This is a genomic window from Volucribacter psittacicida, from assembly GCF_004339025.1.
Taxonomy (GTDB): domain Bacteria; phylum Pseudomonadota; class Gammaproteobacteria; order Enterobacterales; family Pasteurellaceae; genus Volucribacter; species Volucribacter psittacicida.
The window spans coordinates 1-57671 of the sequence record NZ_SMFT01000001.1 but is presented as its reverse complement, the minus strand read 5'-3'; the positions used below and the strand labels follow the sequence as shown (position 1 = coordinate 57671).

53 protein-coding genes, 1 rRNA gene and 1 other RNA gene (1 of these 55 running past the window's edge) are annotated in these 57671 nt (G+C 38.8%); 13 read left to right on the top strand and 42 right to left on the bottom strand.

The genetic code is table 11. The features are described 5' to 3' along the window. The 3 genes from EV694_RS00280 to aspS form a co-directional block, all read right to left on the bottom strand. Nucleotides 1–334, bottom strand: the start of a protein-coding gene (locus EV694_RS00280) for a YebC/PmpR family DNA-binding transcriptional regulator (protein WP_132687620.1). It extends 407 nt beyond the left edge of the window; only the first 334 of its 741 coding nucleotides appear in the window; its start codon is at nucleotides 332–334; the stop codon falls past the left edge of the window. Between the two features lie 44 nt (nucleotides 335–378). Further along, complete coding sequence (gene nudB / locus EV694_RS00275) at nucleotides 379–825, bottom strand: dihydroneopterin triphosphate diphosphatase (protein ID WP_132687618.1); 447 nt, start codon at nucleotides 823–825, stop codon at nucleotides 379–381. Between the two features lie 62 nt (nucleotides 826–887). Next, nucleotides 888–2657 carry an aspartate--tRNA ligase gene (gene aspS / locus EV694_RS00270; protein WP_132687616.1) on the bottom strand — a complete coding sequence of 590 codons (1770 nt, stop codon included), beginning with the start codon at nucleotides 2655–2657 and terminating at the stop codon, nucleotides 888–890. Between the two features lie 136 nt (nucleotides 2658–2793). Between aspS and cmoA the strand changes: the two genes are divergently transcribed. From cmoA to EV694_RS00255, 3 genes are all read left to right on the top strand, one after another. Then, on the top strand, nucleotides 2794–3519 hold the full coding sequence (gene cmoA / locus EV694_RS00265) for a carboxy-S-adenosyl-L-methionine synthase CmoA (protein ID WP_132687613.1): 726 nt from the start codon (nucleotides 2794–2796) through the stop codon (nucleotides 3517–3519). A 22-nt stretch (nucleotides 3520–3541) separates the two neighbouring features. Beyond that, nucleotides 3542–4507 (top strand): tRNA 5-methoxyuridine(34)/uridine 5-oxyacetic acid(34) synthase CmoB, encoded by a 966-nt coding sequence (gene cmoB / locus EV694_RS00260; RefSeq protein ID WP_132687611.1) that lies wholly within the window; start codon nucleotides 3542–3544, stop codon nucleotides 4505–4507. A 332-nt stretch (nucleotides 4508–4839) separates the two neighbouring features. After that, complete coding sequence (locus EV694_RS00255; protein ID WP_132687608.1) at nucleotides 4840–5883, top strand: ABC transporter substrate-binding protein; 1044 nt, start codon at nucleotides 4840–4842, stop codon at nucleotides 5881–5883. Between the two features lie 102 nt (nucleotides 5884–5985). On the opposite strand, the gene EV694_RS00250 is transcribed toward EV694_RS00255, so the two are convergent. The 4 genes from EV694_RS00250 to fabB all read right to left on the bottom strand — a co-directional run bounded on the left by EV694_RS00250 (nucleotide 5986) and on the right by fabB (nucleotide 10982). Next, the gene (locus tag EV694_RS00250; protein WP_132687605.1) at nucleotides 5986–7032 is read right to left on the bottom strand and encodes a UDP-glucose--hexose-1-phosphate uridylyltransferase; all 1047 of its coding nucleotides are present in this window, start codon (nucleotides 7030–7032) and stop codon (nucleotides 5986–5988) included. A 59-nt stretch (nucleotides 7033–7091) separates the two neighbouring features. Beyond that, nucleotides 7092–8510 carry a hexose-6-phosphate:phosphate antiporter gene (uhpT, locus tag EV694_RS00245; protein ID WP_132687602.1) on the bottom strand — a complete coding sequence of 473 codons (1419 nt, stop codon included), beginning with the start codon at nucleotides 8508–8510 and terminating at the stop codon, nucleotides 7092–7094. 29 nt (nucleotides 8511–8539) lie between these two features. Further along, nucleotides 8540–9517 (bottom strand): glycerophosphodiester phosphodiesterase family protein, encoded by a 978-nt coding sequence (locus tag EV694_RS00240; RefSeq protein WP_243645939.1) that lies wholly within the window; start codon nucleotides 9515–9517, stop codon nucleotides 8540–8542. 244 nt (nucleotides 9518–9761) lie between these two features. Beyond that, nucleotides 9762–10982 (bottom strand): beta-ketoacyl-ACP synthase I, encoded by a 1221-nt coding sequence (gene fabB / locus EV694_RS00235; protein WP_132687600.1) that lies wholly within the window; start codon nucleotides 10980–10982, stop codon nucleotides 9762–9764. 145 nt (nucleotides 10983–11127) lie between these two features. Between fabB and mnmC the strand changes: the two genes are divergently transcribed. The 3 genes from mnmC to EV694_RS00220 all read left to right on the top strand — a co-directional run bounded on the left by mnmC (nucleotide 11128) and on the right by EV694_RS00220 (nucleotide 15580). Next, complete coding sequence (gene mnmC / locus EV694_RS00230; protein ID WP_132687597.1) at nucleotides 11128–13149, top strand: bifunctional tRNA (5-methylaminomethyl-2-thiouridine)(34)-methyltransferase MnmC2/FAD-dependent 5-carboxymethylaminomethyl-2-thiouridine(34) oxidoreductase MnmC1; 2022 nt, start codon at nucleotides 11128–11130, stop codon at nucleotides 13147–13149. Nucleotides 13150–13529: 380 nt separating this feature from the next. After that, entirely contained in the window at nucleotides 13530–14567 is a 1038-nt protein-coding gene (locus EV694_RS00225; RefSeq protein WP_132687595.1) for a glycosyltransferase family 4 protein, read from the top strand. Beyond that, nucleotides 14567–15580, top strand: a complete 1014-nt coding sequence (locus EV694_RS00220; RefSeq protein WP_132687592.1) for a WaaS/CpsH family glycosyltransferase — start codon at nucleotides 14567–14569, stop codon at nucleotides 15578–15580. Before EV694_RS00225 ends, EV694_RS00220 begins: the two co-directional genes overlap by 1 nt. Before the next feature lie 247 nt (nucleotides 15581–15827). Here EV694_RS00220 and hemB read toward each other — a convergent pair whose 3' ends face one another. The 8 genes from hemB to ubiE form a co-directional block, all read right to left on the bottom strand. Continuing rightward, nucleotides 15828–16853, bottom strand: a complete 1026-nt coding sequence (gene hemB, locus EV694_RS00215) for a porphobilinogen synthase (protein ID WP_132687590.1) — start codon at nucleotides 16851–16853, stop codon at nucleotides 15828–15830. Between the two features lie 18 nt (nucleotides 16854–16871). Continuing rightward, nucleotides 16872–17753: a DMT family transporter gene (locus EV694_RS00210; protein WP_132687588.1), complete on the bottom strand. Its 882-nt coding sequence runs from the start codon at nucleotides 17751–17753 to the stop codon at nucleotides 16872–16874. Nucleotides 17754–17756: 3 nt separating this feature from the next. Continuing rightward, nucleotides 17757–18515: a Sec-independent protein translocase subunit TatC gene (tatC, locus tag EV694_RS00205; RefSeq protein WP_132687585.1), complete on the bottom strand. Its 759-nt coding sequence runs from the start codon at nucleotides 18513–18515 to the stop codon at nucleotides 17757–17759. Nucleotides 18516–18548: 33 nt separating this feature from the next. Then, entirely contained in the window at nucleotides 18549–19142 is a 594-nt protein-coding gene (gene tatB, locus EV694_RS00200) for a Sec-independent protein translocase protein TatB (protein ID WP_132687583.1), read from the bottom strand. A gap of 2 nt (nucleotides 19143–19144) precedes the next feature. After that, nucleotides 19145–19381: a Sec-independent protein translocase subunit TatA gene (gene tatA / locus EV694_RS00195; protein WP_132687580.1), complete on the bottom strand. Its 237-nt coding sequence runs from the start codon at nucleotides 19379–19381 to the stop codon at nucleotides 19145–19147. Nucleotides 19382–19479: 98 nt separating this feature from the next. Beyond that, nucleotides 19480–21120 carry a ubiquinone biosynthesis regulatory protein kinase UbiB gene (ubiB, locus tag EV694_RS00190; RefSeq protein ID WP_132687577.1) on the bottom strand — a complete coding sequence of 547 codons (1641 nt, stop codon included), beginning with the start codon at nucleotides 21118–21120 and terminating at the stop codon, nucleotides 19480–19482. Then, nucleotides 21101–21715 carry a ubiquinone biosynthesis accessory factor UbiJ gene (locus EV694_RS00185; RefSeq protein WP_132687574.1) on the bottom strand — a complete coding sequence of 205 codons (615 nt, stop codon included), beginning with the start codon at nucleotides 21713–21715 and terminating at the stop codon, nucleotides 21101–21103. Before EV694_RS00185 ends, ubiB begins: the two co-directional genes overlap by 20 nt. A 9-nt stretch (nucleotides 21716–21724) precedes the next feature. Then, nucleotides 21725–22525, bottom strand: coding sequence for a bifunctional demethylmenaquinone methyltransferase/2-methoxy-6-polyprenyl-1,4-benzoquinol methylase UbiE (gene ubiE, locus EV694_RS00180; protein ID WP_132687571.1), 801 nt, complete (start codon nucleotides 22523–22525; stop codon nucleotides 21725–21727). A 167-nt stretch (nucleotides 22526–22692) separates the two neighbouring features. Here ubiE and EV694_RS00175 point away from each other — a divergent pair, with 167 nt between their 5' ends. The 3 genes from EV694_RS00175 (at nucleotide 22693) to EV694_RS00165 (ending at nucleotide 24801) form a co-directional block, all read left to right on the top strand. Then, the gene (locus tag EV694_RS00175) at nucleotides 22693–23007 is read left to right on the top strand and encodes a type II toxin-antitoxin system RelE/ParE family toxin (RefSeq protein WP_132687569.1); all 315 of its coding nucleotides are present in this window, start codon (nucleotides 22693–22695) and stop codon (nucleotides 23005–23007) included. Further along, nucleotides 23000–23290, top strand: a complete 291-nt coding sequence (locus EV694_RS00170; RefSeq protein WP_132687566.1) for an addiction module antidote protein — start codon at nucleotides 23000–23002, stop codon at nucleotides 23288–23290. The genes EV694_RS00175 and EV694_RS00170 overlap by 8 nt, the downstream gene beginning before the upstream one ends. A gap of 506 nt (nucleotides 23291–23796) precedes the next feature. After that, nucleotides 23797–24801: an AI-2E family transporter gene (locus EV694_RS00165; RefSeq protein WP_132687563.1), complete on the top strand. Its 1005-nt coding sequence runs from the start codon at nucleotides 23797–23799 to the stop codon at nucleotides 24799–24801. Nucleotides 24802–24909: 108 nt separating this feature from the next. On the opposite strand, the gene rnhB is transcribed toward EV694_RS00165, so the two are convergent. The 24 genes from rnhB to cysZ all read right to left on the bottom strand — a co-directional run bounded on the left by rnhB (nucleotide 24910) and on the right by cysZ (nucleotide 48308). Next, complete coding sequence (gene rnhB, locus EV694_RS00160) at nucleotides 24910–25497, bottom strand: ribonuclease HII (protein WP_132687560.1); 588 nt, start codon at nucleotides 25495–25497, stop codon at nucleotides 24910–24912. Further along, the gene (gene lpxB / locus EV694_RS00155; protein ID WP_132687558.1) at nucleotides 25487–26665 is read right to left on the bottom strand and encodes a lipid-A-disaccharide synthase; all 1179 of its coding nucleotides are present in this window, start codon (nucleotides 26663–26665) and stop codon (nucleotides 25487–25489) included. Before lpxB ends, rnhB begins: the two co-directional genes overlap by 11 nt. 63 nt (nucleotides 26666–26728) lie before the next feature. Next, nucleotides 26729–27517, bottom strand: coding sequence for an acyl-ACP--UDP-N-acetylglucosamine O-acyltransferase (lpxA, locus tag EV694_RS00150; protein WP_132687556.1), 789 nt, complete (start codon nucleotides 27515–27517; stop codon nucleotides 26729–26731). A 21-nt stretch (nucleotides 27518–27538) separates the two neighbouring features. Continuing rightward, on the bottom strand, nucleotides 27539–27991 hold the full coding sequence (gene fabZ / locus EV694_RS00145) for a 3-hydroxyacyl-ACP dehydratase FabZ (RefSeq protein WP_132687553.1): 453 nt from the start codon (nucleotides 27989–27991) through the stop codon (nucleotides 27539–27541). 23 nt (nucleotides 27992–28014) lie between these two features. Beyond that, complete coding sequence (lpxD, locus tag EV694_RS00140) at nucleotides 28015–29034, bottom strand: UDP-3-O-(3-hydroxymyristoyl)glucosamine N-acyltransferase (RefSeq protein ID WP_424580032.1); 1020 nt, start codon at nucleotides 29032–29034, stop codon at nucleotides 28015–28017. Further along, a complete protein-coding gene (locus tag EV694_RS00135; RefSeq protein WP_132687549.1) occupies nucleotides 29034–29615 on the bottom strand; it encodes an OmpH/Skp family outer membrane protein in 582 nt (193 codons plus the stop codon). The genes lpxD and EV694_RS00135 overlap by 1 nt, the downstream gene beginning before the upstream one ends. 90 nt (nucleotides 29616–29705) lie before the next feature. After that, nucleotides 29706–32144 (bottom strand): outer membrane protein assembly factor BamA, encoded by a 2439-nt coding sequence (gene bamA / locus EV694_RS00130; RefSeq protein WP_132687546.1) that lies wholly within the window; start codon nucleotides 32142–32144, stop codon nucleotides 29706–29708. Between the two features lie 46 nt (nucleotides 32145–32190). Next, nucleotides 32191–33525: a sigma E protease regulator RseP gene (gene rseP / locus EV694_RS00125; RefSeq protein ID WP_132687544.1), complete on the bottom strand. Its 1335-nt coding sequence runs from the start codon at nucleotides 33523–33525 to the stop codon at nucleotides 32191–32193. A gap of 11 nt (nucleotides 33526–33536) precedes the next feature. Then, nucleotides 33537–34397, bottom strand: coding sequence for a phosphatidate cytidylyltransferase (locus EV694_RS00120; RefSeq protein ID WP_132687542.1), 861 nt, complete (start codon nucleotides 34395–34397; stop codon nucleotides 33537–33539). Between the two features lie 22 nt (nucleotides 34398–34419). Continuing rightward, nucleotides 34420–35139: a polyprenyl diphosphate synthase gene (gene uppS, locus EV694_RS00115; RefSeq protein ID WP_132687539.1), complete on the bottom strand. Its 720-nt coding sequence runs from the start codon at nucleotides 35137–35139 to the stop codon at nucleotides 34420–34422. A gap of 77 nt (nucleotides 35140–35216) precedes the next feature. Next, nucleotides 35217–36413 (bottom strand): 1-deoxy-D-xylulose-5-phosphate reductoisomerase, encoded by a 1197-nt coding sequence (gene ispC, locus EV694_RS00110; RefSeq protein WP_132687537.1) that lies wholly within the window; start codon nucleotides 36411–36413, stop codon nucleotides 35217–35219. Nucleotides 36414–36486: 73 nt separating this feature from the next. Beyond that, nucleotides 36487–37044, bottom strand: a complete 558-nt coding sequence (frr, locus tag EV694_RS00105; RefSeq protein WP_132687535.1) for a ribosome recycling factor — start codon at nucleotides 37042–37044, stop codon at nucleotides 36487–36489. Between the two features lie 21 nt (nucleotides 37045–37065). Beyond that, a complete protein-coding gene (gene pyrH, locus EV694_RS00100; RefSeq protein WP_132687532.1) occupies nucleotides 37066–37782 on the bottom strand; it encodes a UMP kinase in 717 nt (238 codons plus the stop codon). A 130-nt stretch (nucleotides 37783–37912) separates the two neighbouring features. Beyond that, the gene (gene manA, locus EV694_RS00095) at nucleotides 37913–39097 is read right to left on the bottom strand and encodes a mannose-6-phosphate isomerase, class I (protein WP_132687530.1); all 1185 of its coding nucleotides are present in this window, start codon (nucleotides 39095–39097) and stop codon (nucleotides 37913–37915) included. Then, nucleotides 39081–39587, bottom strand: a complete 507-nt coding sequence (locus tag EV694_RS00090) for a DUF986 family protein (protein ID WP_132687527.1) — start codon at nucleotides 39585–39587, stop codon at nucleotides 39081–39083. The genes manA and EV694_RS00090 overlap by 17 nt, the downstream gene beginning before the upstream one ends. Nucleotides 39588–39645: 58 nt before the next feature. After that, the gene (locus EV694_RS00085) at nucleotides 39646–40476 is read right to left on the bottom strand and encodes a PTS mannose transporter subunit IID (RefSeq protein WP_132687525.1); all 831 of its coding nucleotides are present in this window, start codon (nucleotides 40474–40476) and stop codon (nucleotides 39646–39648) included. A 13-nt stretch (nucleotides 40477–40489) separates the two neighbouring features. Continuing rightward, nucleotides 40490–41290, bottom strand: coding sequence for a PTS mannose/fructose/sorbose transporter subunit IIC (locus EV694_RS00080; protein ID WP_132687523.1), 801 nt, complete (start codon nucleotides 41288–41290; stop codon nucleotides 40490–40492). 10 nt (nucleotides 41291–41300) lie between these two features. Continuing rightward, entirely contained in the window at nucleotides 41301–42281 is a 981-nt protein-coding gene (manX, locus tag EV694_RS00075; protein WP_132687520.1) for a PTS mannose transporter subunit IIAB, read from the bottom strand. Nucleotides 42282–42695: 414 nt separating this feature from the next. Then, nucleotides 42696–43043, bottom strand: a complete 348-nt coding sequence (gene frdD, locus EV694_RS00070; protein WP_132687518.1) for a fumarate reductase subunit FrdD — start codon at nucleotides 43041–43043, stop codon at nucleotides 42696–42698. Between the two features lie 12 nt (nucleotides 43044–43055). Next, nucleotides 43056–43460: a fumarate reductase subunit FrdC gene (frdC, locus tag EV694_RS00065; protein WP_132687516.1), complete on the bottom strand. Its 405-nt coding sequence runs from the start codon at nucleotides 43458–43460 to the stop codon at nucleotides 43056–43058. A gap of 10 nt (nucleotides 43461–43470) precedes the next feature. After that, entirely contained in the window at nucleotides 43471–44241 is a 771-nt protein-coding gene (locus EV694_RS00060) for a succinate dehydrogenase/fumarate reductase iron-sulfur subunit (protein WP_132687513.1), read from the bottom strand. Between the two features lie 4 nt (nucleotides 44242–44245). Further along, nucleotides 44246–46030 carry a fumarate reductase (quinol) flavoprotein subunit gene (gene frdA / locus EV694_RS00055; RefSeq protein WP_132687511.1) on the bottom strand — a complete coding sequence of 595 codons (1785 nt, stop codon included), beginning with the start codon at nucleotides 46028–46030 and terminating at the stop codon, nucleotides 44246–44248. Nucleotides 46031–46459: 429 nt separating this feature from the next. After that, a complete protein-coding gene (cysK, locus tag EV694_RS00050) occupies nucleotides 46460–47407 on the bottom strand; it encodes a cysteine synthase A (protein WP_132687508.1) in 948 nt (315 codons plus the stop codon). 109 nt (nucleotides 47408–47516) lie between these two features. Next, entirely contained in the window at nucleotides 47517–48308 is a 792-nt protein-coding gene (gene cysZ / locus EV694_RS00045) for a sulfate transporter CysZ (RefSeq protein WP_132687505.1), read from the bottom strand. Between the two features lie 190 nt (nucleotides 48309–48498). On the opposite strand from cysZ, the gene zipA reads away from it, so the two are divergent. The 4 genes from zipA to cydC all read left to right on the top strand — a co-directional run bounded on the left by zipA (nucleotide 48499) and on the right by cydC (nucleotide 55479). Continuing rightward, the gene (gene zipA, locus EV694_RS00040) at nucleotides 48499–49686 is read left to right on the top strand and encodes a cell division protein ZipA (RefSeq protein ID WP_132687503.1); all 1188 of its coding nucleotides are present in this window, start codon (nucleotides 48499–48501) and stop codon (nucleotides 49684–49686) included. 105 nt (nucleotides 49687–49791) lie between these two features. Next, nucleotides 49792–51807, top strand: coding sequence for an NAD-dependent DNA ligase LigA (ligA, locus tag EV694_RS00035; protein WP_132687501.1), 2016 nt, complete (start codon nucleotides 49792–49794; stop codon nucleotides 51805–51807). A gap of 173 nt (nucleotides 51808–51980) precedes the next feature. Beyond that, nucleotides 51981–53741: a heme ABC transporter permease/ATP-binding protein CydD gene (gene cydD / locus EV694_RS00030; RefSeq protein WP_132687498.1), complete on the top strand. Its 1761-nt coding sequence runs from the start codon at nucleotides 51981–51983 to the stop codon at nucleotides 53739–53741. 1 nt (nucleotide 53742) lies between these two features. Beyond that, complete coding sequence (gene cydC / locus EV694_RS00025) at nucleotides 53743–55479, top strand: heme ABC transporter ATP-binding protein/permease CydC (protein ID WP_132687496.1); 1737 nt, start codon at nucleotides 53743–53745, stop codon at nucleotides 55477–55479. 31 nt (nucleotides 55480–55510) lie between these two features. Here the strand turns inward: cydC and ffs are convergent. From ffs to rrf, 3 genes are all read right to left on the bottom strand, one after another. Next, nucleotides 55511–55607, bottom strand: an RNA gene (gene ffs, locus EV694_RS00020) — signal recognition particle sRNA small type. A 181-nt stretch (nucleotides 55608–55788) separates the two neighbouring features. Next, nucleotides 55789–57078 (bottom strand): serine--tRNA ligase, encoded by a 1290-nt coding sequence (serS, locus tag EV694_RS00015; RefSeq protein WP_132687493.1) that lies wholly within the window; start codon nucleotides 57076–57078, stop codon nucleotides 55789–55791. A 201-nt stretch (nucleotides 57079–57279) separates the two neighbouring features. Then, a 5S ribosomal RNA gene (gene rrf, locus EV694_RS00010) occupies nucleotides 57280–57395 on the bottom strand. Nucleotides 57396–57671: the final 276 nt, after the last annotated feature.

The window sequence follows — 57671 nt, the reverse complement described above, 5'->3', positions numbered from 1 at the left end:
GTGAAATAGTACGGTTGGCATTATCACTTAAACATTCCACCATCACCGCTGTACCGCCCGGTCCATAGCCTTCATAAACACGCGTTTCCATATTGGTGTCATCGCCACCACCTACACCACGCTCAATAGCTCGATTAATGGTATCTCTTGTCATATTACTGGATAAAGCCTTATCCACAGCGGTACGCAAACGTGGATTAGCTGAAACATCGCCACCACCTAATTTTGCCGCGGTTACCAATTCACGAATTAATTTAGTAAAAATTTTGCCACGTTGTGCATCTTGTGCGGCTTTACGATGTTTAATATTCGCCCACTTACTATGACCTGCCATAATAACATTCCTCTTTATATATCAAATAATTTAAATTCTTCTCACTAAACAGCCTGATTGTTTAACGAGAGCAGTTGTTCAATCGCCTTACCATTATTCCAAGACTTGGTTAATGTCGCCGCCACCTGTGGCGTCAACCATTGGTAAGACAAATGTTCTGTCAATTTCACCGCACTTTCTTGTGCCAGCGGTAATAAAAACCAATGTTCTAAACAATGGGTAATATAAGGTGCGTATTTATACCGAAATTGGGGAAAAATTTCAAATTCCACACTTTGCTGGCAATCTATTAACCCCTCTGCGGTTAAGCCAATTTCTTCCCAAACCTCACGTTGTGCCGCCTGCCAAGCGGTTTCACCTGTTTCAATGCTACCTGATACCGATTGCCAAAAATCGGGGTCATCTTTACGTTGCAACATCAATACCTTGCCCGTAGAAACGGCATAAACGACCACCAGCACCGATTTAGGATTTTTAAAATTCTCACTCATTGCTTATAAAAGCGTGCAAGCTAAGAACTTTCTTAGCATTGCACTTATCCTAATTCATTGACTTATTCTTTTTCTATCTTAACTTGAATAGCAAGTTCCGCTAAGGCTTGTGGATTGGCTACACTTGGTGCCTCTGTCATCAAACAAGCGGCAGCAGTGGTTTTCGGGAAAGCGATCACATCACGAATATTATCTGTTCCCGTCAACAACATCGTTAAACGATCAAGACCAAAAGCCAAGCCCGCATGTGGTGGCGTACCAAATTTTAACGCATCAAGTAAGAAGCCAAATTTTTCACGTTGTTCCTGTTCATCAATCCCCAAAATGCGGAAAACAGTTTGTTGCATAATCGGATCAAAAATCCGCACCGAGCCACCGCCTACTTCATAACCATTAATCACCATATCATAAGCATTGGCAACGGCTTGAGTCGGATCTGCCTCTAATTGATCTGGGGTAAAATCTTTTGGCGAGGTAAATGGGTGGTGCATAGCAGCTAAATTGCCCTCTTCATCACGCTCAAACATTGGGAAATCAATTACCCATAATGGACACCATTGATCAAGCTGAGTTAAACCAAGATCACGCCCTAATTTCAAACGTAATGCCCCCAATGCGTCAGTAGCAATCTGCCATTTATCTGCCCCGAAGAATAAAATATCGCCATCTTGTGCGGAAGTGCGGTCTAAAATTTGTGAAATAATATCTTCGCTTAAAAATTTCGCCACTGGGCTTTGGATACCAGCTAAACCAGCCGCACGCTCATTGACTTTTAACCACGCCAAGCCTTTCGCACCATAAATCCCCACAAATTGAGTATATTCATCAATTTGTTTACGGGTAATGCTCGCCCCATTTGGCACACGAATAACCGCCACACGCCCATTAGGATCATTAGCTGGGGCATTAAATACCTTAAATTCCACCTGTTTAACCAAGTCTGCCACATCAATAATTTCTAACGGATTTCTTAAATCAGGCTTATCCGAGCCATAGCGTTGCATCGCCTCTTGCCACGTCATCACAGGGAACTTACCCAAATCCACATTTAAAATCGCCAACCAAAGATCGTGGATCATTTTTTCCATCATTTCTCGCACTTGTTCCGCACTTAAAAAAGAGGTTTCCACATCAATTTGGGTAAATTCAGGTTGACGATCCGCACGCAAATCTTCATCACGAAAACATTTCACAATTTGATAATAACGATCAAACCCTGACATCATTAATAATTGCTTAAATAGCTGTGGCGATTGAGGTAAAGCATAAAACTTGCCTTTATGCACCCGACTTGGCACAAGATAATCCCTTGCTCCTTCTGGTGTCGCTTTAGTCAGCATTGGGGTTTCCATATCTAAGAAACCATTATCGTCCATAAAACGGCGGACAAAGCTGGTAATTTTTGCTCGGGTCTTTAACCGCTCCGCCATTTCAGGACGGCGTAAATCTAAATAACGGTATTTTAAACGCTGTTCTTCACTATTATTCTGATTAAAATCTAATGGCAACACGTCCGCAGCATTATAAATATGCAACTGGTGAGCTAACACTTCCACTTCCCCTGTCGCCATATTAGGATTAATTTGATTATCAGGACGCGCAATCACTTCCCCTTGGATTTGAATACAATATTCATTGCGTAATCCTGCGGCAGCGGTTAACGCTTGTTGATATTTAGGATCAAAACAAACTTGCACAATGCCTTTCACATCACGCATATCAATAAAAATTAAGCCCCCTAAATCACGGCGACGATGAACCCAACCACTCAAGGTAACCTGTTTGCCAATATCGGCACGTTTTAACGCCCCACAATATTCTGTTCGCATCATATTCCAATCCTTTCACGTTTTCACAAAAAATAATTGGGCGATTATAACGGATATTTCAAACAGATTAAATTTATTTGTGTAATTAAAAAACATCTTCTAAAATGACCGCACTTTTTAGATTAAATTCAGCTGTTTTATGAACAAAGATACCTTATTTGCGGCACCGATTGAACGCCTCGGCGATTTTACCTTTGACGAATCCGTTGCCGAAGTTTTCCCCGATATGATTCAACGTTCCGTCCCTGGTTATAGCAATATTATTACCGCCATTGGTATGTTGGCAGCCAGTTTCGTTACTCCACAAAGTCAAGTCTATGATCTTGGGTGTTCCAGAGGGGCGGCAACGTTGGCGGTTAGACGGCATATTCGCCATGAACAAGCCAAAATTATTGGGGTAGATAATTCCGCTCCTATGGTAGAACGTTGCCGCCAACAAATTTCCGCCTATCATAGCAATATCCCTGTGCAAATTCTTTGTGCAGATATTCGTGATGTCCCCATTGAAAATGCCTCTATGGTAATCTTAAATTTTACCCTGCAATTTTTACCACCACAGGATCGCCTTGCCCTATTAGAAAAAATCTATCAAGGCTTAAATCAAGGGGGAGTTTTGGTCTTATCGGAAAAATTCCAATTTCAAGATCAAAAAATTAATGAGCTACTGATCGATCTTCATCATCAATTTAAACGTGCCAATGGTTACAGCGAATTAGAAGTCAGCCAAAAACGCAGTGCGTTAGAAAACGTTATGCGTCCAGATCCCATTGAATTACATAAACAACGCCTCGCCCAAATTGGTTTTAGCCATATAGAAAGCTGGTTCCAATGTTTTAACTTTGGATCTATGATTGCTATAAAATAACCCTTTAATAACATAACTCACTATGATTGATTTTCGTCCTTTTTACCAACAAATCGCTACCTCGCCACTCTCGGCTTGGTTGGAAACCCTGCCAGCACAACTCAAACAATGGCAACAACAAACCCATGGCGATTACGCCAAATGGTGCAAAATTATTGAACATTTACCCACAATCACTGCGGATAACATCGATCTAAAAAATTCAGTCAAGGCAGAACGTCAACTTGCCCTCAATCAAGGAGAGCAACAACGTATTATCCACCATCTCAAACAGCTTATGCCTTGGCGTAAAGGCCCTTATCATCTTTATGGTATCCATATTGATTGTGAATGGCGTTCAGATTTCAAATGGCAACGGGTATTACCACACCTTACCCCATTACAGGATCGGCTTATTTTAGATGTAGGCTGTGGTAGCGGTTACCATATGTGGCGAATGATCGGCGAGGGAGCAAGTATGGTGGTAGGCATAGATCCCACCGAGCTTTTTCTTTGTCAATTTGAAGCCGTGCGTAAATTGCTTAACAATGATCGACGAGCCAACCTTATTCCGCTTGGTATTGAACAAATGCAGCCGCTCGCCGCCTTTGATAGCGTGTTTTCTATGGGAGTACTTTATCATCGTAAATCCCCACTTGATCACCTGAGCCAATTAAGAAATCAACTGGTCAAAAATGGCGAATTAATATTGGAAACCCTAGTCATTGACGGCGGACAAAATGATGTATTAGTGCCGATGGATCGTTATGCCAAAATGAAAAATGTCTATTTTATCCCTTCCGTGCCGGCTTTAATCCAATGGCTGACGAAATGCGGTTTCCGCAATATTCGTTGTGTTGATGTAGCGACAACCTCTCTTGCCGAACAACGCAAAACAGAATGGCTAGAAAATGAAAGCCTTATTGACTTCCTCGATCCACAGGATCATAGCAAAACCATAGAAGGCTACCCCGCCCCAAAAAGAGCGGTCATTCTGGCGAATAAATAGGAAGGATCTTGGCAGAAAAATTATTGAAAAACTGACCGCACTTGTTTAAAGTGCGGTTGGTTTTAAGATTTTTTTGGCTGTTATTTCTCCGACTTGACGTAATTTTTTAAGAGAAAACAAGATTCAAATTTTTGGAAAAAATTAAAAATAACTGCACTTTAGAAGGCTACCACAATAATCCAAGAACTATTCCATCAATAATCATTTTACTTCTCATTTATTTTGCTTATACTCTAATCACAACAATTTTAGAACATTCTCTTTACTAAGTTCATAATAAAAATTGTTATAACCATATATCTAAAATTAACCTAACCTACAGGAATCAACCAATGAAAAACACCATCAAACCGCTAGCCACTGCTTTAACCTTAGCCTCAAGCCTTTTATTCATCAACAATCACGCCATAGCGAAAGGAAAATTAACTGTCTATTGCACCTTGCAACAAGAGGCTTGCGAAAAAGTATTAAAGACTTTCTCGGATAAATATGACGTTGAAACAAAATTTATTAGAAATGGTACAGGGGCAATTTTAAGCCGAATTAAAGCTGAACAAAATAATCCTCAGGCTGATGTTTGGCTTGGTGGCACCATTGAACCTCATTTGCAAGCAGCTGATCTTGGTTTACTTGAGGCTTATCGCTCTCCTTTACAAACACAAATCATGCCACAATTTAATAACTTAATGGCACAATATGGCGATTATACTTCTGTTATTTATATGCTGATCTTAGCCATTGGCATAAATACAGAAAAAATGGCTAAACTTGGCTTTGAACAAAATCAATATCCAAAATGTTGGCGAGATTTACTTGATCCTCGCTTAAAAGGTGAGATTTTATTAGCCGATCCTCAAGTTTCTGGCACCAGTTATAATTTTATTGCCACCTTAATGCAACTTTGGGGCGAAGATCGTGCCTTTGATTACCTTAAACAATTAAATACCAGTATTCCCTATTATGGTAAAAGCAGTATGGTGACCAATAGTCTTTCTCGAGGCGAAACTGCTATTGCAATCGGTTATTTGCATGATTACCAAATAGAAAAAGATAAAGGTGCGCCTATTGTCAGCGTATTGCCTTGTGAGGGCGACGGTTATGCCTTAGGGGGATTAAGTATTATCAAAGGGGCAAGAAATCTTGATAACGCTAAATTACTCGTGGATTGGGTATTGAGTGTGGAAGCTCAAGAACTGCCTTGGCGTGAAGCGGGTGCTTATCAAATTCCAGCGAATATGAATGCACAAGTCCCACCAAATTCTATCGATCCAAGCCAATTAAAACTCATTGATTTTGACTTTCATAAATTTGGTTCGAGTGAAGAAGGAAAACGTATTGTGAGAAAATGGTTAAAAGAGGTAAAGCAAGCTGATTAACGCTGTTTTATCTTTCGTGGCTTTCATTGAAATAGAGTCGTTTTTAAAATAAGTTGGCACGTCAAATGCGTGCCAACTCGCTATGATACCAAAGAAAATGTTTTAACGAGATTTATAATGCTCTAAACTCACTTCTCTTAAACGTTGCGCCGCTTGTTCAGGGGTTAAATCACGTTGTGCTTCTGCTAACATTTCATATCCTACCATAAACTTACGCACTGTTGCTGAACGCAATAAAGGGGGATAAAAACAAGCGTGCAGTTGCCAATGCTCAATCGTTTCGCCATTTTTAAAGAAGGGGGCAAAATGCCAACCCATAGAATAAGGAAAAGGGCATTCAAATAAATTGTCATAACGTGTGGTGAGTTGCTTAATGGCATTAGCTAAATCATTTTTTTCCGCCTCCGACAATTCATTCATTCTTTTGATATGACGCTTAGGAAGAAGCATCGTTTCATAGGGCCAAGCCGCCCAATAAGGCACAACCGCTAGCCAATGTTCAGTATCAACAATGGTGCGTTCTCCTGATTGACGTTCCCCATTCACATAATCTACTAACAAGTTAGATCCGTATTTTTCCCAATAAGCACGCAAATTTTTTTCTTTACTCGCAATTTCATTGGGTAAAAAGGAATTTGCCCAAATTTGTCCATGGGGGTGAGGTTGGGAACACCCCATCATTTCGCCTTTATTTTCAAAAACTTGAACCCAAAGATACTGTTGTCCTAGCTCTTCAAGTTGGCTATTCCAGGTATCAATAACCTGACGAATTTGCTCAATGGGTAATTCTGGCAAAGTTTTACTGTGATCAGGTGAAAAACAAATAACGCGCGCCAATCCTTGTACGCCCATCATTTTAAACAGGGGATTGTCTGATGAGGGGGCATTGGGTGTATCTGTCATTAGCGCCGCAAAGTCATTAGCAAAGACAAAGGTACCAGAGTAATCTGGATTACGCTGCCCTGAGACACGTTCGTTGCCTGGGCAAAGAAAGCAATTTTCATCATAATGTGGAAGTTCTGTTGTGGGGAATTTATCCACCTGTCCACTCCAAGGGCGTTTAGCGCGATGGGGAGAAACTAAAATCCATTCGTCTTTTAAAGGGTTATAGCGTCGATGTGGGTGGTTGTGAATATCAAATTTCATCATAAATCCTTATAAAATATCCAAAATATCATCGCTTGCCTTAACAAGCGATGAAAAAGTGATTATTCATCAGAAGTCACTTTTAAACCGAGTCTTTTCGCTTTCTGAATCGTACGAATTTTATGTTCTTCAACAATGGCAACTAAAAAGAGTAAAATTACCGCGATAATACAAGCCACATTAAAGACAATAAAGACATCGGCCCAACCATGTAAATGATAACCAAAAACGGTTAAACCTTCACGCTTTGGATCGGCAATCAATGCCAATCCCACTTTGGCGGTTGAATCCCCAAAGAGATAACCAAATGTACCTGCCATACCATTGGCAACACTAACGCCTTTTTTCGGTGCAAGGTTAATAATAGAAATTGGAATAAGAGTTAAGGTACCGAAAATCATCGCCCCCAAGCTAAATAAGGCAATGTTGACCGCCATCACGCTCGTGCCATCACGATAAAAATCAATGACAAAGAAGACAATCGCCAAGCAAACAGTGCCTACCGCTGCGGTTCGTCCTTTAAAGAAATCCGCAATCGCTCCCCAGAATAAACTGCCAATAAATGCGCCAGCCTCAAACCAGAGAATGGTATTTACCGCATCATAGTTACTAAAATTCAAGGTTTCACGAACATAAAGCGGTGCCCAATTATCAATACCAATCCGCAGGATGTAACCAAAAACGTTCGCACAGCAAAGCACCCAAACCCAAGGATTCGCTAATAAATACGTGCGGAATATTTCCCATTTTGTCATGGTTTCCGCTTTAGCATTTTCTTCTTCTATTGGTTCTTCAAAAATTTCCTCACTGCGATTCCACCCCAATTCCTCAGGATCATCTTTACCCCAATAAAGCCCAATAATACCGATGATTAAGGCAATGATGGCAGGAAAAATAAACATACCTGCAATATTACCGCCAAAAAACGTATTTGCGCCCCATAACGCCAAAGCCCCTGCAATGGCACCACCAACATTGTGCGAGCTGTTCCATAACCCCATTGCCGTTGCACGCTTAGTTCTTGGTACCCAACGATAAATCGTACTATAAGACGCGGGACCACCGGCGGATTGAAACACCCCATTTAGCCCCCATAGGACAATAAATACGCCCACGACAGAGCCAAAGAAACTCAAAATAATCCCCATTGCCATAACGACAATAGAGGATAAAATCAAAAGAAAAGAAATGATCCGTTTGGTATTTTTACCATCAATAAAGTACCCTAATGCGGTTTTACCAATACCGTAAACCACAGAAAAAGCCAAACCGATATAACCTAGCTCAAGCGTTGAAATACCATAGTCTTCTTTCAAGAAAGGTTGTGCTGCTTTAAAATTATTTCGGATTAAATACATACACATATAAGCCAAAAAGACGACCATAAAGGCTTTCAGAAATTGCCTAAACCATAAACGGCGCTGCTCGGCTGTAGAAAGACCTAGCGGTGGAATTTTTTTAATATCAAAGAAACCAGCCATAATAAACTCCTGAATAAATGACTAAATGATTATGGATTAACAAAAACCTCACAACTTTTTACAGTTTGAAGTCCTAAACAAAAATGACGAAAATGTATAAAACGGGTTAATTCTATTGCCAAATCAGATTGAAAGACATTTGCCCCAGAATTGAGATAGCTGTTCCAAAGGGAATAGTCAAAACGTTCCGCTGCACCATCTGCATCATTTAATGTATTGATCCATAAACGAACCTTATGTTTATCCGCCAAAGCAGCCAATTCAGGTGTCATATCAGACATAAATGTATGCATAATTTTAAAATCCTCGCCCCACATTTTTTGGAACTGATGAAAATCGGCAATGGGATTGCCGCCTTTTGCAATCGGCGTATTAATGGGTAAAGGTATAATTCCTGTTTTATCCGTAACTTCCTTTAATTTCTCGGCATTGCTGTTATACGCCAGCAAGTTCTCCTTGCCAAACTCCTCAACTAGCGTTGCGAGTTTATCAATATCAATTTCCTTTAAATCCAAATCGAGAAACACACGATCTTTAGCAAGCGCTAAGGCTTCTCTTAATGTGGGAACACGATGAATCTGCCCATCAAACCCATCGGTTAATTGAAGCTGTTTAATTTGTTCTAAGGTTAATTTAGAAACCAACACTTTACCTGCAAACGCACCTGATTTTTCGCGCAATTCAGGGAAAACAGCCTGCACATTTGTTGTTCGATCTAAGGTTTCATCATGCACCAATACATAATGCCCATCAGCGGTTAAACGGGGATCGATTTCAATAATCGCCACACCGCGATTAATCGCTAATTCCATCGCTGCCAGCGAGTTTTCAGGAAAAATCCGACTTTCTACTCCCGCTTGCGCACGGTGGGCGACAGTCATCATTGAAAAGGGATAATGGGTAAAAGTTTTAACAATATTTTGAGTGTTTTTGAGTTGTGTTAAAGATGATTTTGAGTTATTTGCATTGTTGCATTGTTGCATTGTTGCATTGTTGCATTGTTGCATTGTTGCATTGTTGCATTGTCAGCCATGCTATTTGAAGAGAACATCAATAAGCAACTTGTAATCAACATTTTTATCAATTTCATAAAAATGACACCTGAGATTTTTGATTAGAAAGGTAAAATTGATTATTCGAATTTCCCTCTTGAATGTCAATAAGGTCAATTAGAGAAAAGTTATTTTTGTGATACAGATCTAAAAAAAGGGCATTTAGCCCTTTTATAAAAATCATCAACAATAACTAAAATCACCCCTGATAACGTCTAAACACCAAGGTTGCATTAGTTCCGCCAAAACCAAAGCTATTTGACATTACCGTATGTAAGCCTGCATTTTCTTTGGTTTCTGTGATGATATTACAACCCTGTGCTTGTTCGTCTAAGGTTTCAATATTAATGCTTGGTGCAATAAAATCATTGTCTAACATTAATAAGGTATAAATGGCTTCGTGAGCCCCTGCTGCTCCTAAAGAATGACCTGTCATGGATTTAGTGGAAGAAATGGCTGGGATATTTTCGCCAAAGACCGCTTTAATCGCCCCCAGTTCTTTCACATCGCCCACAGGTGTTGAAGTACCATGTACATTAATATAATCAATAGGCGTATCTACCGTTGCCATCGCTTGTTGCATACAACGCTCTGCCCCTTCGCCACTTGGTGCCACCATATCATAACCATCGGAAGTCGCCCCATAGCCTACAATCTCGGCATAGATTTTCGCACCACGAGCAAGGGCATGTTCTAATTCTTCCACTACCACGACAGCGCCGCCGCCAGCAATCACGAAACCATCGCGATTGGCGTCATAAGCTCTTGAGGCTTTTTCTGGGGTATCATTATATTTGGTGGATACTGCCCCCATGGCATCAAATTCGGTAGCACATTCCCAAGAAAGCTCTTCCGCACCGCCAGCAAAGACAATATCTTGCTTGCCTAATTGAATAAGCTCTAAAGCGTGCCCAATACAATGGGCTGATGTAGCACAAGCCGAGCTGATACTATAATTTACCCCACGAATTTTATAAGGCGTGGCTAAACAAGCGGAAACACTTGATGCCATGGTTTTAGTTACCGCATAAGGTCCAACTGCTTTTACCCCTCTCGGACCTCGCACAGCATCACAAGCCACTAATTGATTATGAGCAGAGCCTGTACCTGCCCCAATTACTAAGCCTGTACGATCATTGGATACCTGTTCTTCCGTCAAGCCTGCATCTTCAATGGCTTCTTTCATTGAAAGATAAGCATAGGCAGCGGCATCGCCCATAAAACGGTAAACTTTACGATCAATATGTTCACTTGGGGTAATTTTTAACGTCCCAGCCACATGACTACGCATTCCCATTTCCACAAACTCAGGAACAACCTCAATCCCTGATTTACCTGCTTTCAATGATGCCAACACTTCTTGTTTATTATTACCAATACTTGAAATGACACCAAATCCTGTAATCACTGCTCTTTTCATTGCTTCTCCTCAAATATAGAACGCGAAATTTGCACTAACTTACTATGAAAAAATAATTATGCAAGCATAAATTAGAATGTAAGACCAGTGCATAAAATAAAAACTCGGGGTATTATAACGTTAAATAGTCAAAAGAGATATTTTTATGCGTCAAATTCAATTCGCCAATATTTATTTTAATCCGCAAAATACCCCTGTAGCTCATCAATTTGATGATGTCTATTTTTCTAATCAAGATGGACTTGCCGAAAGTCGTTATGTGTTTCAACAAGGCAATCAACTTTGGCAACGCTGGCTAACAAGCACAAAATCCCATTTTACTATTGCGGAAACAGGATTTGGTACAGGGTTAAACTTTCTCGCCACAATCCAATTATTTCGCCAGTTTCGCCAGCAACAGCCCCAAGCTCCCCTACGCCGTTTATACTTTATTTCCTTTGAAAAGTATCCATTATCCCTAGCCGACCTACGCCAAGCACAACAGCCATACCAAGAATTCGCCCCCTTATGCCATGAACTCCAACAAAAATGGCTCTCCCCCATTGAAGGTTGCTACCGCTTTCATTTTGACGAAACCTCGCTGGATTTATGGTTCGGCGATATCGCCGATAACCTGCCCCAATTAGGCGATTATATGAATAACAAAGTGGATGCTTGGTTTTTAGATGGCTTTTCGCCCGCCAAAAATCCAGACATGTGGAATGAACAACTTTTTCAACAAATGTACCGCCTAACCAAACCCGAAGGCACCTTTGCGACCTTTACCGCCGCCAGTAAAGTGCGTAAAGGCTTATTACAAGCTGGTTTTGAGGTTTACAAAACCAAAGGCTTCGGTAAAAAGCGAGAAATGCTGGTGGGAAAAAAATCCCAAAATCACACCGCACCTCCCCTCACAACCCCATGGCAACTGCCCCAAAGTGCGGTCAATTCTGACAAAATTTTTGATATTGCCATTGTGGGCGGTGGCATCGCTGCCGCTTTTACCGCCTTATCTCTTTGGCAACGTGGGGCAAAAATTACCCTTTATTGCCAAGATCCCCAACCCGCCCTCAATGCCTCAGGCAATAAACAAGGGGCATATTATCCCCAATTAAGCGATGATGATGAACGCAATATCCGCTTTTATTTACACGCCTTTGCCTATTGCCAACAACAATTCGCTTGGTTACAACAACACATTGATTTTGCTCAAAAAAATTGCGGTGTAATCCTCTGTGCTTACCAAGACAATGTGGCAAAAAAATTAGCCAAAATTGAGCAACTTGGCTTACCCAACGACATTTACCAAACCCTCTCATCATCGCAACTGAGCCAAATCGCAGGCTTACCTCTTCCTTGCCATGGTGGCTTTATTCCCAAAGGAGGTTGGCTTGCCCCACGTCAATTAGTCCAGAATTTATGGCACTATCTACAACAACAAGGAGTTAGCATAAAAACACAACAAAATATCACCGCCCTTCATCATCACGCCCCTGATTGGCATTTAGAAAATGAGCAAGGAGAATGCTTTCAACATCGCATAGTCATTCTCGCCAATGGACATAACATTAACCAATTTAGCCAAACTCAAGCCTTGCCAACCTACCCTGTACGTGGGCAAGTGAGCCATATCAACAGCTCGCCACAATTAGCAAAATTAAAAACCGTTATCTGTTATGATGGCTACCTCACCCCACAAGATCCCCAAGATCAACAACATTGTCTAGGTGCAAGCCATGTGAGAGATTGTGCTGACAGACAATTTAGCCCACAAGAACAACAGCAAAACCAACAAAAAATTCAACAAAATCTCGCTGGTGCCTCTTGGGTTAAAGAGATTAATACCAGCACCAACCAAGCGAGAACGGGCGTGCGTTGTGCGGTACGAGATCGACTTCCTATAATGGGCAACGTACCGAATTTTGCCCAACAAATGACGGATTACGCCAACCTATATAACCTACGCCGTCGCCAACAACCCATAAAAAGTGCGGTCAATTTTGACAATCTTTTTTTACTCGGTGCATTAGGCTCACGCGGCTTAACCTCCGCCCCATTGCTGGCAGAAACCCTCGCCTCCCTTATCTACGCAGAACCTCTCCCCCTCAGCAACGATATTATCAATGCCTTAAACCCAAATCGTAGCTGGATAAGAAAGTTGTTGAAGGGGAGTAGGGTTGAAAAATAGGAAAGTAACTCTTTTTAATGATTTTCTGATAAGGTAATGATGGCATTTTTCAAACATTATAGATATAGCAGTTTCAATGAAAATAAGGCAATATCTACGTAAAAAATAGTGCAAGTAGTATGATAATGCCTGCCAACACTGTATTATTTTCAACTAGAACAACTATATAATAAAAAGGATAAATCTATACATTTTCGGCTGAAAAAGTTGTTGTCATTTTCTTTTTATTGTATAAATACACATAAATATCAAAAATGATATGCTTATTTGTAAAAGTAACCAGATTAAAGAAAGTCTTTTTAATAAAACTTTAGCATTTCATTCATTAAGTTTTAGACATTCATAGATTGAACAATATAACTAATTTTTTGGGGTACAATATGTCCTTTTCTTTAACATGCCTAAAATTCAAACAAGGTGGTGGTGTTGAACGCTATATTTTAGACTTAGTTGATGGATTTCATCAGCATGGTATAAAAACAAAATTTTATTCAACATCATTTCATAAAACATTAAAAGAATATCAATGGATTGATCCTCAAAAAATTAATTTATCTTGGTGTCCGAAAAAATTTCGACTACCTTTCTTTTCTCGAGCAATACAAAAACAAAAAGCAAAAGACGAAATAATTATTTCTATTCAACAAGTAAGAAAGTCCGATATTCTTATTTGTGGAGGACAACACAAAGGTTATTTACGAGCTCTTAATAAAGCGCCTACATTACTAGAGAAACTAAAAATCTATAATGAACAAAAAGCCTATGAAGAATGTCAATTAATTATCGCTCATTCACAATTAATGAAAAATGAATTAATTGAGCTTTATAATATTCCTGAACACAAAATTGAAGTTATTTACCCTCCAGCTAATACAAAAAAATTCCATACTATTAGTAAAGAAGTGCGGTCAAATTTAAGAAAAAAATTTGGTTTTTCCTCACAAGAAATCATTTATATCTTTCCCTCTACCGGGCATTCTCGTAAAGGATTCGATTTACTTAAAAATTATTTTGAACAAACAGATTTACCTATTAAATTGATTGTTGCCGGCACACAGGTTACAGAAAGCAGAAATATTCGCTCTCTTGGATTTTGTAGTAATATGCAAGAATTATATCAAGCTGCTGATTATACCATTATGGCTTCTAAATATGAGCCTTTTGGCTTAGTAGGCGTGGAATCAATTCTCTGTGGAACACCAATTATTTTTTCTGAAAATATGGCTTGTACAGAAGTTTTTCAAAATAATTTTGGCTACACTTTTAACCGAAAAAATATACATACACTTGAGCTAGCAATAAAATCATCAATAAAACATATTAGCCGAATAGAACAACCTCTAAATACATTAAATTACGATCCAAGCCTAATAAAACATATTCAAGCCCTGCAAAATATTATTGAGAGATTATCATAATGAAGAAAAAAATTATTCTTGCTTTACCATATTTATATGGTTTAGAAAAATGTATTCAAAAAAATCTTGAATATTGTGGATTTGATGTTATTACCTTTTGTTATAATATGCAAAAAACACATTTTACTACCCCATTTAGTCCAATAAAATTACTCTACGATAAATACATTAAAAAAAGTAGTGAATATAAAAAATATTTAAAGCTTTCACCATTTTTTCAAGATATTTCTGACAAAATAGCCTCACTTCAACAACAAAAAGCAGATTATGCTTTATTTATTCGAGCAAATATCTTTCCTAAATCATTCGTTCAACAAGTCTCATCACTTTCTCAACATTGTGTTAATTATCAATGGGATGGTATTGATGTATTTCCTGATATTTTAGAATATACAGAATTTTTCAATGACTTTTATGTTTTTGATCAATCCGATGTGAAAAAATATGCAGCTTATCATGTCAAACCAACCACAAATTTTTTCTTTGATTTTCCTTTAACATTAACAGAACAAAAGCAACATTCATCTGGTATTTATTTTCTTGGAGGATATAACGCAGATAGAAATAGTGAGATCAAAAATTTTGTCGATACTGCTAACCATTGTCATTTACCCCTTGATTTCTATATCGTATCAAAACAAAAAAACGCACAAAAAATGTTAAGTACTCAAGGAATAACACACCTTTTACCTCAAGAGTCCTTTACGTTTGAAAAAAATTTGCAAAAAGTTCAGTATTGTGATGCGGTGGTCGATTTTGTGAATCCGAATCATTCTGGTTTATCTTTTAGAGTTTTTGATGCTATGTGTTTTAATAAAAAGTTGATCACAACAAATAAAACCATAAAAAATTATGATTTTTACCATCCAAATAATATTCTTATTTGGGAAAATAATACCCCAGACTCTTTATGCGACTTCTTAGCTAGACCTTATCAGCTCATTGATGAAAACATCAAAAATTACTATTCATTTAGTGCATGGATAGAACGGATTTTAAAAGGTTTAGATTAATTATACTGGTTTCTTTTTAGGCATAACTTACTTCCTCCGCATTCATAAAGGAATAAACAAAATATTCTAAACAATCCTAATTAAGTATAAAATCAGAAATTACCTCGTCGTTTCAATTTAAAGTAGAACGACTATATATCCAGTACAACCAAAAAATACAAGTGTAATGTTTTCCTAATAAAAGAGTTGCTAACAATTTGAGAAAATTATTATTAGCAACTATTTTGTTCATTATGTCACTTAAATATCAATCCTTCTCCTGCCCCTCAAAATACAACCATTCTGCCACTTGTTTGGCAAAATAAGTCAGAATACCGTCAGCACCTGCCCGTTTGAAACAAAGCAAGGATTCTAAAATACAGTCTTTTTCTGCCAGCCAGCCATTTTGAATGGCGGCCATATGCATGGCATATTCGCCTGAAACTTGATAGGCAAAAGTAGGCACGCCAAAATATTGTTTAACACGATACACCAGATCCAAATAAGGCATACCAGGTTTAACCATGACCATATCCGCTCCTTCTTGTATGTCTAAAGCTACTTCTTGCAAGCCTTCGTTGCTGTTAGCGGGATCAAGTTGATAGGTCTTTTTATTGCCCCCTTTTAAATTGCCCGCTGATCCAACAGCATCACGAAAAGGTCCATAATAATTTGAGGCATATTTGGCGGAATACGCCATAATTTGGGTATTGACAAAACCTTGTTGCTCTAAGGCTTGACGAATATGCCCAATTCGTCCGTCCATCATATCACTTGGTGCAACAATATCAGCCCCCGCTTCGGCGTGGGAGAGTGCCTGTTTCACTAAGACTTCGCAGGTAATATCATTAAGCACATAGCCTTGTTCATCAATAATGCCGTCTTGTCCATGTAAGGTAAAGGGATCAAGAGCAACATCCGTTATCACGCCAAGCTGTGGATAATGCGTTTTTAATGCTCTTACTGCACGTTGTGCCAAGCCGTTAGGGTTATAAGCCTCTTCGGCGTTGAGGGATTTTTTTTGTTGAGGTACAACAGGAAATAAGGCGATGGCAGGCACGCCATATTTCACTAATAATTGTGCTTCAATTAATAATTGGTCAATGGTTAATCGCTCAATATTTGGCATTGAGGGGATTGGCTCTCGTTGATTTTCTCCCTCAATAACAAAAACAGGATAAATTAAGTCATCAACGCTTAATTTATGTTCTGCCATTAAACGGCGGCTAAAATCTTGTTTACGCATACGGCGTAAACGGCGAGCGGGAAAGCCTGTAAAAATTTGTGTTGTCATATTTTTATCCGAAGTTAATTAAAATGAAGATGTTTTCTTGCGATATTGGCGCCACGCAGGTAATCCTACCGCAATTAAAGTAGCACCAATCACTAAAATCACCCCTAAACTGGTTAGCCACGACAGGCTTTCGCCAAGCCAAATCATCGCAATAAATACACCAAAAACAGGTTCTAGGGCAATAATAATGCCAGCGTGGTTAGCAGAAATTTTTTGGATACTTTTATTCCAGCAGTGAATGGCTAACCAACCACAAGCCCAAGCAAGGTATAAAATCGCTAAAATGCCCTCTGAATTTGGGGTTATTTGCCAATTTTGGGTGAGCGTCAAGGTAAAAGGTAAACATAATAAGGGAGCAAGCCCTAATAATACACTGCTATAAACTTTAGGCTCAATTTCTTGTAGCAGGGTTTTGCCAAGGTATAAACAAAAAACAAAAGCAACCGCGGCAGCAATAATTAATAATACGCCGAATAGTGCCGTATTTCCTGCTTGGCGATGTGTTGAAATAACAATAAGCAAGATACCAATAAACACCACGATACTCATTAGCCAATCTAATAATTTCCCCCTTTGTTGAAAAAATAAAAAGCCAATAAGGACGGTAATCAAGGGTTCTGCCCCAACAATGGTAGCGGCAACAGAAGCGGAGGTATATTGCAAGCCAATAAACTGTAATAAAAAGGAAATGGGGAAATTTAATAAGGCTAACCACCATACTTTTTGGCGTAAGTGTGGGGGGATTTGCCGATAGGATTTGAAAAAGACAGGGGCGACTAATAGCCCAGCCAAAAGAAAACGAAATTGGGTTACCAATACAGGATCTGCCATAGTATAAGCAATTTTACCTGCGGTAAAGGAACTTCCCCAAATAAGTACCGCCAATAAGGCATAAAACATCAATTATTCCTTATGTTGTGATTCATTATTTTGTTCATTTTCTTCTTTTGGGCGATAAAAACGAGCAAAAATAACACCAACTTCAAATAATAAGCACATTGGAATGGCTAATAATGTTTGTGAAAACACATCAGGTGGGGTAAGTAACATACCAATCACAAAGGCGGCAACAATAATATAGGGGCGTTTTTGTCTAAGATCCTCTGGGGTGGTAATGCCTGACCAGCAGAGCAAAATAATTGCGACAGGCACTTCAAAACAAACACCAAAGGCTAAAAATAAGGTCAGTACAAAATCAAGGTAACTGCTAATATCTGTTGCGATGGCGACCCCCTCTGGTGCAGTTTTAGTTAAAAAAGCAAAAACAAGGGGGAATACCACATAATAAGCGAAAGCCACTCCCACATAAAATAATAAAGTACTGGAAAAAAGTAAGGGATAAATCAGGCGTTTTTCGTGCTGATACAGTGCGGGGGCGATAAATGCCCAAATTTGATACAAAATATAAGGCACTGAAACAAATACGGAGGCGATGAGTGTTAATTTAATAGGGGTAAAAAAAGGCGTAACAATGCTAGTGGCAATCATACTTGCCCCATTAGGCAACTGCTCCACTAAAGGTGCTGAAATGAGATGATAAATATCATTAGCGAAATACACTAATGCCAGAAATACCAATAAAATACAGGCAATGCAACGTAAAATACGGTTGCGTAATTCAATTAAATGGGAAATCAGTGGTTGGGATTCTTCAACGCTCATACAGGCTCTCGATTATTATCCAGCCGAAGAAAATCAAAGATTATGTTTTTTTCTATTATTTTCTGGTTTAGCTGGCACTAACTCTGTCTCTTCAGGGTGATATTGGTCAATATATTTTGCCAATAATTCATCTTGCTCAGCTAATTCAGCTTGATCATCTTCTGCTAATTGGGGTTGATTATCTAAAAGTGCGGTGTCTTTTTCTGTTGTTTTTTGTATAGATTTATCATTGTCTGAAACAGAATTAGACTCTGCTTCTGCTAAATCTTTGTCAATGGCACGCTGTACCTTATCCATTTCCGCTTGAATAGAAGATGTCGCAACTTGACCTTTACTCTCTAATTCCGCTTTCATTTTTTGTGCGGATTGTTTAAGTTCTTCTACGGTTTTGCTTAATTCTGGCGATAAGGATTTGAGGTTTAATTCTTCGGCTTTTTTGATATTGTCTTTTAATTCCTGTAATTTCAATTCTTGTGATAATTCATTTTGCACATTGCTGGCTAAATTACGCAAGGTTCTCACCCAGCCCATAACAGTGCGAATAGCAATCGGCATACGTTGTGGGCCTAATACAATTAGCCCCACAATCATCACTAGTACTAATTCAGAAAAACCAATATCAAACACGATTAAGCCTGTTCTTTTTCTTTCGCTTTTTCAGCTTCGTTTTTCACTTGCGTTGTCTCATTTTCAAGAGATTTAAACTCTGCGTCTTTCACTGCAGGTTCGTCTTCTTTCATGGCTTTTTTAAAGCCTTTAATTGACTCACCTAAATCTGATCCCAAGGTTCTTAATTTTTTTGTACCAAAAAGTAAGACAACGATTGCAACGATAATGAGAAGTTGCCAAATACTAATACCACCCATATAGTTTTCCTTATTATTAATTAATCAAACTTGCTAGAGTTTAGCCCTTTTAGCCCTGTTGAACAATAGCTTAAAGGAATTATTTTTTCTCTTCGCCATTATCGGCGAAAAAATAAACCATATAACCACAAAATTATGCTACTCACCAATGCCATAGAAATTAACCACGTCGGCAAGGTGGCGAATTGCCATAGGGTTGCCACAAAAATCACCGTTCCCACCCACAAAAAAGAAGATTTTCTTTGCTGTTTTTCTCGTTGTTGCAGTTGCTGATTAATTTGGCTTAATTGCAGTTGCATTGCTTTTTGTTGCTTTAAGGCATCAAATAAGGTCATAGGGAAATCCACCGCATGTTCACGCCAATAAGGTAATTGATCTTGCAATTTATGCCACAACATTTTTACCCCCATTTGTTGGGATAACCAATCTTGTAAGAAAGGTTTAGCGGTTTGCCATAAATCTAATTGCGGATAAAGTTGCCGCCCTAATCCCTCAATATATAATAAGGTTTTTTGTAACAACACTAACTGCGGTTGCACCTGCATATTAAAACGGCGTGCGGTATTAAACAGATTCAGCAATACTTGTCCAAAAGAAATTTCCGCTAAGGGCTTAGCAAAAATAGGCTCGCACACTTCACGAAACGCCTGCTCAAATTCGTCAATATTGGTATCTTCTGGTGTCCAACCTGATTTAACGTGCATTTCTGCCACACGGCGATAATCTCGGTTAAAAAATGCCACAAAACATTCCGCCAAATAACGTTTATCATGCTCATTTAAACGTCCAACAATACCACAATCAATGCCGATATACTGCGGGTCTTGCGGATGTTGTTCACTCACAAAAATATTGCCGGGGTGCATATCCGCATGAAAAAAGCTATCACGAAATACTTGGGTAAAAAAGACTTGTACCCCACGTTCCGCTAGCAATTTCATATCCGTACCATTGTCTTCTAAGCGTTGAATATCGGAAACAGGGATACCATAAATGCGTTCCATTACGATCACATTTTTATGGCAAAATTCAGGGTACATCGTAGGAATATAAAGCATCGGACTTTGTTCAAAATTACGCTTAAGCTGAATGGCATTTGCCATTTCATGGCGTAAATCCAATTCAGCTAACAAGGTTTTTTCATATTCCTGCACCACTTCCACAGGACGTAAACGATACCCCTCTTTACTTAACTTAGGCACCCAACTGGCTAATAAATACATCAAACTTAAATCTGCTTGAATGGTGGGCAAAATATGAGGGCGTATTACCTTAATCACGACCTCTTGCCCAGCTTGTTCTTGTTCAGCATTAAATTTAGCACAATGCACTTGTGCAATAGAAGCAGACGCCAAGGCTTGTGGATCAAAATCCACAAACCAACGTTCAAGTTTATCGCCTAAAGCTTGTTCAATTTGCTGACGAGCTAATTCGCCAGAAAAAGGTTCAACCTGATCTTGCAATAATGCCAATTCATCAGCAATGTCAGGGGGAAAGAGATCACGGCGTGTAGATAGCATTTGCCCTAGCTTAATCCAAACAGGCCCAAGCTGTTGCAACGCCAAACGCAAACGCAGCCCAAAGGATTTATCACTATGTTGATTATGTAACCAAAATAGCCCTTTTCTTGCCCAACGCAATATTCTGGTATGGCGATGAGTAGGTAACTCTTCATCAATGCCATAAATAAGAAAGGTTTTAACAATATGGTAAAAACGCTTAATTTGACTGATTTTCATAAAGTAATTTCGCAATACGTTGTTCTAAAAGTGCGGTCTGTTTGGCTAAAGTTTTGACTTCTTGATTAAAATCTTGCACCGCTAAACGAGGGGAAAGCAGCTGCCATTCTTCCGTTAAACGTTCGCCCCAATATTGTTGGCTAGTGGCAATATGCTGTTTTATATGGGTTGTTAAGTGGCGAGCAAAACTAACGCTACTATATGCCAACACATCGCCTAAATAAGGGGCTAATAATAAAGCAGGATCTTTTTCCAACTGTTCTAACAAGGCAACAAAATCTTGTAACACTTGTAAATCGCCATGCAAAATGATGGATTTATCATTAATCAATTGGCTTAATTGTGCTTTAGAAGGGGGATTAAATAATAAGTGACGTGCAATCGCCACATCGCAATCCGCTTGCTCCCCATATTGACCAACAACATCAATAGCCTGATCTGAAAAACACAAATAAATTTGTAAACCTTGAGATTGTAAACCTATCGCCAACACTTTACCTTGCAATTTCGCTAAATAAGGTTTGGCTTCAGGGCTATGATGCAATAAATGATTAAGCCCATTTTCTATCCCAGCTTGCAATAATTGTGTCAACATAATCAATCCCTAAAACTTATAACCACGATGCAATGCCACAATACCAGCGGTTAAATTATAATAACTGGTTTGCTCAAAGCCTGCTTGTTCCATCATAGATTGCAATTCTTGCTGGGCAGGGTGCATACGAATTGACTCCGCCAAATAACGATAACTATCGCCATCATTCACCACCACCTCACCAATTTTCGGCAAGATATTAAAAGAATAAAAGTTATAGGCTTGACTTAAAGGGGCAAAAATCGGTTTAGAAAATTCCAACACCAATAAACGCCCACCGGGTTTTAGCACACGATACATAGAACGCAAGGCTTTGTCTTTATCCGTTACATTACGCAGCCCAAAGCTAATCACAATACAATCAAAACTGTTATCGGGAAAGGGTAACATTTCCGCATTGGCTTGCACATAATCCACATTGCCGACTACCCCCAAATTACGCAATTTTTCTCGCCCTACTTGCAACATGGAGTCATTAATATCAGCAAGCACCACACGCCCAGTTTCCCCCACTAAACGGGAAAACTTGGCAGAAAAATCCCCTGTTCCACCAGCTAAATCTAAAATATGTTGCCCTTTGCGTACCCCACTACAATCAATGGTAAAACGCTTCCAAAGACGATGAATACCAAAGGATAATAAATCATTCATTAAATCATATTTGCCCGCCACAGAATGAAACACCTGTGCCACCATTTGTTGTTTTTTTTCTTTGGCAACAGTTTGAAAACCAAAATGAGTGGTTTCTGGATTATCAAGCTGGGGATCGGAATGAGAAAAGTGCGGTTGATTTTCAGAAAATTTTTTCATAATTAAGGGCATTATTCAGATCAAACATTGCCACATTATAGCAAAAAATCGAAACAAAACATCATTATCCTTGTGCTATGGTTGGTTCAATTTAAAATAAATATTAAGCATACATTGCAACATTGTATCCATATAGATACAATACACTCTCTAATATGGAGATAAAAATGTTATTCATTATCCAAACCGAATTGTTTCAATCTTGGCTATCTAAATTAAAAGATTTACAAGGAAAAGCGGCGATTATTCATCGTATTAATCGAGCAAAAAACGGCAATTTTGGCGACCACAAATCTGTTGGTGATGGTGTATATGAAATGAGAATTCCAAAAGGTCCAGGTTATCGAGTATATTATGCTAAGAAAAAAGAAATAACCTATATTCTTATTTTGGGAGGCAATAAATCAACACAACAAGAAGATATTAAAAAAGCAAAAGAATTATGGCAAGAAATAAAAAAACAGGAAAATGAAAATGACTAAAAAGATCGAATTAAAGGTTTTTGATACCGCAGAGTATTTAGATAGCGAAGAAATGATCGCCGCTTATTTAACTGAAGTGCTTGAAGAAGGCGATGTCAATGAATTTCTTTCAGCATTAGGCGAAGTTGCTAAAGCAAGAGGTATGACAGAACTTGCCGAAAAAACGGGATTAGGACGAGAAAGTCTATATAAGGCATTATCTGGTAAAAATAAACCTCGTTTTGAAACTATCGTGAAAATTATGAATGGGCTTGGATTTAAACTTGCTTCTATGCAAAGTTAATTCTATTTCAATACATTATCAATTGTCTCAGTTTAAAACAAAGCGGCACACAGAAGATAATATGGCGAGGAATGTTAACGTTGTACTATTTTAAAGTGAGGGGTTATATTGTTAAAGTGCGGTAAGTTTTTGAATTATTTTTTCACTTTTATTTCTCCGCCTTGGCTAACGGTTTTCGCCGTTGGCGACTTACTTTCTTTGCTGTTCAGAGAACAGAGGACGGAAGACAGAGGACAGAATAATGGCTACACTAATTTATTAGTATTTAAGATTAATACTGTCCTCAGTCCTCAGTATTCTGAATTTCACAGGGAATTTTTAAGGGGGAGTGATCGGATAATCAAGATTTTTGGAAAAAATCAAAAAACTGACCGCACTTTCCTCCCATTTTTAAAATAATCTCTCATTGAAACAAACATAAAATAAAAATGGCTATATGAACAATGAAAAAAATCACAGTATAATGCCCAGCATAGATTTATAAATCATTTCCATGGAAAATCATCATGAACACAACAAACAATCTCTGGTTCGCTTTTCTTTCCGCTTGTACGGGAATTTTATTATTTTGGGGAGCTGTATTAGCCTTACACCTGACCCTTGCTATATTTAGCTTACTGCTTACCTACAGCCTGAGCTTACTTATCGCAGAACGACTACAACGACATTTTCCTCAATTATCCCACCGCAAATTAATAGCGGTATCTGTTTTATTACTCGCCTTAATAACCCTATTCTATACCATCGGCGATTGGCTGGGGGATAGCCAACATAATGACTTTACCCATATCCCACAACAATTTGCCCAACTTTTTCAACAGTTACATTCCAGCTTACCTGAAAATATTAGCCGTTATTTACCCTCAAGTTTACAAGCCTTTCATCATTATTTTATTAACTGGTTACAACAACATAGCCTCGAGTTACAACAAATTGGCGGACATACTCTAAAAGGCATTGGCTATATTATTATTGGCATTGTAATAGGGGCAATTATGGCAATACAATATAAACCACATAACACCAATAAACCGCTAACCCAATCCCTACAAACAGGCTTTACCACTTTAATGACCTGTTTCAATCACGTCTTTCTTTCACAAATAAAAATTTCCGCCATTAACACCGCACTTACCGCCTTATATTTGGTGATTTTATTGCCTTTATTTCATCAACATCTTCCGTTAAAAACCTTACTTATTCTTTTTACGTTTTTAGTGGGATTATTGCCAATCGTCGGTAACTTAATTTCAAATTCAGTGATTGTCTTACTCAGTTTAACCATTAGCTTACCCCTAGCAGGGGCGTCTTTAATTTGGTTAATTTTTATCCACAAACTTGAATATTTCCTCAATGCCGAAATTATTGGACAAAAAATTCAAGCTAAAGCCTGGGAATTATTATTGGTGATGTTAGTGATGGAAGCATTATTTGGTATCGCAGGGCTAATCGTTGCGCCTATAGGTTATGCACAATTAAAATTAACCTTACAACAAAAAGAATTGATTTAAAGTGCCGTGGGTTTTTGAATTATTTTTTCACTTTTATTTCTCTACTTTGCTAACAGTTTCGCCCTTTTATCAAGGGGCGACTATAATCGCCCTTTTAAATTGAAACGACTATAAAAACTTGCGTACAGGCGCAAAACTTTTACGATGAATAGGTAAGGGGCCGAATTGTGCTAGTTTTTCTAAATGCAGTTTGGTGGGGTAGCCTTTATGTTTGGCAAAACCGTATTGGGGATATTGCTGATCCAAAAGTAACATTTCTTGATCTCGGGCGACTTTTGCGAGAATTGAGGCAGCACTAATTTCAGCCACAAGGCTATCGCCTTTGACTACCGCTTGTGATGGATATGACCATTTGGGTAGGCGATTACCGTCAACCAACACAAAGTCTGGTAATATCGCGAGATTTTCTACCGCTCTTTGCATGGCTAACATACTGGCTTGTAAAATATTGAGCTGATCAATTTCTTCTGCTTCGGCGCGCCCTAAGCTCCAAGCCAGTGCATTTTGTTTAATTTGTTCTGCCAGCAATAGTCGTTTTTTTTCACTCAGTTTTTTGGAATCCATTAAGCCTGCTATGGGTTTATTGGGATCTAAAATTACAGCTGCGGTTACCACCGCACCTACCAATGGGCCTCGTCCCACTTCATCAACGCCAGCAATATAATGTGCATTAGGATAAATAAATTCAACGGTCATTTTCTTGTTCCAATATTTGTTGCACTGCTTCAGCCGCTTGTTTATCCGCATCACGCTGGATGAATTGATGCAAATCGGTAAAACGTTGGATTAATTGGTTTCGCTTTTGTTGAGCTTGTTCATTGTCTGCGAATAACTCGCCGAGCTGTTGTGCTAAGTTATCTGGCGTACAATCTTGTTGGATCAGCTCGGGGACAAGCATTTCATTAGCAAGTAAATTCGGTAGAGAAATATATGGCGTTTTGACTAAGCGTTTAGCAAGCTGATAGGTAGTTGCTTTCATACGATAAGCAACCACCATAGGCGATTTACATAGCATCGCTTCCAACGCCGCTGTGCCTGAGGCTAATAAAGTGGCTTGGGCAATAATCATTGCTTGGCGTGCATAGCCGTTGAGTAAAATAAGATCTAATTCAGGGGCAACTTTGGCTTTTATTTGTTCAAATTGTTGGCGGCGAGCTGGGCTAGTAAAAGGTACTAAAAATTGTAAGTCAGGAAATTGTTGCTTTAATTTTTGTGCGGTCTGGAGAAAAGGCTCGCTTAAAAATTCAAGTTCTGTACGGCGGCTGCCCGGTAAAATTGCCATATAGCGTTGTTGTGGGTCTAATTGCAATAATTCACAAGCCTCATCTCGTGAAGGTTTTAAGGCAATGCTATCCGCCATTGTATGCCCAATAAAGCGACAAGGTACGTCAAATTTATCATAAAAGGCTTTTTCAAAAGGCAATAAGGCTAACACTTGATGGGTAGCTTGGGCAATTTTATGAATTCGTTTTTGTCGCCATGCCCACACAGAGGGGCTAACATAATGAAGGGTTTTTATCCCTTGTTGCTTTAGCTTTAATTCTACTGTTAAATTGAAATCAGGCGCATCAATCCCAATAAACACATCGGGGCGTTGTTGTAACATTTGTTGAATGATAAAACGGCGGATTTTAAGTAAACGCGGTAAATGCTTAACCACTTCACTTAATCCCATAACGGCAATGTCTTCCATTTCTACTAAACTTTGGCAGCCTTCCGCCTGCATTCTAGGCCCAGCAATACCAATAAAACGTGCATTAGGATAAATGATTTTTAAGGCTCGAATAAGCCCTGCGCCAAGAATATCACCAGAAATTTCGCCAGCGACAAGACCAATAAGCGGGTAATCTTTATTTTTTTCCATAGATAAAAAACACTTAAAAAAATGACCGCACTTTGAGTACGGTCGAGAAATCATTTGCTTTATTTAGCGAATAATACCACGAGTTGAACGCTTGAAGAACTCAATAAAGAAGCTGATTGCGGAATCTTTTTCGGCAATTTGTTCAATCTCTGGCATCACTTCGTCAAGGGTTTTACCACTACGATAAATGAGTTTATAGACATTACGAATGGAATGGAGCGTTGGCTTATCAAAACCACGTCGTTTTAAGCCTTCAATATTGACGCCAAAAGGTTGTGCATGGTTTCCTTGTGCCATTACATAAGGTGGTACATCTTGACTTACCATGGAGCCACCACCAAGCATAACATGCGCCCCCACAATGACAAATTGATGAATGGCAGACATTCCACCAACAATCACAAAATCGTCTAATTCTACATGCCCCGCTAAGGTTGCATTATTGGCAAGAATACAGCGATTTTTAATTTGGCAATCATGGGCGATATGGGCGTTAATCATAAAGAGGTTATCATCACCAATACGGGTTACGCCACCGCCTTGTACCGTACCACGATGAATAGTTACACTTTCACGAATACGATTGCGGTTACCAATAAAGGTTTTTGTGGGTTCACCTTGGTATTTGAGATCTTGATTCACTTCTCCAATACTCGCAAACTGGAAAATTTGGTTTTGTTCGCCAATTTTGGTAATACCATTTACCACCACGTGAGAATGTAGAACCGTTCCTTTGCCAATTTCAACCTCTTTACCGATGACACAAAAAGGCCCAATAACCACATTTTCAGCAATTTTCGCCCCTTGTTCTACGATTGCAGTTGGGTGAATTTTTGCACTTTGATGAATCATAATTTTCTCCCATCGTAAAGATTAACGACGTGCACACATAAGCACCGCTTCACAAGCTAGTTCGCCATCAACGGTAGCAATGCCTTTAAAGCGAGTTACCCCACGACGTTCTTTGATCACTTCCACATAGAGTTGCATTTGATCGCCCGGTACCACAGGTTGTTTAAAACGCACTTCATCAATACCTGCAAAATAGAAAAGTTCTTCATCGTTAAGATTATGAGTTTTAAACGCCAAAATTCCCATTGCTTGTGCTAAGGATTCTAAAATCAATACCCCAGGAAAAATCGGTTTATGAGGAAAATGCCCCGTAAAACAAGGTTCATTTACGCTCACATTTTTAATGGCTTTTAACCATTTTCCTTCCTCAAAATTAACCACTCGATCAACTAAAAGAAAAGGGTAACGATGTGGCAATAATTGCATAATTTCATTAATATCAACAATTCTTGCTGTGCTTTGTTCAGTTGTCATTTTAATCCTTGCTCGCTAAGTTATTAGTTATTTTGACGCTCTAATGCTTTCAAGCGTTTATTCATATTATCAATATTTAAAGTTAAAGCAGCGGTTTTACGCCATTCTTTATTTGTTTGTAAAGGGATCCCCGAAGAATAGACACCCGGCTCAGTGATAGGACGCATTACCATTCCCATACCTGTAATGGTAACTTGATCACAAATTTCCATATGCCCATTGATAACACTAGCACCACCGATAAGGCAATAACGCCCAACTTTTAGGCTTCCTGCCATAATGACACCACCAGCCACCGCTGTGCCTGTACCAATATGCACATTGTGGGCAATTTGACAGAGGTTATCAATAATCACATTATCTTCAATCACAGTAGCATCTAACGCACCACGGTCGATACAGGTACAAGCCCCTATTTCCACATTATTACCAATGATGACAGTTCCTGTTTGTGGAATTTTAATCCAACGTCCACGTTCATTGGCATAGCCAAATCCATCGCTGCCAATAACTGCCCCCGCTTGAATTAAACAATGCTCGCCAATTTGCACTTGATGATAAATACTCACATTTGCCCATAGTTGGGTGTTGGCACCAATTTTGGCTTGTTTACCAATAAAGCAATTTGCACCAATTACCACATTATCACCAAGCTCAACCCCATCTTCAATGACGCTATTAGCCCCGATAGACACATTGTGACCTAATTTTGCAGTGGCTGAAATTACCGCACTTTCCGCAATACCTTGGGCAGCTTTTGGTGTGCTATCCATATATTGTGCCAGTAACGCATAAGCAACATAAGGATCTTTAACAATTAAGAGGTTACTTTGTGCTGAGCAATAGCTAACATCTTGTTCTGTTACAATAATGGCACCTGCTTGGCAATGCGATAATTGTTCACGAAATTTAGGATTGGAAATAAACGTAATTTGCTTATTGTTCGCCTGCTCTAAAGGGGCAATGCTCTCAATCAAAATATCGGCGTTACCCCTAAGGGTAGCACCGATTTGTTCTGCTAATTGTTGTAGTTGATATGCCATTATTTAGCCTGTGCTGGAATTGCTTTTAAAACCTCTTCCGTAATATCTTTTCCATCGCCATATACCACAGAATTTGCATCTAACACTAAGGTATATTTTTTATCTTTTGCCACTTTATCGGTAGCTTGTTGAATACTTTCTAATAGTTTTGTTCTTTCTTCCGCTTGACGTTTATCATAAGCCACTTGGAATTCTTGAGCTTGTTTGTCATGCTCAGCCACTAATTTATTAATAGCTTCTTCCGCTGCCGCTTGTTGTTTATACAGATCTTCTTGACGTTTTTGTAACTCTGAAGGACGCTGTTTTGGATCTTTAGCATCTTTTTCTAACTTCGCCACTTGGTCATCGATTTTCTTTCTTTCTGCCTGAATTTTCTCTTCAATGGCTTTTTTGCTAGCCTCTAATTTTTCTACCTGAGGTTTAAATTCCGCATCTAATTTTTCTTCTGTTGCTTTACGATCTGGGTGATTTTGGAAAAGGTAGCCAGCATTAATAAAAGCAATATTTTCAGCGGCATTTGCTAAACCTGAAGTGAATGCTAACGCTAAAGAAAGTGCGGTCACTTTTAAAACTTTTTTCATAAGATTTTCCTTAATTTTGATGATTGAGTAAATAATAACTTACCATAGGATCTCATTTTAAACATAAATCCTATGGTAAAGGTTTTTTAATTAGAAGGTGCCACCGATACTAAACTGGAATTGTTCAATTTCGTCACCATCATATTTTTTAATCGGTTTTGCGTAAGAGAACACCAAAGGCCCAATCGGCGATTGCCATTGTAATGCTACCCCAGCGGAAGCTCGTACTCTGGTAGGATCACCATAGTCAACGGTAGTAACACTAGCACTAAGTCCCTCTTTATCTTTTTTCCAATGAGTATTCCACACACTTGCTGCATCAACAAAGACAGAGGTTCTTACTGAACGTTGGTTTTTATCTGCCACAAATGGGGTTGGGAAAATTAATTCCACACTGGCGGTTGCCATGGCATTACCGCCAACCACATCGCCGTTAATATAATCATAACAAGTTGCGGCTGCCGTTACGCTTTGACAACTTGAATTAGAGGCATTTGATTGCGACATATAAATGGCTTGAGGCCCTACCCCACCGTATGCAAAACCACGCAAGGAACCTAATCCACCAGCGGTATAATATTGATAGAATGGTAAACGTTTACCGCCAAAGCCATCGGCATAATTTGCCCCTATTTTTCCTGATAATACCCAAGTATGATCACGATTTAGTGGATAAAAACCTGTGGCATCAAAGTTTAATTTATAGTATTTATTATCAGAGCCCGGTGCGGTAACCCGTCCACCTAATGTAGCTTTAATCCCAGATGTTGGGAAATAACCACGATTTAAACTGTTATAATTCCAACCAAAGGAGACATCAAAATCGCTGGCTTTAAATTTCCAATCATCAAAGTTCATGGATTGCAAATATAAAGAGCGGTTATATTCTGGGAAAACATTTTTTAACTTATTATAGGTGTAGCCTGCACCAATATAAAAAGCATTATTTTCATTAACTGGAAAACCTAAGGTACCATTAATACCGTAAGTGGTTCTTGCATAAGACGCAATACTATCGTTATTTGAGTTATCATAGGTTTCATAGAAAATATTCCCGCCTAAGCTAACCCCATCTTTGGTAAAATAAGGCTCATTATAGCCTAAGCTCACACTTGTTCCATAATCGTTACGTGAACCTGATAAGCTAATGGAAGACCCCATACCTAAGAAATTATCCTGCTTAATACTTGCCTGATAACTTAAACCACTTTCTGTACCATAACCAATACCAAAGTTAATACTTCCCGTATTACGTTCTTTGACTTTATAAATCACATCAAGTTGATCATCAGTGCCTTCTACGGGAACGGTTTTATAATCAACGGTTTCAAAAAATCCTGTGCGTTCTAACCGCACTTTGCCTAGCTCAAGTAAGCTCGCTGAAAGCCAAGTTCCCTCTTGTTGGCGCATTTCTTGGCGCAAAGTAGAATCCGCACTCACATCATTACCTTCAAAGCGAATACGACGTACGGAATAGCTTCGTCCTGCATCAACCACAAAGGTTAAAGCAACGGTATGACTGTTATCATCAAATTCTGGGTGTAAATTAATGGTTGCCGTGGCATAACCACGTTCACCTAATTTGGCTTTAATGGCTTCTTCTACGGTATTAATATTTGAACCACGGAAAATTTCGCCTACTTCAATATGTTGTAAAGCGGGTAATAATTCCGTACTCATTCCAGCGGTATCTCCGACAATACGCGCTCCACTAACACGATATTGAGCTCCTTCATTCATATCAATAGTAACTTCAACAGTGGTATCTTTTTCTTTGCCGTCAATGACTTCTGAAGGATTAATTTGCACATTTGTATTCGTAATTTGAAATTTTGCATAGCCCTGATTGAGATAGAAATTACGCAAGGTTTCAAGATCAAGTTCAAATTTTTGTTGTTCAAACTTATTTCCCCATAACTTCCACCAAGAATCGGGTTGTAACTCAATTTGTTCTAATAACTTACTATCACTAAAATGCTCATTACCATGGAAAGTGATTTGTTTTAAAATCGCCATATCATTTTCTTTGATAACCAGTTTTACCTCGGCACGATTATTAGGTAAACGATTAATCACTGTTTCAACTTTCGCATCATAACGTCCTACGCTACGATAATGTTCTTCTAAACTCTGGCTAAAAGCCTTGAGTTTTTCATTATTTAACACTTCGCCTGTCGCAATACCATTGGCTTCTAAATTTTGTTTTAATGCCTCTGTAGGGACAGCCTTATTACCTTCAATCACAATATCCGCGATAACAGGGCGTTCCACAACGGAAATCACTAAGGTATTACCATCACGAGAAGCACGTACATCTTCGTAAGCATTTTGCAAAAACATGGAACGAACCACATTAGCAATATCATTATCTGTTGCTCGTTGCCCAACCCGAACAGGTAAACTTGCAATAATGTTGCGTTCTGTACTCGGTTGTACGCCTTCTACGCGAATATCTTGTACCACAAAAGGTGCGGCAAGAGCCGATCCTGTTGCGCCAAATAGTAAGCTAGTAATAAGAAGTTTTTTCATCGTAACAATGATCCTGTGTAATCAAATAAATGGTTTGTAGAAGAAACTACAAGCGTAAAAAATCATTAAATAATGCAAAAAATGTTAACATTAGCAATAAAGTTGCGCCTATTCGATAACTGATTTCTTGCACACGGGCGGATAATGGCTTACCGCGTATGGCTTCTGCGGCGAGAAACACTAAATGTCCACCATCTAAAACAGGCAATGGAAATAGGTTCATAATGCCTAGATTCACACTAATGAGTGCCATAAAACTTAAATAATAAACAAATCCTATTTCTGACGACACGCCAGCACCTTTAGCAATAGAAATTGGGCCACTTAAATTATTTAAGGATAAATCACCTGTGAATAATTTACCAATCACTTTTATAGTAATCCAACATAATTGGAGCGTTTTTTCTATGCCTTTTTGCAAAGACTCAAGCATACCATATTTTAATTCAGTACGATACTCATCAGAAATCGGGTCAAGAGTTGGTGCTAAACCAACAAACCAACGCTGTTCATTTTTCTCTGGTAAAATTTCTCTGTGGTAAATTTCACTATCACGCTCAAAGGTTATCTCTAAAGGCTGACCATTTGAATCCTGTATCATTTGCACAAATTGTTGCCAATCTACCTGTTGCTGTCCTACAGCAATAATCTTATCACCCGCCATTAACCCTGCTCGCTCAGCCGGTGAATCCGCAACCACATTAGACAAGGTCATACTCACTTTAGTTCGCATAGGCTCAATGCCTAAGGCAGAAAATGCACTTTCTTTGTCGGGATCAAAACGCCAATGTGATAAATTTATTGTTTTTTGTGTTTCAATGCCTGTTTGTATATCTTTCAATAAGATAGCCACTTGTTGGCTTCCCATTTTGGTAGCAAGCAACATATTTACAGTTTCCCAGTCTGGCGTTTTGCTGCCATCAATCGCCATAATTTGATTATCTGGTCGGATATCTGCTTGAGCAGCCAAAGATTGTGCTTGAACCTGTTCTATCACTGGCTTTACTGTAGGAATTCCAATTAAATAGATTACCCAGTAGGCAAAAATCGCAAACAAAAAATTCGCCAAGGGGCCTGCTGCAATAACAAAGGCACGCTGTGCCACGCTTTTCTGATTAAAGGCTTGAGATTTTAATTGTTCTGGCACAGTTTCATTGCGTTCATCAAGCATTTTTACATAACCACCAAGGGGGATAAGAGAAATGGCAAATTCTGTCCCTTGTTTATCTCTACGAGACCAAATCACTTTGCCAAAACCAATAGAAAAACGATGAACTTTTATACCGCACTTTCGTGCCGCCCAAAAGTGTCCATATTCATGTACCGCAACCAAAACGGCGATAACAATAATAAAAGCACCTAAAGACCATAAAAATGACATAACGGATTATCCTATAACACAAAAAAGTAAAAATAGCTGAAGAATGGCACTGCTGCCGTTAAACTATCAATGCGGTCGAGGATACCACCATGCCCAGGAATTAACTGGCTACTGTCTTTAATTCCTGCTTCACGCTTGAACATACTTTCGGTCAAATCTCCCACAATAGAAATGGCGACCGTTGCGACAGATAATAAGATAAATTCACTCAGTGGAATAGCGCCATTAATTTGGGTAAATTGCAAAAATAACCAAGCAAAAATTGCTGCTGTTACTAATCCTCCTAACACCCCTTGCCAAGTTTTTCCGGGAGAAACTTTAGGGGCAAGTTTATGTTTACCAAATTGACGCCCTGCGAAATAGGCACCTGAATCCGCCGCCCAAACGAGAACAAAGACATATAACAGAAGTACGACACCATGATAAGGATCTAAGGTATATTGGCTTAAACGTAAACTTAACACGCCAACAAAAAAGGGAATTAAAGTTACAAAAGCAAAGAGAATTTGTGCCACAATATTACGTCCCCAACGGGCAATACTGCTAGGATAAAGGGCGATTAAGCTAATAGCAACAAGCCACCAAATAACGGAAATCAATAATAAAAATTCGCTAGATTGTAAAAATACACGTCCTATGACTAACTCATTGAGACCACTATACAGCCAGAGAAATAAAAGTGCGGCACTTATTACGGTAATTAACCCACGTAATAAAGTGGATTTTAATTGGGGAAATTGTGTCCATTCCCAAATGGCTAAGACAATCACCGCCCCTAAGGCTAAAGCAAAATAGAAAGGTGGAAAATAAAATAATACGGCAAATACAGCCAGAATAAGCACGATTGCCGATAAAATTCGTTGTTTTAGCAAAACCCTATCTCCTCATTATAAGTTATTCACAACCACCAAAACGGCGATGACGCTGTTGATAACTGATTAATGCTTGTTCAAAAATATGCTGATCAAAATCAGGCCAAAGTACATCGGTAAAATAAAATTCTGCATAGGCAATTTGCCATAACAAAAAATTACTAATACGTTGTTCGCCACTAGTACGAATCAAAAGATCCACAGGAGGTTGCTCACCCGTGATTAACGCTTGTTGAAAATGCGCTTGGTCAATTTGCGAGAGTTCTAACTGTCCTTGCTGTACTTGCAGCGCAAGCTGTTTAGCCGCCTGAACAATATCCCAACAACCACTATAATTTGCCGCAATGTTTAAGGTAAGTGCGGTGTTATTTTGTGTTAATTTTTCAGCTTTATAAATTTTTTCCTGTAAATTTTCACTAAATTGGGAAACATCGCCTAAAATTTTTAGGCAAATATTATTTTTATGCAATTTTCCCACCTCAAGATCTAAGGCTTGCATAAATAAGCTCATTAAAGAGTTGACTTCTGTTTCTGGTCGTCCCCAATTTTCCTGACTAAAAGCATATAGGGTAAGGTGTTTAATCCCCATTTTTAGCGCATAGCCTACGGATTGGCGTACCGCATTTACCGCATTTTTATGACCAAAAATACGCATTTTCCCTTTTTGTTTCGCCCAACGTCCATTACCGTCCATAATAATGGCAACATGTTGAGGAATATTTTGAGGATCTAATTGTGTCATTGAGTACTCATTATTTGTTAATAACCAATCATATATCATCGTATCATTCAATTTTCGGCACAATATAACATAAGCACTTAACCTGAAAAACTTAAAATATATTGTCTTGCGGTTTCACGGGCAAGATGATCCACCTCGATAACTTGCTCAACGGCTTCGATCTTCTGTGGCGATATTGTTTCAACCACATATTGATTTACCCGAGCAATATCCGTAAATTTTATTTGCGCCGCTAAAAATGCCTCCACTGCAATTTCATTCGCCGCATTGATTGCCGTAGTGGCATATTGTCCTGCTTGAAATGCCTCTATGGCTAATTGTAAGCAAGGGTAACGCTGATAATCTGGTGGCATAAACGTCAAGCCATCAAGTTGATAAAAATCTAAGGGAGCAACACCAGCCTTGATCCGTTGTGGATAAGCCATTGAATGAGCAATAGGTGTACGCATATCAGGGTTACCCATTTGAGCCAACACAGAACCATCGAGATAACGCACCATAGAATGAATAATTGATTGAGGATGAATAATTACCTCCATTTCATCTTGGCTAGCATTAAATAACCAACGGGCTTCAATATATTCTAATCCCTTATTCATCATCGTGGCAGAATCCACCGAAATTTTCTTGCCCATTGACCAATTTGGGTGAGCGACAGCTTGTGCAGGAGTAATCTCAGCAAATTCGGTTAATGGTTTATGGCGAAATGGCCCCCCAGACCCCGTAAGAACAATTTTACTGATCCCTAATGAAGATAAAGGACAAAAACCAATTTGTTGTTGAGCGGCTAAAGGTAATGCCTGAAAAATGGCATTATGCTCACTATCCACAGGCAATAACTCAGCCTTATGCTGACGGACTTGCTGCATAAATAAACCGCCACAAGTCACCAAGGCTTCTTTATTGGCTAATAATACCCGTTTTCCTGCTTTTATTGCCGCCAAAGTAGGCAATAAACCTGCTGCCCCCACAATCGCTGCCATTACCTGATCCACATCAGAATGTGCCGCTAATTCACAAATTGCAGAGATACCGCTTAACACTTTGGTAGAAGATTGATAAGCCACTAATTGTTGTTGTAATGCTTTTGCGGCTTGTGCATCAGCTAACGCAACAAAGTGCGGTTTAAATTGCAAACATTGTTGCAACATCAAACTGACATTCTTTCCACCCACCAAGGCAAAAACTTGATATTGTTGAGGATTATGCTCAATGACAGAAAGCGTGCTTTTCCCAATGGATCCCGTGGAACCAAGAATCGTGATCTTTTTCATTTTTCTCTTGAGGGCTAATATAAAGAAAAAGCAGGAACAATGATTGTCCCTACTTAATAGAAAATAATAAAAATTAGAAATCCATTAATTCTTTTTCTTTATCTGCCAAAGTTTCATCAACTTTCTTAATATAAAGATCGGTAATTTTTTGGATTTCATCTTGAGCTTTGCGTTCTTCGTCTTCCGTAATTTCTTTATCTTTCAACAAAGCCTTGATTTTATCATTGGCATCACGGCGTACATTACGAATTGCAATTTTACCTTGCTCACCTTCGCCTTTTACAATTTTAATTAAATCACGACGACGCTCTTCCGTTAATGGTGGCAATGGCACACGAATAGTTGTCCCCGCAGAAGAAGGGTTTAAACCTAAATCAGAGGTTAAAATCGCTTTTTCTACAGCTTGAATTAATGAGCGATCAAATACAGTAACTGCTAAAGTACGCGCATCTTCTGCCACCACATTAGCGAGCTGACGTAATGGCGTTGCCGCCCCATAATAATCTACTTGAATACCATCTAATAAACTTGGTTGTGCACGTCCAGTACGGATTTTTGCAATATGCCCCTTAAATGTTTCAAGGCTTTTTTCCATACGATCTTGTGTATCTTTTTTAATTTCGTTAATCACGTTGTTTCCTCATTAATTAAATTAGTTACAAATTAAAGTGCCTTCATCTTCGCCTAATACGACACGTTTTAACGCACCTGGTTTGCTCATATTAAAAACTCTAATCGGCAAGCCATGATCCCTAGCTAATGTAAAGGCAGCCAAATCCATCACTTGTAATTCACGTTCAATCACATCCGCATAAGATAATTGCTGATATAATTTCGCCTGTGGATTCTTCACAGGATCACAATCATAAACGCCATCAACTTTAGTAGCTTTTAACACCACATCGGCTTCAATCTCAATACCACGCAAACAAGCCGCAGAATCTGTCGTAAAAAATGGACTTCCTGTTCCCGCAGAAAAAATCACAACACGCTTTTCTCTTAACATTTTAATGGCTTCAGACCAGTTATAAGTATCACAAATACCATTTAATTGAAATGCTGACATTAATTTTGCATTAACATCGGCACGATGTAAAGAATCACGCATTGCCAAACCATTCATAACGGTAGCCAACATTCCCATATGATCACCCACCACACGATTCATTCCAGCTTTAGCCAGTTTAGCACCACGGAATAAATTCCCCCCGCCAAGTACCACACCAACTTCAACGCCTAATTCCACTAATTCCTTAATTTCTAACGCCATACGATCCAAAATAGAAGGATCAATACCAAATCCCTCTTCGCCTTGTAAGGCTTCACCACTTAGTTTCAGCAAAATGCGTTTATATACGGGTTTGCTCATTATTTACTCCTTAAGAATTATGGACATAAAATTCTCGCTATTATAAATCATCATTGTTGTGGAGAAAATAGAAAATCCATTTATCACAAATAGTTTTTTGATAATTAAATAATAACTTTATGTGTTTATATCAAAAACTCTTAGCTATCACCGCATAACCCGTTTGTACACCTTCTATTTGATAGTTGCTTTCAGCACAAATAAAAGCACTTTGTCCTTGTTCAAGCTCGAGGGTTTCTTGAGCATTACTGAGTTGAATTTTACCCTGCATAACCAATAGAATTTCGGCATTTTCTGCTTGATGTTGGTATTGTTGTCCTTGTTGGTAACATAGCTGAGTTAAGGCAAAATCTTTGGCAGGAGTTGGATAAGTATAATATTGTTGCGTGGCAGGCTGGATAATTTTGGGAGTGATTTCTTGATAATCGATGACCTTTAATAATTCTTGAATATCAATATGTTTAGGGGTAAGACCGCCACGGATCACATTGTCGGATTCTGCCATTAATTCTATATTTTGTCCGCGTAGATAAGCGTGAGGAATGCCTGCGGCCTGATAAATGCCTTCACCTGTTTTGAGGTGGACAAGATTAAATAAGTAGAAACACATTAATCCTGCATCAAGTTTTTGTGGATCAAGTTGCATACTGTCAACGGTATAGCATACCCAATAATCAGGATCAGTGAGGGGCAGTGTTTTACCTTGATTTTGTTCTAAAATCGGTGTGAGCCATGGGGCTAATTGGGTATTGTCCGCTTGCATAATCATTGTGTAGAAGCTAGCAAGATCCTGTTGCGTTAATTGTTCGGCAAGAGGAGTGAGAGAAGGACGTATTTTTAAACTGTCAATAATTTGTTGTTTAGGTTTAAAACCATGTAATAACCAGAAATCGGATAAAGCAATCATCATTTCAGGTTTATGATTATCATCTTTATAAGTGCGTTTACTGTGGGTTAGGGGGATATTTTGTTGATTTTCTCGTGCAAAGCCTAATTCAGCTTGTTGTTTTGTTGGGTGAAGCTGAATGGATAAGGGTTCTTTGACATCTAACACTTTGAGCAAATAAGGAAGCCGATTACCAAATTTTTGTCTACTTTGTTGCCCAAGTGCGGTGGGATTTTGCTGTAAAAATTGATTTAAGGGAATTGGCTTTTGCTCTTTTTCTATGATTGCAGGTGCAGCGGAATGTGCTCCTAACCAAAGTTCTGCATAGTGGGAATGGTTAGCTTGGATATTTAATAGATGAGGAATATATTGATTACCGCCCCATACATAATGTTGAATGGTGCCTTTGAGTTTATAAATGTTGGTCATTGTTTTTCTCTAATGTTTGCACAAAGTTGGGTTGGATAATGTTTAGCTGGGCAAGGATCGTTAAAACCTTAGGTAATTGTTGAGCTTGTTCAATAAGTATGATTAAGCGTTTTCCGTTGTTGAGATCGATGACTAAAGCATTATCCGAGGTGACATTAATGGCGTGAATTTTAGCATAACCAATAAAAATATTGCCATAGAAAAAGCCGTTGGGTTTGAGCAAGAGGACTGGCGAGCGGATAAATGCGGCGTAAATGGTGAGTAAGATAATGGTGGCTAATAAATAAAAGGAAAGTGGCTTGAGATTATCAAGGCTTTGATAAATGACTAAGCATAAGAGTGCAATAAAAATCAAAGCGTCCATTTTTGCCCGCTTTTTTAACCGCACTTTTAAGAGGGTTTTGCCTTGCCAATGATCCATACCCACTTGATCATACAAGGCATAACATAAGAATAAGAGGATACCGATAAATAATAAGATGTTAATCATATTTACTACTATGGATAAAAAGGACACGCCTTAGGGCGTATCCTGTTTGAAGGAAAAATTAAGCTAAAATACCAGTCCAAGCACCAAAGATACCAAGGGCAAAGAAACCAATGATGATCCAAAGAGCATTGACACGATTACGTAATAACCACATACAAGCAAAGGTAAGCAGTAATGGTAATAAACCCGGCATTAAGCTATCCAAAACATTTTGTACGGTGGTAACTTCAATGGTGCCGTCTTGTTTTGGTATGGTGGACATGACTAATGGTACGTTGATACTCGTCCATTTTTGCACCAATGCCCCCATAATAAATAACCCTAGGATTGAAGCCCCTTCAGTTAATTTTTGCAATAAGCCGCCACTCATATCGCCAACAATATCTAGACCTTTACGATACCCATAAGTTACGCCAAAATAGCGAGTGGCTAAACGTACAAGGTTAAATAATAGGAAGAATAAGACTGGGCCTAATAAACTTCCCGTTAAAGCCAAATTTGCCCCAAGTGCCGCAAATACGGGACGCGCTGTTCCCCAATAGATAGGATCACCCACCCCCGCCAAAGGCCCCATTAAGCCCACTTTAATTCCGTTAATCGCCGCATCATCAATTTCTTTACCATTCGCACGTTCTTCTTCCATCGCAATGGTAACCCCTAATACAGGTGCCGCAACGAAAGGTTGGGTATTAAAAAATTCTAAATGGCGTTTAATCGCATCTTTACGTTCTTGTGAATTTGGATCAGGGTAAAGACGTTTGATAACGGGTACCATAGAATATGCAAAACCTAAGGCTTGCATACGTTCAAAGTTCCACGAACCTTGAAAAAGATTTGAGCGAAGTACAACGGCATTTAAATCTTTTTGTGTTACTTTTTTCTCTGTCATCGTTTTTATCCTATTAGTCTAATCTGTTATCAAGATCGTTATTATTGGTCGTTTGTACAACCACTTGTTTGTTTTGGTTATATTTAGGGTGTAATTGAATATAAAGCAAAGCAGTAATGGTGCCTAATACCCCTAATGCCACAAGGTTAAAATCGGTAAAGCCTGCCACCACAAAACCAGCATAGAAAAATGGCATTAAATGACCAGAACGCATCATATTGATAACCATGGCATAACCCACAATGGCGATAAAGCCCCCAGCAATTTTTAATCCCATCGTGATAACTTCTGGAATACTATGCAACATCGTTTGGACGGTATCTGTCCCCGCGGTCAACACCACAAGTAAGGAAGGAATAGCAATACGCATCGCTTGTAATAATAATGCAGTGCAATGTAAAACATCGAGTTTAAAGAGATTGCCTGTTTCCACTGCTTTATCGGCTGCGTGTTGGAAACCTACGGTAATCGCACGAACCACATAGGTCAAAACTTGACCCGCCGCGGCAAGTGGAATGGCTAAAGCAATAGCAGTAGGAATATCTTGTCTACCAACAATCACCAAAATAGTGGACACCACAGAGGCGAGCGCTGCATCAGGTGCTAAAGCTGCCCCAATATTCATCCAACCAAGAGCAAGTAATTCAAGCGTACCACCAACAATAATACCTGTTGTCATATCGCCTAACACTAAACCAATCAGAGTACAAGCAATTAACGGGCGATGTGTTTGCCATTCATCAAGAATCGATCCCATACCGCAAATACAAGAAATCAGAAAAACGAGTATAATTTGAAATGTTGAAATTTCCATAAGTTTGTCCTTAGATTAAGTTATTTTTCTTTAACAAATCCATCATATATTGACGGCTATCATTGGATACTTTACGCACATCAAGTTCAATATTACGGGCAGCAATATTTTTAAATGCCTCAATATCTTGTTGATCCACAGAAACCGCACTGGTAATCATTTTTTTACCTTCTCGGTATGCCATACCACCAATATTAATAGATTGCATTGGCACGCCAGCATCAAGTAAACGCACAATATCCGTTGGATTAGTGAATAAAAGCATAACACGATCATTACCGTATTCAGGATTGTTATAAACTCGCACCATTTTATCCACATTCACAACATGAGCAGTAACCCCTGGTGGAGCCACACTTTTTAACATAGTAGAACGCACTTGATCTTTGGCAACATCATCATTTACCACAATAATACGGCTAACTTTACTTTCTTTTGTCCAGCGTGTCGCGACTTGCCCATGGATAAGGCGATCATCAATACGTACTAAGCCAAAGCTCATACGCTTACCATTATCTACGACTGGAGATTGAGGCGTTGCCTGTTGAGCAACCGCAGCGGCAGATTCTGAGGATTTTTCTGCATCTTGCTCTTGATATTTTAAGGCTCTTACCCCTAAACGCCCAGCTTCTAAAGCAACTTCTACCAGTTCATTAAGCTCAGGATCATCATCTCTTGCCATAAAAGTTTCGACCAACATTGGCACATTGACCCCGGTAACAATATCCATATTCTCTTTACCATCGGCGATACGATTCGCTGCATTGAATGGGCTACCGCCCCAAGTATCAACTAAAAATAATACTTGCTGACAATGTGCTAAATCCTTATCAAGTTTATCTTGATATTTTTCCATAATCGTTTCAGCATTTTCGCCAGCAACAAAATCAATATAAGCAACATTTTCTTGTTCACCAATAAGCATTTCTGTTGTTTTTAACAACTGCTCAGCGGCGACACCATGGGTTGCTATGATAATCGCAATACTCATCTATTCTCCTTAAATTTAAATAAAATAATAAATACCAAATGATTTGTATGCGGCGCCAAGTCTAGCGGAAAATCCCTTAACGAAATATGACGAACTTCACAAAATTGAAATTTCATATGAAAAAATAAGGCTGATTTGGTGTGATTGAATAGATTTTGTGCTTTGAATAGGACTAAAATACTCCTTATTGAGTATGGGTATAGTGGTTTCAATTAATTATCGCCCCACTTTAAAATAAGAAGATACTTAGAATACAACATATAAATATAACGAAGTACACCACCCCTACATTATTTTAAAGTATAACAACTATAGTATAAGAGATAAAAGCCTTAGCAATATCAGAAACAAAAGTGCGGTCAAAAAATCAATATTTTTGACCGCACTTTTTATTTTTACGTTATTTAATTTGGATTATAAATTAAACACCGCAAATAACACCAAGATTGAATATAAGGTAGATAAACCATAAAAGATTAAACCACCCGCAGGCACATGGATTTTAAAATCGTGCATACCATGGTGAATACGGTGCATTGCTCCCCATACTGGGAAGATTAATAGTACTAAAATAAATAATTTACCAATAATGGTTTGTGAAAAAGCGACGAGATTTTCCACGCCACCATCAATGAGTCCAAAGGGAAGTAAAAAACCAAAGATTAAGACTAAAATTGGATAGAACATGGCACTAACCGTTGTTCCTGCACCAAAAAGTAACCATACAACAGGTTCATTGGAACGTTTTGGATCTGTTTTCATACTTTCTCCCAATTATCGATAAATTAATACTAAAGCAATAATGCTTACTAAGGCTGTGGCAATCCAAAGGGCAATGGTAATGATATTTGGATTAAGGCGTTCATTTTTTACCACAATATTTAATACCTTAGGTGTCATTACATAATATGTTACGGTATTTAATAATACCGCTGCCAAGGTGATTAAATTCAGGATAACCACAATAGGGTTTTGTAAGAACGGAATAAAATGTTGTTTTACTCCTTCAACGCCGCCACCTAAGCAAATTACCCCATAAAAAAGGATAAGGCTAAACCATAAGGTAGGAATTGCAGTGGCTTCACGAAATACATAAAGTTTGTAAAAATCTAATTTTGTCCACCAATTTGCTTTCATTTCACGCACATATTTGCGTCTTTTACTGGTTGTTGTCGTCATTTTCCTCTCCTTATTTCTGTGGTCTTAACATGGCAATAACGTAGTCTTTGGAACTTTCTACTTTGCCTTGGTTGACTGCCGCAGCAGGATCCACATGTTTTGGACACACTTCAGAACAATAACCCACAAAGGTACAGCTCCATACCCCATTTTTACCATTGATGATCTTCATACGTTCTTCTTTACCATGATCACGATTATCAAGGTTATAACGATGAGCAAGGGTTAAGGCAGCTGGGCCGACAAATTCTGGATTTAAACCAAATTGCGGGCAAGCGGCATAACATAGACCACAATTAATACACATTGAGAAAGTACGGTATTTTTCTAATTGTGCCGGCGTTTGTTTGGTACGACTTTTAGCCAGCTCTGAAGATGGATGAGGTTTACCATCTAATGCAGGGGCTTTGTTGCCAATAATGTAAGGTTTAATGGCTTCTAAACTTTCAATAAAATGGCTTAAATCTACCACTAGATCCCGCTCAATTGGGAAATTAGCCAAGGGTTCAATACGCATATGACCACTGTAATCACGCAAGAAAGTTTTGCAAGCCAATTTTGGTTTATTATTTACCATCATACCGCAAGAACCACAAATCGCCATACGGCAAGACCAACGATAAGATAATTCAGGCTCAAGTTGATCTTTAATATAGCCTAAAGCATCAAGCAATGAAGTTTGGCTATCGTAAGGCACTTGATAACTTTTTAAGTACGGCTCTTTATCTTCTTCGGGATTATAACGCAGTACCTCAATATTCATCATTTGTTGATTTATCATCTGCTTACTCCTTTCCTTTTGCGGCTTCTTGGGCTTCAGCTTCTGCCCCATACACACGTTTCGCTGGTTGAGATTTTGTGATTTTCACATCACTATATTCAATGCGTGGCATACCACTTTCATTGTAAAATGCCAGAGTATGTTTCAAATAATTGACATCGTCACGTTCGGTGTAGTCTAAACGTTGGTGTGCACCACGAGATTCTTTGCGTTCAATGGCTGAGTTGGCAATAGATTGTGCCACATCCAAAATATAGCCTAATTCAACGGTATATAACACGTTGGTATTAAAGACACTAGAACGATCAGCGATACGAATACGTTTATAACGTTCTTTTAATTCAGCGATTTTATCTACAGTTTTTTGCATACTTTCTTGGGTACGATAAATTCCGCAACCCTCTTCCATAGAATCGCCCATTTCATCACGAATTTGTGACCAAGATTCATTCCCCTCTTGGTTATAGAGAGCTTGTAAACGATTAACCACATCTTGGGCTTGAGCATCTACGGCGGTTTGATTTGCAGCGGTGGCTTCTACGGCACGTTGTGCAGCATATTCCCCAGCGACACGACCTAATACCAATAATTCCGCTAAAGAGTTAGAGCCTAAACGGTTTGCACCATGTAAACCTGATGAAGCACATTCACCCACAGCAAATAACCCTTTAATACGTGTTTCACTATTGAAATCAACCTCAATACCGCCCATGGTGTAATGTACAACAGGACGAACAGGAATTGGCGCTTTAGCAGGATCAACGCCCTCATAAGCACTGGCTAGTTCACAAATAAATGGCAAACGTTCGTGTAAATATTTTTCCCCTAAATGACGCAAGTCAAGATGAACTACATCAACCCCTTTTGCCGTTTTTAAAGTATTACCTTTACGCCATTCTTGCCAGAAGGCTTGTGAAACTTTATCACGAGGTCCTAATTCCATATATTTGTTTTCAGGTTTACCAATTGGCGTTTCAGGGCCTAGACCATAATCTTGTAAATAACGATAACCATCTTTATTGACCAAAATACCGCCTTCACCACGACATCCCTCGGTCATCAAAATCCCTGTATTTGGCAAGCCTGTTGGGTGATATTGCACAAACTCCATATCACGCAAAGGTACACCATGGCGATAAGCCATAGATAAACCATCGCCCGTTACAATACCGCCATTGGTATTGAAACGGAACGCACGACAACCACCGCCCGTAGCAATAACTACCGCATTGGCATTGATTTGGACAATTGTTCCTTCCATCATATTCATCGCCACTAAACCGCGAGCATGACCATCATCAACAAGAATATCAAGCACAAAATGCTCATCAAAACGCACGATTTGCGGAAATTGAATAGAGGTTTGGAATAAAGTATGTAATAAATGGAAACCAGTTTTATCGGCGGCAAACCAAGTACGCTCAATTTTCATACCACCAAAACGGCGAACATTCACATCGCCATCAGCTTTACGACTCCAAGGACAACCCCAACGCTCCAATTGCGTCATCTCCACTGGGGAATGCTCCACAAAATATTCCACCACATCTTGCTCACATAACCAGTCGCCACCCGCTACGGTATCGTGAAAATGTTTATCATAAGAATCTTCTTCTTTAATCACCGCAGCAGCCCCACCTTCCGCCGCAACGGTATGACTACGCATAGGATAGACTTTTGATACTAATGCAACTTTGAGATTCGGATTTGCTTCCGCAGCAGCGATTGCAGCACGTAAGCCACCGCCACCAGCACCAATAATTGCAATATCGACATTAATACTTTGCACGATATTCCTCCAAGAATTAACAAGAGTAAGATTAAAAATAAAAAATTTCCTTTTTATTAGGGTAAAGTTATTCTGCCATTATTTACGCAGGGATTTAACTTTTTTTTATAGAAAAACCAAGAAATTATTCCATTTCGTGATCTACCTCAAAAAAGTTAATTGAATGAATTAGTTATCATTTTTATTTGCATATTGAGAATAAAAATCTTTATGGATTTTTATGAAAATTATTATCAAATGGTGTAAGGAGCTTGCTTTGAGGATTAGGGAGGGGAAGTGCGGTGAGTTTTGAATGCGGATTTTATAATTTTTTCAATTTAAAATCATTCAAAAATCAACCGCACTTTTAATGTTTTAATAGGTTCTACACAAAAAAATCCCCTCAGCAAGCAAGGGGATTATTTATGATGATAATAACAAGATTATAAATTATGCTTCAATGCCGTCAAATAATACGGTGCTGAGATAACGTTCCGAAGCGGATGGTAAAATCACTACGATTTCTTTATCGGCAAATTCAGGTAACTTGGCTAAACGATCTGCGGCGGCGAGGGCGGCTCCTGAGGAAATTCCTCCTAAGATCCCTTCTTCCGCCATTAAGCGGCGAGCATATTGTACGGCGGTATCGCTATCTACGGTTTCTACACGATCCACTAAAGATAAATCTAAGTTTTTCGGGATAAAGCCTGCACCAATACCTTGAATTTTATGTGGGCCAGGTTTTACTTCTTCTCCAGCACGAGTTTGACTAATCACTGGAGATTCCGCTGGCTCAACAGCAACGGATACAATCTGTTTACCTTTTTCTTGTTTAATGTAACGGCTAACACCTGTAATTGTACCGCCAGTGCCTACGCCAGCCACTAACACGTCCACATTTCCTTCTGTATCATTCCAAATTTCAGGACCAGTGGTTTTTTGATGAATATCAGGGTTGGCTGGGTTTTCAAACTGTTTTAGCATAATATAGCGGTTTGGATCAGAGTTAGCTATTTCTTCCGCTTTGGCGATAGCCCCTTTCATTCCCTTTGCCCCTTCGGTCAAGACTAAATTAACCCCTAAGCCTTTTAATAGTCTTCTACGCTCTAAACTCATAGTTTCAGGCATGGTTAGGGTAATTTTATAGCCACGAGCCGCTGCTACATAAGCTAAGGCGATACCGGTATTACCACTGGTGGCATCAACGATTTCTTTGTCTGCCTTGAGAATACCCTCTTTTTCTGCTTGCCATACCATATTAGCACCAATACGGCATTTCACGCTAAAACTTGGATTGCGTGATTCAATTTTGGCAAGAATATTGCCATTACCAAAATGTTTTAAACGGACTAACGGGGTATTACCAATGGTTAGTGAATTATCTGCATAAACGGTCATTTGTATCTCCTTGGATATGATGTTGTTATTAGCGATTTATTCTGCATTATTTTTAACATAGCCTTTTATATGTAAAAAATAGTTATTTGCTATATTTTATAACTAAATGCTATTTTAATGCAGGAATATTATGGACTTGTTTGTCTTTATTCACTTGGGCATTAGGTAATTTTGTACGATATTGTTCTACCCACATTGCCGTTGCACCACAAACTGCCACAGGAATAATTAAAAAGTTGACGAGAGGCACAAAGGCACAAAGTGCCACCAAACTGCCAAATGTGGTATTTAACACAGGTTTTTGAGCAAGTTGATCACGCATTGTGCGGAAAGAAATTTTATGATTATCAAAAGGATAGTCGCAATATTGAATGGCTAACATCCAAGCGGTAAAAATAAACATCAACACAGGCGCAATAGTTTGTCCTAAAGCGGGAACAAAACCCAATAGGAATAAAAATAATAATCTTGGTAGGCTATAACAAAGTTTTTGCCATTCACGTTTGAGCATACGAGGAATATCTTTAACAAAATCCCACATATTGCCAGTAGAAAAGTCTTCGCCTGTAAGCATTTTTTCCACTTTTTCTGCTAATAAACCATTAAAAGGGGCAGAAATAAAGCCAGCCAAGGTGGTAAAAATAAAGTAGAAAACTAAGAGGATCATAATGATAGCCAACACTAAGATAACAGAACTTAGCCAGTCAAGCCAATCAGGCATAACATCAACAAACCACGCCGTAAACAGGGAAAGTTGAGATAAGGCAAACCAAAAAATAGCACTAAGTAGCAAGATATTAATCACAATAGGCAAGATCACAAAACGGCGTAAGCCTTTTTGCCCAATCAGTTGCCAACCTTGAATAAAATAACCAATTCCTGAAGTTAATTCTTTATGCATATTTTTCTCCATAAGGATTTACTTACTCTGATGAATAAATTCTCGGATTAACTTATAAAAATAGAAAAAAATGTGGTAAGCTAATCGCTAAATTTTTTCTTATTATATCGGCAAACACCGAGATTTTTAACTTGAATACCAGGTGATTTGTGAGATATGGATAAATAACAAGCAATAGAATGGGTTAAGAATGGATCTGAATACAATTTTGATTATCTTGGGCATACTTGCACTTGTCATATTAATTGCCCATGGATTATGGTCAAGTCGACGTGAAAAAACGCATTTTTTCAAAAACGCTAACACCTTTACACGAGATGGGCGAGTTGAGCAAAATGTGAATGACATAAATACAAAACAAAGCGATCCATTAATGGCAATGCCTGTTCAACAAGCAGGTCAATTACATCAACAGCAACAACCTTTAACTGTTCAAATGGAACCACAAACGGCAGAGACCGATCAGGCTTATCCTATTCAACAAGGATTAGACTTTGAGGCAAATATTACCGAGACTGTTGAGCGTTTTGATGAAGCGGTTTCTCCTCGACCGAGTCATCAAGAAGTTTCTTTAGAACAAGCGGTTAATGAAATAAAAATTACCTTACCTAACCCGCCCAAAGCGGAAAAGGCTGAACCTGTTTACTATGATATGTCCTCAAGCCCACGAGCTAATACAGCTCATCAAGCGAGTTATTCCTCGCCGTCTCCCACTTACCAATATCAGCAAGCCAACACCACCCAGACACAACAATCGGATTTAGCTTACCGTTCTATTGCAGATATTGAAGCAAGTTTAGGCGAAGAGGGCGTGAATTTATCTTCACAAGTCTTACGGGAACAATTAGCAACCGCCTCATTACAGGGTAAATCAGGGGCAAATAGTGCAACAGGCTTAAATCAGACTTATGAGGAACCACAGTCTTTAGAAGAGAAGCAACAAAATGTCGCTCAAGCCTCCCAAGCAACCACGAATCAGCAAGCTCAAGATTTTATTGTGCTTTATGTAGTGGCACCAGAAAATCGGGAGTTTAACGGCGGACATCTTGCTCAAGCCTTAGAAGAACTTGGTTTTGTGTATAGTGATGAAGGCATTTTTAATCGTCATTTAGACACCATGGCAAGCCCAGTCCTTTATAGCGTGGCGAATATTCATCAACCGGGTACTTTTGACTTAAATAATATGACGGACTTTAGCACCATCGGTGTAGCGATCTTTATGCAATTAACGGGCAATGCAAATGATCGTGTGAATTTTATTTACCTATGTCAAGATGCCAAAAATTTAGCAGATAAATTGGCTGGCTATGTATTAGATGAACAACAAGAACTCTTTACCGAACAAACTAAAGCCAATTATCTTGCTCGTTTAAATTAATGATTTAAGTGAAGAAATTTTAGTAAAACCGACCACACTTTTAGGGCTATAAAAGTGCGGTTTGTTTTGAAATATTTTTTATTTAGGAATAATGAGATTAAACCTATGCAGCAATCACTAGAACAGCAACTTGAGCAGTTACGTCAACAGTTGCGTCATTATGAATATCAATATCATGTGTTAGATGAACCGACCATTCCTGATGCGGAATATGATCGGTTAATGAACCAACTAAAAACCTTGGAGCAACAATATCCTGAGCTTGTTAGTGCCGATTCGCCGACTCAACGAGTGGGGGCAAAGCCTTTAACCAGTTTTGCTCAAGTACGCCACGAGATTCCGATGTTATCATTAGATAATGCCTTTTCTGATCAAGAGTTTTATGGCTTTGTGAAACGTATTCAAGAACGTTTAGGTTATAGTCATGATGATCTCACTTTTTGTTGTGAGCCTAAACTAGACGGTTTAGCGGTCAGTATTTTGTATGAGAATGGTATATTGACTCAAGGGGCAACACGGGGTGATGGCAGTACAGGAGAGGATATTACCCTCAATATTCGTACTATTCGCAATATTCCCTTGCAATTATTAATGGATAACCCACCTGCTCGCTTAGAAGTGCGGGGGGAAGTGTTTATGTCACAGGCTGGTTTTGAACAATTAAATGAGCGAGCTTTGGCACGAGGCGAAAAAACCTTTGCCAATCCACGTAATGCGGCAGCAGGATCATTACGCCAACTTGATCCAAAAATTACTCGTCAACGTCCTTTAGTGTTTAATGCTTATGGCATTGGTATTGCCGAAGGCGTGGAATTGCCTGATACCCAGTTTGCTCGTTTACAATGGTTAAAGCAGATTGGTATTCCCATTAATCAAGAGATAGCCTTATGCCAAGGTAGCGAACAGGTGCTTGAGTTTTACCGCCAAATTGGGCAAAAGCGAGATAAATTAGGCTATGATATTGACGGTACAGTATTAAAAATCAATGAAATAGCCTTACAACAACAGCTAGGTTTTGTGTCCAAAGCGCCAAGATGGGCAATCGCTTACAAATTCCCTGCTCAAGAACAATTAACCACCTTAAAAGCGGTGGAGTTTCAAGTGGGAAGAACGGGGGCAATTACCCCAGTAGCAAAACTTGAGCCTGTTTTTGTGGCTGGGGTAACCGTCAGCAATGCCACTTTGCATAATGGCGATGAAATTGCACGTTTAAATATTGCCATTGGCGATACGGTAATTGTTCGCCGTGCGGGCGATGTGATTCCACAAATTATTGGTGTCGTGCCTGAACGCCGTCCAGCTTATGCTCAAGCCATTGAATTTCCTACTCAATGCCCTGTGTGTGATTCTGCCATTATTCGTATTGAGGGCGAGGCTGTGGCGCGTTGTACGGGGGGATTAATTTGTCCAGCACAACGCAAAGAGGCATTAAAACATTTTGTATCACGCCGAGCGATGGATATTGATGGGGTAGGTGTTAAATTAATTGAGCAATTAGTGGATCGTGAATTGGTACATACTCCAGCGGACTTGTTTAAATTGGATTTGATGACCTTAATGCGATTAGATCGTATGGGGGCAAAATCTGCGGAAAATGCCTTAAATAGTCTAACGAAAGCCAAACATACTAGCCTTGCTCGTTTTATTTTTGCTTTGGGTATTCGTGATGTGGGCGAAGCAACCGCATTGAATTTAGCTAATCATTTCAAAACCTTAACGGCATTAAGACAAGCGGATATTGAACAGCTTAAAGCGGTGCAAGATGTGGGCGATGTGGTGGCAAATCGCATTTATCTGTTCTGGCAAGAACCCCATAATGTTGCTGTGGTGGAAGATTTAATGGCTCAAGGCATACATTGGGACGAAATACAAGCTCCGCAAGCGGCAAGCGACAACCCATTTAAGGATAAAACAGTGGTACTGACTGGCACATTAACCCAAATGGGGCGTAATGAGGCAAAAGCCTTGCTACAACAGCTTGGTGCGAAAGTGACAGGTAGTGTATCCGCCAAAACCGATTTTGTGATTGCAGGTGATAATGCAGGTTCAAAATTAACTAAAGCACAAGAGTTAAATATTCCTGTTTTAACGGAGCAAGATTTTTTAGACGTGGTGAATTAAGGGATAATCCTCTCTATTGAGAGGATTTTTTATAGGCGTTTCAGTGGGGATTGTTTAACGAGGGGGCGACTATAAATTTAACATAATGAATTTATTAGATAAAAATATTTATCCTTACCACAAACTAGCGTATGATAACCATTATTTATTGATCTCATATTTAATCCCTTAATATGCAAAAAACTCGACAACGCCATCTACAAAAATGGCTTAGACAACAACAAAAGCCTATAAAAAAATACTTAAATTTCAATACATTATTAGCAAGTGTTAGTGCGATTATCTTGGTGGGACAAACGGCTTTGCTTGCCTATTTGCTCGATCATTTGATTATGCAACAGACTGCACGTTCAGAATTAATACTTCCCTTTTTATTACTTATTTTAGGATTTGCTTTGCGGGCAGGAATACTTTGGTTAAGGGAACGTATTGGGTTTCGTTGTGGTCAGCAATTACGTAATCTTTTACGACAAAAAATTATAGAAAAAATTCATCAAGTAGGCCCAGCAACCATTCAGCAAAAACCTGCTGGAGCTTGGTCAAGTATTATGCTAGAACAGGTTGAAAACTTGCATAATTTTTATGCTCGTTATTTGCCCCAGCAAATGCTTTCCCTTATTGTACCTATTGTGATTTTAATTGCTATATTGCCCTTAAATTGGGTTGCTGCGGCAATTTTATTGGTTACAGCACCGCTTATTCCTATTTTTATGATTTTAGTGGGTCTTGCTGCTGCCGACAGTAGCCAACGTAATATGACGACTTTAGCACGCCTTAGTGCACAATTTTTAGATCGATTACAAGGATTAGAAACATTACGATTATTTAACCAAACTCAGCAACAAACTCAGCATATTGAAAAAAGTACAGAAGATTTTCGTAAAACCACTATGGACGTATTAAAAATGGCGTTCCTCTCTTCTGCGGTATTAGAGTTTTTTACGTCTATTTCCATTGCGATTATGGCGGTTTATTTTGGATTTAGTTACTTAGGTCAATTAGATTTTGGTCATTATGATACAGGGATTACACTTTTTACGGGGTTTTTCTGTTTAATTCTTGCTCCTGAATTTTATCAACCTCTCCGAGATTTAGGCACCTATTATCACGATCGCTCTGCGGCTATTGGGGCAGCAGATGCCATTGAAGCCTTTTTACAACAAGAGGTTCTTACCTCACAATATGAGCAACAAAAAATCTCTCTTGAGCAAGGGATCAGTATTGAGGCTGAAGATTTAGTCATACTTTCACCTCAAGGACAGCCATTAAGCCAGCCTTTAACTTTTTCCCTTCCCACACATAGTCATACTGCCTTAGTAGGGCAAAGCGGTGCAGGAAAAAGCTCATTAATGAATGTATTACTGGGTTTTTTACCTTATGAAGGTAGTTTAAAAATCAATGGGCAAGAACTCAAACAAACGGATTTGTCTTTATGGCGTAAACATATTGCTTGGGTTGGGCAAAACCCTTTGTTATTACAAGGGAGTATAAAAGAAAATTTATTATTAGGTGATATCCAAGCAAATGAGCAACAAATTGAACAAGCCTTGGAACAAGCTCTCGCCAAAGAATTTACCGATCGATTAGGTTTAGATTATGAAATTAAAGAGGGCGGAATTGGTCTTTCTGTTGGTCAGGCTCAACGTTTAGCTATTGCTCGAGCTTTATTAAAACAAAGTAAGTTATTATTGCTTGATGAGCCTACTGCTAGCCTTGATGCACAATCTGAAAACCAAGTATTAAAAAGTTTACAGCAAATAAGTCGCAAACAAACAACCTTAATGATTACTCATCGTATAGAAGATTTGCAACAATGCGACCAAATTTTAGTGATGCAACAAGGCAAAATCTTGCAACAGGGACATTTTTCACAATTAAAAAACTCTGGCTTCTTTGCTCAATTATTAGCCGACAGACATTTGGAAATTCATTAATATGCGTACATTATTCCCTTTTATCCGTTTGTTTAAGCATAATAAATTTCAGCTTTTTCTAGGTATTTTACTGATGATAACGGGGCTTGTCGCCAGTATTGGCTTGCTTACCTTATCAGGCTGGTTTCTTGCCGCCACCGCCATTGCGGGCGCTGGCACATTATTTAACTTTTTTTATCCTTCAGCGGGAGTAAGAGGATTAGCCATAGGACGTACAGCGGCGCGTTATGTGGAAAAAATTGTTACTCATGATGTTACATTTCGTATTCTTGCTAAATTACGCGTCAATATTTTTACAAAAATTATTCCCTTATCGCCTGCCGTATTAAACCACTATCGCCATAGTGATTTACTTAACCGTCTCGTGGCGGATGTTGATACCTTAGATAGCTTATATTTACGCTTAATTGCACCTTTTATTAGTGCCATAGTGGTTATTTTAGGCATTGTTATTGGGCTAAGTTTTATCCATCTTTATATTGCCTTATTTATTAGCTTAACTTTACTTTTATTATTACTTGTTATCCCAACGCTCTTTTATCATTTAGGCAAAAAATTTGGTCATCATTTAGTGCAACAACGTGCCAATTACCGAACTCAGTTTATTGAATATATCCAAGCCCAAGCGGAATTGTTGTTATTTAACGCTCAAACATCACGTCAAAAAACGCTTAATCAAACTGAGCAACAATGGCAAAGTTATCAAGCTAAAGAAGCAAATTTATCTGGTTTTTCCACCGCACTTTTATTATTTTGTAATGGATTATTAGTCACTGCTGTACTATGGTTAGTTGCTAATGCTGATTTAGGACAAGGTCTATACAAAGCAGCAATGATTGCCTTATTCACATTTTGTGCCTTAGCCACCTTTGAAATTCTCATGCCTATTGGTGCGGCATTTTTACATATAGGGCAAGTCATCGCCTCGGCAGAACGTGTCAATGAAATAACAACACAATCACCTTTAGTCAGTTTTCATGGTACCCAAGATTGGCAAACAGTTAGCCCATCAGCCCCCCTTATTCAAATGGAGGCATTAAGTTTCTCTTACCCACAACAAACATATCCAGCTTTACAAAATATCAACTTAACCCTTTACCAAGGACAAAAAGTCGCGATTTTAGGAAAAACAGGAAGTGGGAAATCAAGTTTATTACAACTATTGGTACGCAATTATGATCCTAGCCAAGGTAAACTATTATTAAATGGGCATAGTATTGAATGTTATCAAGAAAATGTATTACGCGAACAAATTTGTATGCTAACACAACGCGTACATATTTTTAGCGATACTTTACGCAATAATCTACAAATAGCCACTAAACATCCGCTAAGCGAACAGCGAATAACCCAAGTATTACAGCAAGTAGGTTTAGCACATTTACTTAATAATGAACAAGGTCTTGACCTCTGGTTAGGAGACGGAGGGCGTCCTCTTTCTGGTGGAGAGCAACGTCGCTTAGGTCTCGCAAGAGTTTTATTGAATGATGCCCCAATATTATTATTAGACGAACCTACAGAAGGATTAGACCGAGAAACAGAGAGACAAATTCTGACTTTATTGCTTAATCATAGTGAAAACAAAACGCTGATTATGGTAACGCACCGCTTAACCGATTTGGAAAAATTTGACCAATTATATCTTATTGATAACGCACAGCTTATTGAACAAGGAAGTTATGATCACTTATTAGAAACAAAGGGGTATTTTAGTCAGTTAGTCAATCGTATTGATTAGAATTTAAAAGAGGAGGGAGAATGGGCGGAAGCCCTCCCAGCTTAGACTCGGCACACAAACATTCCGACTTTGGCTGCTTTCTTCCGAACCTGACCGAGTAAATCAGAGGTTGTTGCGAGGAACCGAAAGGACTTCCATTGATATATGTAGTAAAACTACGCAGGCTATTATGCTATAGAGCCAAAATGATTGCAAAGGTTTTAAACAAATTAATGTCTAATTGAATAAAAAATAATAAAGGGGAAAAATTTCCCCTTTAATTCTATAGGATCTAAGTTGAAATAAAACAAGCCTAAACCACTTATCCCATTAATCACCAATAATACCAATGCCACCCATATAAGGTCTTAATACTTCTGGTACAATAATTGAACCATCGGCTTGTTGATAATTCTCCAAAATTGCAACCAGTGTACGTCCTACCGCTAAGCCAGAACCATTTAATGTATGCACCAAACGCGTTTTCTTATCGCCTTTGGTACGGCAACGGGCTTGCATTCTACGAGCTTGAAAATCCCACATATTAGAACAAGAAGAAATCTCACGATAGGTATTTTGTGCAGGTAACCATACCTCCAAATCATAAGTCTTACAAGCGCCAAATCCCATATCTCCACTACAAAGCAAAACTTTACGATAAGGCAAATTAAGCAATTGCAACACACGCTCAGCATGCCCCGTTAATTCTTCTAATGCCTCCATAGAATTTTCTGGGGCAACAATTTGCACCATTTCCACTTTATCAAATTGATGCATACGAATTAAGCCCCTTGTATCTCGCCCATAAGATCCAGCCTCAGAACGGAAACAAGGTGTATGTGCTGTCATTTTTAGAGGTAAATTTTCCTCATCAAGAATTTCATCACGCACAAGATTTGTAACAGGCACTTCCGCAGTAGGGATTAACGCATAGGGTTGCTCACCCTCTAAAGGTTTGGTATGGAAAAGATCTTCGCCAAATTTTGGCAACTGACCTGTACCATATAAAGTCGTATGATTCACTAAATAAGGTACATAAGTTTCTGTGTAGCCATGTTGTTCAGTATGTAAATCTAACATAAATTGCGCTAAGGCTCGGTGTAATTTAGAAATTTGTCCTTTCATTACCGCAAAACGTGCTCCACTTAATTTTACACCTGCCGCAAAGTCAAGCCCATGTAATTGCTCGCCTAAAGCCACATGATCTTTTACTTCAAAATCAAAGGTTTTTGGTGTCCCCCAACGCAAAATCTCTAAATTATCCGTTTCATCTTTGCCTAAAGGGACTTCATCAGCAGGAATATTAGGGATGGTTAAAGCTATTTGATTTAACTCTGCTAAAACCTCTTCTAAATGACTTTTAGCAAGCGTTAATTCCACTCCCATATGATCGACTTCGGATAATAAAGCACTAATATCTTCACCTCTTGCTTTAGCTGCCCCAATCGCTTTAGAACGGGCATTCCGCTCTGCTTGCAAAGATTCGGTTTGGACTTGTAAGGCTTTACGCTTTTCCTCCAACTGACTAATTTTATCAACGTCTAACTCAAAATTACGTCTTATTTTTAATTTCTCCGCCACTTCAGCTAAATTATTACGTAATAGATTCGGATCAATCATATTCTATTCCTATTTGATTATATTTATTATTGAGTTAATTATTCTAGATCGATTTATATTGTTTTTCAAAAATTTATCACTGGTTTTAGGAAAAACTTTCAATAAAGTGCGGTGGTTTTTGGGGATTTTTATGAAGAAGAATATAAATTAGATAACAAAAAACCCCTGTTGCCTAACAACAGGGGTCTCTTCAATTTAATAACCTGGCGGTGACCTACTCTCACATGGGGAGACCCCACACTACCATCGGCGTTACGGCGTTTCACTTCTGAGTTCGGCATGGGGTCAGGTGGGACCACCGCACTATCGCCGCCAAGATAATCCTTTCGATGATTGACGTCTCTTCTCAATTATCTGTCGTCTGTTTTATCTGCTTATCTGCTGTCTTTTCTTTATTCTTTATTCTTCTCTCTAACTTCAAAAACAAGCTGTCTACCTTAAACTCTCTATTCTCTCTCATCTGAGCCTTTCTTCTTTCTTCTTTATTCTTCACTACCCCGCAAAAACACTACAGCGTTGTATAGTTAAGCCTCTCGGGCAATTAGTACTGGTTAGCTCAACGTCTCACAACGCTTACACACCCAGCCTATCTA

Coding starts and splice junctions, on each gene's coding strand:
- serS (WP_132687493.1), bottom strand. CDS start 57,078: ATGATTGATCCGAATCTATTACGTAATAATTTAGCTGAAGTGGCGGAG.
- EV694_RS00080 (WP_132687523.1), bottom strand. CDS start 41,290: ATGGAAATTTCAACATTTCAAATTATACTCGTTTTTCTGATTTCTTGT.
- EV694_RS00135 (WP_132687549.1), bottom strand. CDS start 29,615: ATGAAAAAAGTTTTAAAAGTGACCGCACTTTCTTTAGCGTTAGCATTC.
- EV694_RS00090 (WP_132687527.1), bottom strand. CDS start 39,587: ATGATTAACATCTTATTATTTATCGGTATCCTCTTATTCTTATGTTAT.
- cydD (WP_132687498.1), top strand. CDS start 51,981: ATGCAAAAAACTCGACAACGCCATCTACAAAAATGGCTTAGACAACAA.
- cysK (WP_132687508.1), bottom strand. CDS start 47,407: ATGACCGTTTATGCAGATAATTCACTAACCATTGGTAATACCCCGTTA.
- cysZ (WP_132687505.1), bottom strand. CDS start 48,308: ATGCATAAAGAATTAACTTCAGGAATTGGTTATTTTATTCAAGGTTGG.
- bamA (WP_132687546.1), bottom strand. CDS start 32,144: ATGAAAAAACTTCTTATTACTAGCTTACTATTTGGCGCAACAGGATCG.
- ispC (WP_132687537.1), bottom strand. CDS start 36,413: ATGAAAAAGATCACGATTCTTGGTTCCACGGGATCCATTGGGAAAAGC.
- lpxD (WP_424580032.1), bottom strand. CDS start 29,034: ATGGCATATCAACTACAACAATTAGCAGAACAAATCGGTGCTACCCTT.
- lpxB (WP_132687558.1), bottom strand. CDS start 26,665: ATGGAAAAAAATAAAGATTACCCGCTTATTGGTCTTGTCGCTGGCGAA.
- cydC (WP_132687496.1), top strand. CDS start 53,743: ATGCGTACATTATTCCCTTTTATCCGTTTGTTTAAGCATAATAAATTT.
- cmoA (WP_132687613.1), top strand. CDS start 2,794: ATGAACAAAGATACCTTATTTGCGGCACCGATTGAACGCCTCGGCGAT.
- manX (WP_132687520.1), bottom strand. CDS start 42,281: ATGAGTATTGCGATTATCATAGCAACCCATGGTGTCGCCGCTGAGCAG.
- EV694_RS00170 (WP_132687566.1), top strand. CDS start 23,000: ATGACTAAAAAGATCGAATTAAAGGTTTTTGATACCGCAGAGTATTTA.
- tatC (WP_132687585.1), bottom strand. CDS start 18,515: ATGAGCGTTGAAGAATCCCAACCACTGATTTCCCATTTAATTGAATTA.
- manA (WP_132687530.1), bottom strand. CDS start 39,097: ATGACCAACATTTATAAACTCAAAGGCACCATTCAACATTATGTATGG.
- uppS (WP_132687539.1), bottom strand. CDS start 35,139: ATGACACAATTAGATCCTCAAAATATTCCTCAACATGTTGCCATTATT.
- ligA (WP_132687501.1), top strand. CDS start 49,792: ATGCAGCAATCACTAGAACAGCAACTTGAGCAGTTACGTCAACAGTTG.
- frdD (WP_132687518.1), bottom strand. CDS start 43,043: ATGAAAACAGATCCAAAACGTTCCAATGAACCTGTTGTATGGTTACTT.
- tatA (WP_132687580.1), bottom strand. CDS start 19,381: ATGGGTGGTATTAGTATTTGGCAACTTCTCATTATCGTTGCAATCGTT.
- hemB (WP_132687590.1), bottom strand. CDS start 16,853: ATGACAACACAAATTTTTACAGGCTTTCCCGCTCGCCGTTTACGCCGT.
- mnmC (WP_132687597.1), top strand. CDS start 11,128: ATGCGTCAAATTCAATTCGCCAATATTTATTTTAATCCGCAAAATACC.
- EV694_RS00165 (WP_132687563.1), top strand. CDS start 23,797: ATGAACACAACAAACAATCTCTGGTTCGCTTTTCTTTCCGCTTGTACG.
- EV694_RS00225 (WP_132687595.1), top strand. CDS start 13,530: ATGTCCTTTTCTTTAACATGCCTAAAATTCAAACAAGGTGGTGGTGTT.
- lpxA (WP_132687556.1), bottom strand. CDS start 27,517: ATGATTCATCAAAGTGCAAAAATTCACCCAACTGCAATCGTAGAACAA.
- pyrH (WP_132687532.1), bottom strand. CDS start 37,782: ATGAGCAAACCCGTATATAAACGCATTTTGCTGAAACTAAGTGGTGAA.
- EV694_RS00175 (WP_132687569.1), top strand. CDS start 22,693: ATGTTATTCATTATCCAAACCGAATTGTTTCAATCTTGGCTATCTAAA.
- fabB (WP_132687600.1), bottom strand. CDS start 10,982: ATGAAAAGAGCAGTGATTACAGGATTTGGTGTCATTTCAAGTATTGGT.
- EV694_RS00085 (WP_132687525.1), bottom strand. CDS start 40,476: ATGACAGAGAAAAAAGTAACACAAAAAGATTTAAATGCCGTTGTACTT.
- frdC (WP_132687516.1), bottom strand. CDS start 43,460: ATGACGACAACAACCAGTAAAAGACGCAAATATGTGCGTGAAATGAAA.
- rnhB (WP_132687560.1), bottom strand. CDS start 25,497: ATGACCGTTGAATTTATTTATCCTAATGCACATTATATTGCTGGCGTT.
- EV694_RS00210 (WP_132687588.1), bottom strand. CDS start 17,753: ATGTTTTATGCCTTATTGGCGGTACTTATTTGGGGAAGTTCCTTTACC.
- ubiB (WP_132687577.1), bottom strand. CDS start 21,120: ATGAAAATCAGTCAAATTAAGCGTTTTTACCATATTGTTAAAACCTTT.
- EV694_RS00185 (WP_132687574.1), bottom strand. CDS start 21,715: ATGTTGACACAATTATTGCAAGCTGGGATAGAAAATGGGCTTAATCAT.
- ubiE (WP_132687571.1), bottom strand. CDS start 22,525: ATGAAAAAATTTTCTGAAAATCAACCGCACTTTTCTCATTCCGATCCC.
- nudB (WP_132687618.1), bottom strand. CDS start 825: ATGAGTGAGAATTTTAAAAATCCTAAATCGGTGCTGGTGGTCGTTTAT.
- rseP (WP_132687544.1), bottom strand. CDS start 33,525: ATGTCATTTTTATGGTCTTTAGGTGCTTTTATTATTGTTATCGCCGTT.
- EV694_RS00255 (WP_132687608.1), top strand. CDS start 4,840: ATGAAAAACACCATCAAACCGCTAGCCACTGCTTTAACCTTAGCCTCA.
- EV694_RS00250 (WP_132687605.1), bottom strand. CDS start 7,032: ATGATGAAATTTGATATTCACAACCACCCACATCGACGCTATAACCCT.
- zipA (WP_132687503.1), top strand. CDS start 48,499: ATGGATCTGAATACAATTTTGATTATCTTGGGCATACTTGCACTTGTC.
- EV694_RS00240 (WP_243645939.1), bottom strand. CDS start 9,517: ATGCAACAATGCAACAATGCAACAATGCAACAATGCAACAATGCAAAT.
- EV694_RS00220 (WP_132687592.1), top strand. CDS start 14,567: ATGAAGAAAAAAATTATTCTTGCTTTACCATATTTATATGGTTTAGAA.
- fabZ (WP_132687553.1), bottom strand. CDS start 27,991: ATGACAACTGAACAAAGCACAGCAAGAATTGTTGATATTAATGAAATT.
- aspS (WP_132687616.1), bottom strand. CDS start 2,657: ATGATGCGAACAGAATATTGTGGGGCGTTAAAACGTGCCGATATTGGC.
- cmoB (WP_132687611.1), top strand. CDS start 3,542: ATGATTGATTTTCGTCCTTTTTACCAACAAATCGCTACCTCGCCACTC.
- EV694_RS00060 (WP_132687513.1), bottom strand. CDS start 44,241: ATGATAAATCAACAAATGATGAATATTGAGGTACTGCGTTATAATCCC.
- uhpT (WP_132687602.1), bottom strand. CDS start 8,510: ATGGCTGGTTTCTTTGATATTAAAAAAATTCCACCGCTAGGTCTTTCT.